At 50.8% G+C, this 57,671-nt stretch carries 53 protein-coding genes (1 of these 53 running past the window's edge); 23 read left to right on the forward strand and 30 right to left on the reverse strand.

Annotated elements, in window-relative coordinates; translation table 11 throughout:
* Both FDX14_RS20575 and FDX14_RS20580 read right to left on the reverse strand, forming a co-directional pair.
* On the reverse strand, positions 1 to 3,031 hold a 3,031-nt coding region (locus tag FDX14_RS20575; protein ID WP_137350147.1), incomplete at its 3' end, for a nitrate reductase subunit alpha.
* Positions 3,032 to 3,546: 515 nt separating this feature from the next.
* Entirely contained in the window at positions 3,547 to 4,938 is a 1,392-nt protein-coding gene (locus FDX14_RS20580; protein WP_042307965.1) for a NarK family nitrate/nitrite MFS transporter, read from the reverse strand.
* A gap of 339 nt (positions 4,939 to 5,277) precedes the next feature.
* Here FDX14_RS20580 and narX point away from each other — a divergent pair, with 339 nt between their 5' ends.
* Both narX and narL read left to right on the forward strand, forming a co-directional pair.
* Entirely contained in the window at positions 5,278 to 7,074 is a 1,797-nt protein-coding gene (gene narX / locus FDX14_RS20585) for a nitrate/nitrite two-component system sensor histidine kinase NarX (protein WP_042307964.1), read from the forward strand.
* Positions 7,067 to 7,717 carry a two-component system response regulator NarL gene (gene narL, locus FDX14_RS20590; protein WP_038641125.1) on the forward strand — a complete coding sequence of 217 codons (651 nt, stop codon included), beginning with the start codon at positions 7,067 to 7,069 and terminating at the stop codon, positions 7,715 to 7,717. Before narX ends, narL begins: the two co-directional genes overlap by 8 nt.
* Positions 7,718 to 7,738: 21 nt before the next feature.
* Here the strand turns inward: narL and FDX14_RS20595 are convergent, their stop codons facing one another.
* Positions 7,739 to 9,082: a YchO/YchP family invasin gene (locus tag FDX14_RS20595; protein WP_252182548.1), complete on the reverse strand. Its 1,344-nt coding sequence runs from the start codon at positions 9,080 to 9,082 to the stop codon at positions 7,739 to 7,741.
* Between the two features lie 250 nt (positions 9,083 to 9,332).
* Between FDX14_RS20595 and FDX14_RS20600 the strand changes: the two genes are divergently transcribed.
* Together FDX14_RS20600 and FDX14_RS20605 are read left to right on the forward strand one after the other, a co-directional pair.
* Positions 9,333 to 9,686 carry a DsrE/DsrF/TusD sulfur relay family protein gene (locus FDX14_RS20600; RefSeq protein WP_137350149.1) on the forward strand — a complete coding sequence of 118 codons (354 nt, stop codon included), beginning with the start codon at positions 9,333 to 9,335 and terminating at the stop codon, positions 9,684 to 9,686.
* Positions 9,687 to 9,946: 260 nt separating this feature from the next.
* Entirely contained in the window at positions 9,947 to 10,192 is a 246-nt protein-coding gene (locus FDX14_RS20605; protein ID WP_038641131.1) for a DUF1883 domain-containing protein, read from the forward strand.
* A gap of 54 nt (positions 10,193 to 10,246) precedes the next feature.
* Here the strand turns inward: FDX14_RS20605 and FDX14_RS20610 are convergent, their stop codons facing one another.
* Positions 10,247 to 10,942, reverse strand: coding sequence for a gamma-glutamylcyclotransferase (locus FDX14_RS20610; RefSeq protein ID WP_042308012.1), 696 nt, complete (start codon positions 10,940 to 10,942; stop codon positions 10,247 to 10,249).
* 196 nt (positions 10,943 to 11,138) lie between these two features.
* Entirely contained in the window at positions 11,139 to 11,369 is a 231-nt protein-coding gene (gene chaB / locus FDX14_RS20615) for a putative cation transport regulator ChaB (RefSeq protein WP_038641135.1), read from the reverse strand.
* Positions 11,370 to 11,643: 274 nt separating this feature from the next.
* Here chaB and chaA point away from each other — a divergent pair, with 274 nt between their 5' ends.
* Entirely contained in the window at positions 11,644 to 12,744 is a 1,101-nt protein-coding gene (chaA, locus tag FDX14_RS20620; RefSeq protein ID WP_042307955.1) for a sodium-potassium/proton antiporter ChaA, read from the forward strand.
* A gap of 56 nt (positions 12,745 to 12,800) precedes the next feature.
* Here chaA and FDX14_RS20625 read toward each other — a convergent pair whose 3' ends face one another.
* Both FDX14_RS20625 and FDX14_RS20630 read right to left on the reverse strand, forming a co-directional pair.
* Entirely contained in the window at positions 12,801 to 14,492 is a 1,692-nt protein-coding gene (locus FDX14_RS20625; protein WP_137350150.1) for an amidohydrolase, read from the reverse strand.
* Positions 14,493 to 14,520: 28 nt separating this feature from the next.
* Entirely contained in the window at positions 14,521 to 15,111 is a 591-nt protein-coding gene (locus tag FDX14_RS20630) for a TetR/AcrR family transcriptional regulator (protein WP_137350151.1), read from the reverse strand.
* Between the two features lie 72 nt (positions 15,112 to 15,183).
* On the opposite strand from FDX14_RS20630, the gene bdcA reads away from it, so the two are divergent.
* On the forward strand, positions 15,184 to 15,897 hold the full coding sequence (gene bdcA / locus FDX14_RS20635; protein WP_061381220.1) for an SDR family oxidoreductase: 714 nt from the start codon (positions 15,184 to 15,186) through the stop codon (positions 15,895 to 15,897).
* 46 nt (positions 15,898 to 15,943) lie between these two features.
* On the opposite strand, the gene kdsA is transcribed toward bdcA, so the two are convergent.
* The 6 genes from kdsA to hemA are packed head-to-tail and all read right to left on the reverse strand — an operon-like array spanning position 15,944 to position 21,249.
* Complete coding sequence (gene kdsA / locus FDX14_RS20640) at positions 15,944 to 16,798, reverse strand: 3-deoxy-8-phosphooctulonate synthase (RefSeq protein ID WP_038641145.1); 855 nt, start codon at positions 16,796 to 16,798, stop codon at positions 15,944 to 15,946.
* Positions 16,799 to 16,833: 35 nt separating this feature from the next.
* The gene (sirB1, locus tag FDX14_RS20645; RefSeq protein ID WP_137350152.1) at positions 16,834 to 17,643 is read right to left on the reverse strand and encodes an invasion regulator SirB1; all 810 of its coding nucleotides are present in this window, start codon (positions 17,641 to 17,643) and stop codon (positions 16,834 to 16,836) included.
* Positions 17,644 to 17,646: 3 nt separating this feature from the next.
* Positions 17,647 to 18,039 (reverse strand): invasion regulator SirB2, encoded by a 393-nt coding sequence (gene sirB2 / locus FDX14_RS20650; RefSeq protein ID WP_079223840.1) that lies wholly within the window; start codon positions 18,037 to 18,039, stop codon positions 17,647 to 17,649.
* A complete protein-coding gene (gene prmC, locus FDX14_RS20655; RefSeq protein WP_137350153.1) occupies positions 18,036 to 18,869 on the reverse strand; it encodes a peptide chain release factor N(5)-glutamine methyltransferase in 834 nt (277 codons plus the stop codon). The genes sirB2 and prmC overlap by 4 nt, the downstream gene beginning before the upstream one ends.
* Positions 18,869 to 19,951: a peptide chain release factor 1 gene (gene prfA / locus FDX14_RS20660; RefSeq protein ID WP_003020786.1), complete on the reverse strand. Its 1,083-nt coding sequence runs from the start codon at positions 19,949 to 19,951 to the stop codon at positions 18,869 to 18,871. The genes prmC and prfA overlap by 1 nt, the downstream gene beginning before the upstream one ends.
* 41 nt (positions 19,952 to 19,992) lie before the next feature.
* Entirely contained in the window at positions 19,993 to 21,249 is a 1,257-nt protein-coding gene (gene hemA / locus FDX14_RS20665) for a glutamyl-tRNA reductase (RefSeq protein ID WP_042307946.1), read from the reverse strand.
* Between the two features lie 211 nt (positions 21,250 to 21,460).
* Here hemA and lolB point away from each other — a divergent pair, with 211 nt between their 5' ends.
* The 4 genes from lolB to dauA all read left to right on the forward strand — a co-directional run bounded on the left by lolB (position 21,461) and on the right by dauA (position 25,952).
* On the forward strand, positions 21,461 to 22,084 hold the full coding sequence (gene lolB / locus FDX14_RS20670) for a lipoprotein insertase outer membrane protein LolB (protein ID WP_003020792.1): 624 nt from the start codon (positions 21,461 to 21,463) through the stop codon (positions 22,082 to 22,084).
* On the forward strand, positions 22,081 to 22,932 hold the full coding sequence (gene ispE / locus FDX14_RS20675) for a 4-(cytidine 5'-diphospho)-2-C-methyl-D-erythritol kinase (RefSeq protein WP_061381218.1): 852 nt from the start codon (positions 22,081 to 22,083) through the stop codon (positions 22,930 to 22,932). The genes lolB and ispE overlap by 4 nt, the downstream gene beginning before the upstream one ends.
* Before the next feature lie 265 nt (positions 22,933 to 23,197).
* A complete protein-coding gene (gene prs, locus FDX14_RS20680) occupies positions 23,198 to 24,145 on the forward strand; it encodes a ribose-phosphate diphosphokinase (protein WP_001518537.1) in 948 nt (315 codons plus the stop codon).
* Between the two features lie 124 nt (positions 24,146 to 24,269).
* Entirely contained in the window at positions 24,270 to 25,952 is a 1,683-nt protein-coding gene (dauA, locus tag FDX14_RS20685) for a C4-dicarboxylic acid transporter DauA (protein ID WP_072014732.1), read from the forward strand.
* Positions 25,953 to 26,052: 100 nt separating this feature from the next.
* On the opposite strand, the gene FDX14_RS20690 is transcribed toward dauA, so the two are convergent.
* Positions 26,053 to 27,516 (reverse strand): pyridoxal phosphate-dependent decarboxylase family protein, encoded by a 1,464-nt coding sequence (locus FDX14_RS20690; protein WP_137350154.1) that lies wholly within the window; start codon positions 27,514 to 27,516, stop codon positions 26,053 to 26,055.
* Positions 27,517 to 27,531: 15 nt separating this feature from the next.
* Complete coding sequence (locus FDX14_RS20695; protein ID WP_137350155.1) at positions 27,532 to 28,917, reverse strand: diaminobutyrate--2-oxoglutarate transaminase; 1,386 nt, start codon at positions 28,915 to 28,917, stop codon at positions 27,532 to 27,534.
* Positions 28,918 to 29,525: 608 nt separating this feature from the next.
* Here FDX14_RS20695 and lysC point away from each other — a divergent pair.
* On the forward strand, positions 29,526 to 30,887 hold the full coding sequence (lysC, locus tag FDX14_RS20700) for a lysine-sensitive aspartokinase 3 (protein WP_137350156.1): 1,362 nt from the start codon (positions 29,526 to 29,528) through the stop codon (positions 30,885 to 30,887).
* Positions 30,888 to 31,010: 123 nt separating this feature from the next.
* Here lysC and ychH read toward each other — a convergent pair whose 3' ends face one another.
* Positions 31,011 to 31,292: a stress-induced protein YchH gene (gene ychH / locus FDX14_RS20705; protein WP_003833480.1), complete on the reverse strand. Its 282-nt coding sequence runs from the start codon at positions 31,290 to 31,292 to the stop codon at positions 31,011 to 31,013.
* 274 nt (positions 31,293 to 31,566) lie between these two features.
* Here ychH and pth point away from each other — a divergent pair, with 274 nt between their 5' ends.
* A complete protein-coding gene (pth, locus tag FDX14_RS20710; RefSeq protein ID WP_016153302.1) occupies positions 31,567 to 32,151 on the forward strand; it encodes an aminoacyl-tRNA hydrolase in 585 nt (194 codons plus the stop codon).
* 115 nt (positions 32,152 to 32,266) lie between these two features.
* Positions 32,267 to 33,361, forward strand: a complete 1,095-nt coding sequence (ychF, locus tag FDX14_RS20715) for a redox-regulated ATPase YchF (RefSeq protein ID WP_048211448.1) — start codon at positions 32,267 to 32,269, stop codon at positions 33,359 to 33,361.
* A 206-nt stretch (positions 33,362 to 33,567) separates the two neighbouring features.
* Here ychF and FDX14_RS20720 read toward each other — a convergent pair whose 3' ends face one another.
* Positions 33,568 to 34,680, reverse strand: a complete 1,113-nt coding sequence (locus tag FDX14_RS20720) for a hypothetical protein (RefSeq protein ID WP_079223825.1) — start codon at positions 34,678 to 34,680, stop codon at positions 33,568 to 33,570.
* 23 nt (positions 34,681 to 34,703) lie between these two features.
* Positions 34,704 to 36,014, reverse strand: a complete 1,311-nt coding sequence (locus FDX14_RS20725; RefSeq protein ID WP_137350157.1) for an MFS transporter — start codon at positions 36,012 to 36,014, stop codon at positions 34,704 to 34,706.
* Between the two features lie 366 nt (positions 36,015 to 36,380).
* Between FDX14_RS20725 and FDX14_RS20730 the strand changes: the two genes are divergently transcribed.
* Positions 36,381 to 38,177: a glycoside hydrolase family 2 protein gene (locus FDX14_RS20730; RefSeq protein ID WP_137350158.1), complete on the forward strand. Its 1,797-nt coding sequence runs from the start codon at positions 36,381 to 36,383 to the stop codon at positions 38,175 to 38,177.
* 1 nt (position 38,178) lies between these two features.
* Here FDX14_RS20730 and FDX14_RS20735 read toward each other — a convergent pair whose 3' ends face one another.
* The 6 genes from FDX14_RS20735 to ycgZ form a co-directional block, all read right to left on the reverse strand.
* On the reverse strand, positions 38,179 to 39,762 hold the full coding sequence (locus FDX14_RS20735) for a hypothetical protein (protein WP_137350159.1): 1,584 nt from the start codon (positions 39,760 to 39,762) through the stop codon (positions 38,179 to 38,181).
* Between the two features lie 354 nt (positions 39,763 to 40,116).
* A complete protein-coding gene (locus tag FDX14_RS20740) occupies positions 40,117 to 40,665 on the reverse strand; it encodes a LuxR C-terminal-related transcriptional regulator (RefSeq protein ID WP_252182546.1) in 549 nt (182 codons plus the stop codon).
* On the reverse strand, positions 40,619 to 40,912 hold the full coding sequence (locus FDX14_RS20745) for a hypothetical protein (RefSeq protein ID WP_137350161.1): 294 nt from the start codon (positions 40,910 to 40,912) through the stop codon (positions 40,619 to 40,621). Before FDX14_RS20745 ends, FDX14_RS20740 begins: the two co-directional genes overlap by 47 nt.
* 122 nt (positions 40,913 to 41,034) lie before the next feature.
* Positions 41,035 to 41,301 (reverse strand): biofilm/acid-resistance regulator YmgB/AriR, encoded by a 267-nt coding sequence (locus FDX14_RS20750; protein ID WP_038641176.1) that lies wholly within the window; start codon positions 41,299 to 41,301, stop codon positions 41,035 to 41,037.
* 34 nt (positions 41,302 to 41,335) lie between these two features.
* Positions 41,336 to 41,608: a hypothetical protein gene (locus FDX14_RS20755; protein WP_137350162.1), complete on the reverse strand. Its 273-nt coding sequence runs from the start codon at positions 41,606 to 41,608 to the stop codon at positions 41,336 to 41,338.
* A gap of 45 nt (positions 41,609 to 41,653) precedes the next feature.
* Complete coding sequence (ycgZ, locus tag FDX14_RS20760) at positions 41,654 to 41,890, reverse strand: regulatory protein YcgZ (protein ID WP_042307924.1); 237 nt, start codon at positions 41,888 to 41,890, stop codon at positions 41,654 to 41,656.
* A 311-nt stretch (positions 41,891 to 42,201) separates the two neighbouring features.
* Between ycgZ and FDX14_RS20765 the strand changes: the two genes are divergently transcribed.
* The 3 genes from FDX14_RS20765 to FDX14_RS20775 all read left to right on the forward strand — a co-directional run bounded on the left by FDX14_RS20765 (position 42,202) and on the right by FDX14_RS20775 (position 45,970).
* Complete coding sequence (locus FDX14_RS20765; protein WP_042307923.1) at positions 42,202 to 43,413, forward strand: diguanylate phosphodiesterase; 1,212 nt, start codon at positions 42,202 to 42,204, stop codon at positions 43,411 to 43,413.
* A gap of 220 nt (positions 43,414 to 43,633) precedes the next feature.
* Positions 43,634 to 44,365: a MerR family transcriptional regulator gene (locus tag FDX14_RS20770; RefSeq protein ID WP_042307920.1), complete on the forward strand. Its 732-nt coding sequence runs from the start codon at positions 43,634 to 43,636 to the stop codon at positions 44,363 to 44,365.
* Between the two features lie 330 nt (positions 44,366 to 44,695).
* Entirely contained in the window at positions 44,696 to 45,970 is a 1,275-nt protein-coding gene (locus tag FDX14_RS20775; RefSeq protein WP_042307917.1) for a Glu/Leu/Phe/Val family dehydrogenase, read from the forward strand.
* Positions 45,971 to 46,018: 48 nt separating this feature from the next.
* Here the strand turns inward: FDX14_RS20775 and FDX14_RS20780 are convergent, their stop codons facing one another.
* From FDX14_RS20780 to FDX14_RS20805, 6 genes are read right to left on the reverse strand one after another with little or no spacing between them, the layout of a single operon-like run.
* Positions 46,019 to 46,714, reverse strand: a complete 696-nt coding sequence (locus FDX14_RS20780; protein WP_042307915.1) for a helix-turn-helix transcriptional regulator — start codon at positions 46,712 to 46,714, stop codon at positions 46,019 to 46,021.
* Between the two features lie 18 nt (positions 46,715 to 46,732).
* Positions 46,733 to 47,248: a fimbrial protein gene (locus FDX14_RS20785; RefSeq protein WP_042307914.1), complete on the reverse strand. Its 516-nt coding sequence runs from the start codon at positions 47,246 to 47,248 to the stop codon at positions 46,733 to 46,735.
* Between the two features lie 13 nt (positions 47,249 to 47,261).
* Positions 47,262 to 48,191 (reverse strand): fimbrial protein, encoded by a 930-nt coding sequence (locus FDX14_RS20790; RefSeq protein ID WP_064507020.1) that lies wholly within the window; start codon positions 48,189 to 48,191, stop codon positions 47,262 to 47,264.
* Between the two features lie 27 nt (positions 48,192 to 48,218).
* Positions 48,219 to 50,729, reverse strand: coding sequence for a fimbria/pilus outer membrane usher protein (locus FDX14_RS20795; protein WP_137350168.1), 2,511 nt, complete (start codon positions 50,727 to 50,729; stop codon positions 48,219 to 48,221).
* Positions 50,730 to 50,758: 29 nt separating this feature from the next.
* Positions 50,759 to 51,436, reverse strand: coding sequence for a fimbrial biogenesis chaperone (locus FDX14_RS20800; protein ID WP_137350169.1), 678 nt, complete (start codon positions 51,434 to 51,436; stop codon positions 50,759 to 50,761).
* 51 nt (positions 51,437 to 51,487) lie between these two features.
* A complete protein-coding gene (locus FDX14_RS20805) occupies positions 51,488 to 52,018 on the reverse strand; it encodes a fimbrial protein (protein WP_137350163.1) in 531 nt (176 codons plus the stop codon).
* A 357-nt stretch (positions 52,019 to 52,375) separates the two neighbouring features.
* On the opposite strand from FDX14_RS20805, the gene FDX14_RS20810 reads away from it, so the two are divergent.
* The 6 genes from FDX14_RS20810 to FDX14_RS20835 all read left to right on the forward strand — a co-directional run.
* Positions 52,376 to 53,038 (forward strand): winged helix-turn-helix transcriptional regulator, encoded by a 663-nt coding sequence (locus FDX14_RS20810; protein ID WP_170973609.1) that lies wholly within the window; start codon positions 52,376 to 52,378, stop codon positions 53,036 to 53,038.
* 39 nt (positions 53,039 to 53,077) lie between these two features.
* Positions 53,078 to 53,728, forward strand: a complete 651-nt coding sequence (locus FDX14_RS20815) for a winged helix-turn-helix transcriptional regulator (protein WP_252182547.1) — start codon at positions 53,078 to 53,080, stop codon at positions 53,726 to 53,728.
* A 323-nt stretch (positions 53,729 to 54,051) separates the two neighbouring features.
* Complete coding sequence (gene dhaK / locus FDX14_RS20820) at positions 54,052 to 55,122, forward strand: dihydroxyacetone kinase subunit DhaK (RefSeq protein WP_137350164.1); 1,071 nt, start codon at positions 54,052 to 54,054, stop codon at positions 55,120 to 55,122.
* A gap of 11 nt (positions 55,123 to 55,133) precedes the next feature.
* Positions 55,134 to 55,766 carry a dihydroxyacetone kinase subunit DhaL gene (dhaL, locus tag FDX14_RS20825; RefSeq protein WP_137350172.1) on the forward strand — a complete coding sequence of 211 codons (633 nt, stop codon included), beginning with the start codon at positions 55,134 to 55,136 and terminating at the stop codon, positions 55,764 to 55,766.
* Between the two features lie 10 nt (positions 55,767 to 55,776).
* The gene (gene dhaM / locus FDX14_RS20830) at positions 55,777 to 57,207 is read left to right on the forward strand and encodes a dihydroxyacetone kinase phosphoryl donor subunit DhaM (protein WP_137350165.1); all 1,431 of its coding nucleotides are present in this window, start codon (positions 55,777 to 55,779) and stop codon (positions 57,205 to 57,207) included.
* A gap of 167 nt (positions 57,208 to 57,374) precedes the next feature.
* Positions 57,375 to 57,671: the beginning of an alpha,alpha-trehalase gene (locus tag FDX14_RS20835; RefSeq protein WP_137350166.1), read on the forward strand. It continues 1,416 nt past the right edge of the window; the window shows 297 of its 1,713 coding nt (coding positions 1-297); its start codon is at positions 57,375 to 57,377; its stop codon lies off the right edge, out of view.

Below are 57,671 nucleotides of genomic sequence, written 5' to 3' on the forward strand. Positions count from 1 at the left end.
GGCTGGAGATAATTTTGCGCGGCTGCGCCTGTATATCGCGGAAACGAATTTTTTCGTCTTCTTTATTCAGCGCCAGATGCGTATGGTCACGACCGGTAAATTCACTCAGCGCTGCCCAGGCTTTAACGGCTACCTGACCGTTAGTTTCCGGCGCCAGGGTGAGGATCATCTCGGCGGCATCAATTGCGGTATTAAGCCAGGGCTGGCCTTTCGCCGGACCTTCAGCCTTGGTGTAGTTGAGCTTACGCAGCAGATCCATTTCGCTCTGGGTATTCCAGGCAATCCCTTTCCCGCCGTTACCGATTTTTTCCATCAGCGGGCCGATGGAGGTAAAGCGTTCATAGGTTGCCGGATAATCACGCTCTACGGTCATGATGTGCGGCGCGGTAACGCCAGGAATCAGGTCGCACTCACCTTTTTTCCAGTCCTTCACGTCCAGCGGCTGCGCCAGCTCGGCGGCGGAATCGTGCTGAATCGGCAGCGTAACAACGTCAGTTTCTTTACCGAGGTGGCCCACGCACACTTCAGAGAATTTCTTCGCGATGGCTTTATAGATTTCCCAGTCGCTCTTCGATTCCCAGGCCGGGTCAACGGCGGCAGACAACGGATGAATAAACGGATGCATATCCGAGGTATTCATGTCGTCTTTTTCATACCAGGTTGCGGTCGGCAGCACGATATCGGAATACAGACAGGTACTCGACAGACGGAAGTCCAGCGTCACCACCAGATCCAGCTTGCCGTCCAGTCCGTTGTCCTGCCATTCCACTTCTTCTGGCTTCACGCCGCTCTGCTGGCCGAGATCTTTGCCCTGAATACCATGTTCAGTACCCAGCAGGTACTTCAGCATGTACTCGTGGCCCTTACCGGAAGATCCGAGCAGGTTGGAACGCCAGATAAACAGGTTACGCGGATGGTTTTTGCCGTTTTCCGGCTGTTCCGCCGCAAAGCGAAGAGAACCGTCTTTCAGAGATTTCACGGTGTAGTCCACCGGCGTCATGCCGGCTTTCTGCGCTTCTTCAGCGATACGCAACGGGTTAGTCCCTAACTGCGGTGCAGACGGTAACCACCCCATACGTTCAGAGCGAACGTTAAAGTCAATCAAATGACCGCTGTAACGGGATTTGTCTGCCATCGGGGACAGCAATTCCTGTGCGGTAACCGTCTCATAGCGCCATTGGCTGGAGTGGTTATAGAAGTAAGAGGTGCTGTTCATATGACGAGGCGGACGCTGCCAGTCCAGCGCAAACGCCAGCGGCTGCCAGCCGGTTTGCGGGCGCAGTTTTTCCTGCCCGACATAGTGGGCCCAACCGCCACCGCTCTGGCCGATACAGCCGCAGAACACCAGCATATTGATCAGGCCGCGATAGTTCATATCGAGGTGGTACCAGTGGTTCAGACCCGCACCGACGATAATCATCGAACGGCCGTGCGTTTTATCGGCGTTATCCGCAAATTCGCGGGCGATGCGCACGATTTGAGCGCGCGATACACCGGTAATTTTTTCTGCCCATGCCGGCGTATACGCTTTCAGGTCATCGTAGCTGGTTGCACAGTTTTCATCGTTCAGACCACGTTCCAGACCGTAGTTGGCCATGGTCAGATCGTAAACGGTCGTCACCAGCGCGGTAGAACCGTCGGCAAGTTGCAGACGTTTAACCGGCAATTTGTGCAGCAGAATGTTTTCCAGTTCAACTTTATTGAAATGTTCGGTACCTTCGCCACCAAAATACGGGAAGCCGACTTCCGCGATGTCATCCTGGCTACCCAGCAGACTGAGCTGTAGTTCGGTTTCATCACCCGACAAGCCGTCGCGCTGCTCGAGGTTCCATTTGCCTTTTTCACCCCAACGGAAACCAATTGAACCGTTTGGCGCAACCATTTCACCATTGCTGTTGATAGCGACGGTTTTCCATTCCGGGTTATTTTCCTGGCCCAGAGAGTCAACCAGATCCGCTGCACGCAGCATACGACCAGCAGCATAATAGCCGTCGCGCTCTTCGAGCATCACCAGCATTGGCATATCGGTATAACGACGAACGTAGTCGGTGAAGTACTGGCTCGGATTATCGAGGTGGAACTCACGCAGCATGACGTGGCCCATCGCCATTGCCATCGCCGCATCGGTCCCTTGCTTTGGCGCCAGCCACAGGTCGCACAGTTTGGCGATTTCCGCGTAGTCCGGAGTAATCGCTACCGTTTTGGTTCCTTTATAGCGAACTTCAGTAAAGAAGTGCGCATCCGGAGTACGGGTCTGCGGTACGTTAGAGCCCCATGCAAGAATGTAGCTGGAGTTATACCAGTCGGCAGATTCCGGTACGTCGGTTTGCTCGCCCCAGGTTTGCGGGGAAGCCGGCGGCAGGTCACAGTACCAGTCGTAGAAGCTCAGGCAGGTACCACCAATCAGCGACATATAGCGTGCGCCGGAAGCATAAGAAACCATCGACATCGCCGGAATCGGAGAGAAGCCTGCAACGCGGTCAGGGCCATAGGTTTTGATAGTGTAAACGTTAGATGCAGCAATCAGTTCATTCACTTCCTGCCAGGAAGAACGAACAAATCCACCACGACCACGCGCTTGTTTGAAGCTTTTTGCTTTGTCGGCGTCTTCGATGATGGATGCCCATGCATCTACCGGATCGCTGTGCAGTCTTTTTGCTTCTCGCCACATCTTCATCAGACGTTTGCGCATCAGCGGGTATTTCAGACGGTTAGCGCTGTAGAGATACCAGGAATAGCTCGCACCACGCGGGCAGCCGCGAGGCTCGTGGTTTGGCATATCTGGACGGGTGCGTGGGTAGTCAGTTTGCTGGGTTTCCCAGGTCACCAGACCATTTTTCACATAGATTTTCCAGCTGCATGAACCGGTGCAGTTTACACCATGGGTTGAACGCACGACTTTGTCATGCTGCCAACGCTGGCGATATCCATCCTCCCAGTCCCTGTTGGTATTGAGAAGCTGGCCGTGCCCATCGGCAAAGGTTTCGCCCTTCTGCTTGAAGTAGCGAAACCGGTCCAGGAATTTACTCATCGGTTTTCTCCTGTAGGAGCCTGACGGCTCTCTGATAAATCGACATTGCTTGATTGAGAGCGAAGGTAACGCTCTGAAAGGGCGTGAGAATTGATAACGATCAAGGCAGGCAGGGATGAAAAATGAGGGTAAATTTTCACATACCCCCTAAGTGGGATATCAGAAAACAAATTAACATCATGAATTTAAATAACTTTTTCAAATTCACTTTTCATACAAATGTTAAATTCTTTATAAGTGGGTATTAAGGGGTATCCCCCCTGCCAGGCATATTATCAGCACCGTTTTCACAGACTTTCGTCGTGAGTTTATATATAAGTATGTTGTAACTAATTCAGAGCAAAAAAAAGCGCGGTCTAACGCCGCGCAATGGATAATCAACCTACACTTCATCCTTCAAACTGCTTCTGCGTTGGCTGCGCTCGTTCTCCCCAGTCACTTACTTCAGTAAGCTCCTGGGGATTTCTCACTTGCCGCCTTGATGCAATTCGAATGATTTTGTGTATACCACTTTTTTACTTTTTAGAATGACGTCCGTACACCGCCCAGGTGATAACCACGCAGGCGACATAGAAGATCACAAAGACTTTCATCGCATCAACAGGTGATCCCGTTAACGCCAGGGAAGTACCAAATGCTTTGGGGATAAAGAAGCCGCCAATCGCGCCAATGGCTGAGATAAAACCGAGCGCTGCCGCAGTGTCGGTTGCCGCTTCACGCATCGCCTTCTCTTCTGACCCGCCTTCCGCTTTCACTCTGTCCATCGTCAGCTTGCGGAAGATAACGGAGATCATCTGGAAGGTTGAACCACTGCCCAGACCGGCCGTCAGGAACAACGCCAGGAACACCGCGAAGAAAGCGGTAAAGTTGCCCCCTACGCCATTAGTTGGCAGCGTCAGGAACAGCAAGGCACTAAAGAGAGCCATCAGCACAAAGTTCACCAGCGTCACGCGAGTTCCGCCCAGACGGTCAGAAATTGCACCGCCAGCGGAACGCGCCAGCGCGCCAATCAGCGGGCCAAAAAAGGCGTAATGCAGGATCTGTACCTCAGGAAACTGCGTTTTTGACAGCATCGCGAAACCGGCTGAGAAGCCGATAAATGAACCGAAGGTTGCCAGATACAGCAGGCTCATGATCCACAGGTGCCCGCGTTTAAGCACCGGCAATTGCGCTTTCAGTGACGCTTTTGAGGTTGCCAGTTCGTTCATACCAAACCATGCAGCCAGCGTCAGCACAGCCAGGAACGGAACCCAAATCCATGCGGCGTTCGCCAGATACAATTGCGTACCATCCGGTTGTTCAACCCCGTGGCTACCAAATGCAGCAAAGATTGACAGTGAGACCACCAGCGGAGCAACCAACTGCATTACGCTGACACCCATATTGCCCAGACCACCGTTCAGACCCAGTGCACCGCCCTGTTTTTGTTTTGGAAAGAAGAAGCTGATATTCGCCATGCTTGATGCAAAGTTCGCACCGGCAAAACCGCACAGCAAGGAGATAATAATAAAGGTACTAAATGGCGTGGTGGTATCCTGCACCGCAAAACCTAACCATACGCATGGGATGATCAGGATGCCGGTGCTGAATGCTGTCCAGCGACGTCCACCAAACAGGGGAACCATAAAGGAGTACGGCACACGCAGCAGCGCGCCGGAAACCGACGGCAACGCCGTCAACATGAACAATTGCTCCGTGGTGAAATTAAAGCCAACTTTCGGTAAGTTCACCGCCACGGCGCTAAATAACATCCACACGCAAAACGCCAGCAGTAAGCAAGGGACGGAAATCCACAGGTTACGGCTGGCGATTCGTTGACCACGCTGTTGCCAGAAGACAGGATCTTCCGGCCGCCATTCTGTAATTACAGCTCCAGATGCCCTTTCCGGGGCAGATGAGTGACTCATAGACACCTCTGATACTTGTTTCGATGCCTGCAACCTTAGGGTTTACAGCTGGAGGTAAGTTGATATAAATCAAAGGAAAAGGTGTCATTATTCATGCCTAAAATTTGTCATCACCCTAAATGAGTACATTACTTCGGTAAAAAAGATGTGGTTTTTCACGCTTCTGTCGTCTTCTACTCCCCCTGACCCATGCCCCCCCCCTCAGCTGGCAATTAAGAGGTAGCCCGTTTGAGGTATGGGTATACTCCAGTGTATCGCCGAGAATAACGCCACTGCCTGCAGCAGAACCGTTATTCAAAAGGGTTTCTGTTCTACGAAGACCCGAAGGAACAAGTCACCATGTTTAAACGTTGTCTCTCCCCGCTTACGCTGGTCAACCAGGTGGCGCTGATTGTTTTATTGTCTACTGCCATCGGCGTGGCAGGTATGGCTGTCTCCGGTTGGCTGGTTCAGGGCGTTCAGGGTAGCGCCCATGCAATTAACAAAGCCGGCTCGCTGCGTATGCAGAGTTATCGTCTGCTGGCGGCGGTACCCCTGGAAGCCGACGATCAACCGCTACTGGATGAAATGGAGAAAACGGCGTTTAGTCCAGAGTTAACGCGGGCCGCACAGCGCGATGGACAACAGGCGCAGTTAAAAGCATTACAGGATTACTGGCACACTGAGCTGGCGCCAGGGCTTGCCCACGCGCAAACGCCTGATGCGGTGGCGCAAGATGTAACGCGCTTTGTCGTTGGGCTGGATAAGCTGGTTACCGCCTTCGACCATACCACCGAATTGCGGATTGAACGCGTCGTCCTGTTACATCGCCTGATGGCGGCATTTATGGCCTTACTGCTGGTCTTCACTATTATCTGGCTACGCGTACGCCTGCTGGAGCCGTGGAAACAGCTATTGGCGATGGCGCGAGCCGTCAGCCAACGTGATTTTACCCAACGTGCGCATATCAGCGGGCGTAATGAGATGGCGGCTCTGGGCTCGGCGCTGAATAATATGTCGGAAGAGCTGGCTGAAAGTTATGCGGTACTGGAACAGCGTGTGCAGGAGAAAACGGCCGGGCTGGAGCATAAAAATCAGATCCTCTCTTTTCTGTGGCAAGCCAACCGCCGTCTACATTCTCAGGTGCCATTGTGCGAACGCCTCTCTCCGGTGCTGAACGGCCTGCAAAATTTGACCCTGCTGCATGATATTGAGCTGCGGGTTTATGATCTGGAAGATGAAGATAATCATCAGGAATTTACCTGTCAGTCCAATGTCAGTTGCGATGAGAAAGGATGTCATCTATGCCCACGCGGTACGCTGCCCGCGATAGACGGTGGTATCACGCTGAAATGGCGGCTGACCGACGCACATACCCAGTATGGTATCCTGCTCGCTACGTTGCCGAACGGACGCCATCTCAGCCACGATCAGCAACAACTGGTCGATACCCTGGTTGAGCAACTGACCGCAACGCTGGCGCTCGACAGACATCAGGAACGCCAGCAGCAGTTGATCGTGATGGAAGAGCGTGCCACCATTGCGCGCGAACTCCATGATTCTATTGCACAATCGCTTTCATGCATGAAGATGCAGGTTAGCTGTTTGCAGATGCAGGGCGATGCGCTGCCCGAGAATAGCCGCGAACTGCTTAGCCAGATTCGTAATGAACTGAACGCCTCGTGGGCGCAACTGCGTGAGCTGTTAACGACCTTCCGTTTACAGCTCACCGAACCCGGATTGCGACCCGCGCTGGAAGCCAGCTGTCAGGAATACAGCGCCCGCTTCGGTTTTGCGGTTAAGCTGGATTATCAGTTGCCGCCGCGCCTGGTCCCTTCGCATCAGGCGATTCACTTATTGCAAATTGCTCGTGAAGCCCTGAGCAACGCCCTGAAGCACTCCCATGCCGATGAAGTCGTCGTGACGGTGGTGCAAAATGGTAAGCAGATCAAACTCACAGTACAAGATAACGGCTGCGGCGTACCGGAAAACGCCGAACGCAGTAACCACTACGGCATGATAATAATGCGCGACCGTGCGCAGAGCTTGCGCGGCGATTGCCGTGTACGCCGTCGTGAGACAGGCGGTACTGAAGTTACTGTCACTTTTATTCCCGAAACAAACTTCACAGAAGTCCAAGGAGATACCCATGAGTAATCTGGAACCGGCAACCATCCTGTTGATCGACGATCATCCGATGCTGCGAACCGGTGTAAAACAGCTTGTCAGCATGGCGCAGGATATCACCGTTGTCGGTGAAGCCAGCAATGGCGAACAGGGTATCGAGCTGGCTGAATCTCTTGATCCCGATCTGATCCTGCTGGATCTCAACATGCCTGGTATGAACGGTCTGGAAACCCTCGACAAGCTGCGTGAAAAGTCCCTGTCTGGCCGCATCGTGGTGTTTAGCGTATCCAATCATGAAGAAGATGTCGTTACCGCACTGAAACGCGGCGCGGATGGTTACCTGCTGAAAGATATGGAGCCGGAAGATTTACTGAAAGCATTACAGCAGGCCGCCGCTGGTGAAATGGTGCTGAGTGAAGCCTTAACGCCGGTTCTGGCCGCCAGCCTGCGCGCCAACCGCGCAACGTCTGACCGTGATGTCACCCAGTTGACGCCGCGCGAGCGCGATATTCTCAAGCTTATTGCCCAGGGCCTGCCTAACAAGATGATTGCCCGCCGCCTGGACATCACCGAAAGCACGGTAAAAGTTCATGTGAAGCACATGCTGAAGAAAATGAAGCTCAAATCACGCGTAGAAGCGGCGGTTTGGGTGCATCAGGAACGCATTTTCTGATAACGCAGTCGTGCATCATGGTTAACGAGGATCATTTGCCGAAACGCTGATAAACGGTTCGGTCAGTGATAGCGTGATCTCATTGGAAGAGACACGCTGGCCCAGTTCATCTTCTACCACTACCGACAGCCGCCAGCGGTTCATCGCACCTTCTCTGTTGTCCCACTTCGGCATAATAATCGTCCAGCCCTGCGCGCTTCGGGTACTGCTGCCAGCGGTTAAGCTCAGCGCCTGAGTATCGCCCTGCCATGCAAGATGGCGAATCCCATGCAGGCTGCGCACTTGTACCTTCAGCGCCACCGTTTCTCCCGGCTTGAGATCCCAGGGCGGCGTGGCCAAAAATACCGACAGGGTTTTACGCTGGCGATACTCCAGCGTCGGCAAACTATTCCGCTGCGGATCGTCATAACGACTGCCGCGCAGCGAGCGGCTGTTCGCCACTTCGCTAACCATCAGCTGTTTTTTTAACGGAACGCCGAAACGATAATTCAGCGTTAATCCGAGGTTATTCTGACTGACGCCATTTTCACCCTGCTTATGCTGCGCAGTCATCGTAATCAGCGGCACCGGCGTATAGCTCAGCCCGAGGTTCACCGCTACCGGATTGTGATACCCGGTGCCAGAATGAAACAGATCCACCCGGTCGCCAAAATACTGTTCAACGCTGACGCGGGTATTGAGATGTTGATAGAACGGCATCCGCATTTGCGCGGTCAGGTCGTAGCCGCGGGCCATCCGCTGTTCCTGTGTGGTGGAACGATTCTGCCAGGAGGAAAACGGCTGGTAGTAGTTAGCGGATAAACGTAAATACTCGCCCCACGCTTCTGCACCTAAGCCGCCCCGGGGCAGATTTTCATCCAACAGATTGTCATAAAACGTGTTGTAACCCAGTAGCCAGCCGTCGTGTACCCAGCGCTGCCCAATTCCCGCATTACTGACTAAGCCCTCATCCTGTTGCGTTAAGCCTAACTGACTCCAGGTAAGATAGCGTTGATTGTCCTGCCACGGAATAAACCAACTTCCCCGACTGCCGGTAAAGCTGCCCTCTTTATCAACCTGCAACCCGACGCTGGCGTTTCCCCAGGGAGAGAGCCAGGATTCCAGTTGTTGATTCACCTGTTCGCTAACCGTGTCACGTACCTGACCAAATGCGAACTGCTTCGCCTGTTCGCCGGTATCAAGGCCGTTATCGGTCATACTGGCTTCACCAAATGCTTTCACCATTTCGGCAAAATGCTTTTCGCCTGCCCGCGATTCCGGCGCCATACCGAGATCGGGCAAGCCATCGCTATTGTTATCGAATGGGTTTTCAGCCTGGTGAACAAAAGAGGATTGTGCGTTGGCATTACCCCCTGCCAGTGGCAAGAGTGCAAATACGGCGAGAGGAAAATAAATAATACGGCTCAAATCGTTAGTTATTTCTTAAATCAATTAATCAGGCACACTTAACCTAAACCATAACGTCTTCAGCAATTAATTGCAGCCTTTATCCCTGTTTTCGGGATTTTCTGACCCGAATAATAAGGGGCCCTCACATGCTTTCTTTTCGATATCTGGTACAGGGAGTACCATACACGCCAGGAATTATCCCTCCCATCCGACAACAGGAGTCAAAATGCAAAAGATAGTGATCGTCGCGAACGGTGCGGCCTATGGAAGCGAATCGTTATTTAACAGCCTGCGTCTGGCCATCGCTTTGCGTGAACAAGAAGCCGGTCTCGATCTGCGTCTGTTTTTAATGTCGGATGCGGTTACGGCGGGATTACGCGGTCAGAAACCAGCGGAAGGATACAATATCCAGCAAATGCTGGAGATCCTGACAGCGCAAAACGTTCCGGTAAAACTGTGCAAAACCTGCACTGACGGTCGGGGGATCACCGACCTGCCTTTAATCGATGGCGTAGCCGTGGGCACGCTAGTAGAACTGGCCCAATGGACGCTGGCTGCAGATAAAGTATTGACCTTCTGACAGCGCTTGCAGGCATGCGCACTGAAAGTGCCGGAAATTTCCGGATTTAATCTTAGATGGGCGCGGTTTCGTTGAACGTTAACACGCCCTTTCAACCGTTCTGAGGAACTTTGTCACTTTTGTTTAATCGTTATGCCATTTTTTGATCAAAATCAGCATCCTGTTGCTCCCCCTTTGGTGTTATGCAATGAGTGAAATGTGAACAACATCACGCAGCACTTTCGACAGAAAGTACGTTGTTTTCAAGAACGGGGTGAAAAATGGCATTAGTGAAAGCGAGTTTAAAGTTATTTGGTGGCGATACGGTGGTAGTGCGCTGTTCCGAGCGCTGCCACATCCACCTGATGAGCGAGAAAAATCACGTCAAAGACACGCAGTCCGACATCTTAAGCGTGCAGGATCGTGATAACGCATGGTTGACCGTACCTTATACCGGAGTCTGGAACGTGCTGATCGACAGCCACAGTCAGTCGCTTGAGCATTCGATTAGTTTTATTGCAGCGTAATCGTGAAATGCCCGATAAGCACCTGGCTGTCGGGCACACTACACTCCGCCGACGCTATGCAAAATCTGGTCGTATAATCCCTTCCGGCAGGTTCTCTCCCAACAACCGTTTGACCGTAATCACCAGATCGTTAAGACAATCATCCTGCATTCCCAGCTTCACCAGTTCTTGTTCCAGCGAGAACAGATATTGGGCATTGGTGCCTAAAGGTCCACTGGCCGCAGCGATAAGCGGCGCAATCACCTGCGCGCGTGTATCCGACTCAAACAGCGGATGGCGCGGATCCATAATAAAGACCAGCGCGTTCACCGTCCGTCCGTCATCCAGCGCCAACTGACACCAGGTCGGCAGGTAGCAACCGGTGATCATTTCACGCTTCCACAACAGAGAAAGTTCTTGTTCCAGCGACGCGTCCGGTAAGCGATAAGCCACACCGGTCGTGCGTCCGCCCTCTTTCAGGGCCAGCATCCGTCCCGGCTGACAGGCCGTTCCACGCCCCGCCGTCAGACGCAGGCAAAATGCACGGTGCCAACCGACCAATGTCCCGGTACAGGACTCTTCAAATTCTAAGGCCGGGTTCCACATCAACGATCCATAACCGAAGATCCACACCGGTCCATCATCTGGTCGACAAGCAAGCGTGGCGGCCAGTGAGGCTGCCCGTTGTTCCGCTGACCAGAGTAGTGATTCTTCAATAGCGCCAAATGCCGTCTTACAGTCGGCATTCAATAAAAAATCACGCGTTAACACCTTACACCTCCGCCACTGCTGCTTCCCTGCGACAACTTTTTTGACGCCTTCCAGGCCTTTTTACTGCTCATTTTGAAACCAATAGCTGGACAATAGGCAATTCACCGCTCGCTTGCAAGCCAGCAGCGACGCGGCGTAGCACGATTCGCTAACGGCTGATTCGGGCTAATTGATAAAGGCATTATAATTGATACTGTTACGTCTTTTTATGCCATTTATCATCATCACCTTTTTGATAATCATTTTTCACCGCGGCCCACGCCACCTTGTGCGCCGTCTCTTCGCGCGTGGCATCATCGCGACGGTCAGATTTATCTTTGTACTGTTCCCAGGCGCTGTTGAAGGCTTCTTTATAGATATCCTGAGCATGGGATGGCAGAACATGCTGTACGCTGTCAGGCAGATCGCTTTTCGATTTATAGGGCATTGTGAACTCCTCTTTTTGGGCTAAACCTTAAGTGTGGTTAACAATGCTGCGATGCGCCAATAATGAACATTTTTAAAATATTTTCTCATCTAACCTTCTGTTAATTAAATACTCTATAAACAAGAAGTTTGTTTTTGACCACTTAGAGGAGAAAAATAAGCGATGCGGTAAAATTTCGTAAAATGTCACCTACAAAACCACTTTTTCTGTTATTTTTTACATTCTTTAATACTTTTATAATTATAAATACCTGCAGAGATGGAGAATTAGCTTAATGACACAAGTACATGAGGCGGTAAAAACCCGCCACAAGGAGACCTCTCTCGTCTTCCCGATTTTGGCGCTGGTAGTACTGTTCTTATGGGGGAGCAGTCAGTCACTACCAGTGGTCATCGGCATTAATGCGCTTGCCCTTATTGGTATATTAAGTAGCGCATTCAGCGTTGTCCGTCATGCGGACGTATTAGCACATCGACTTGGCGAACCCTACGGCTCGCTGATCCTCAGTCTGTCCGTTGTTATTCTTGAAGTCAGTTTAATTTCCGCATTAATGGCGACCGGCGATGCCGCGCCTACGCTAATGCGCGACACGCTGTATTCGATCATTATGATCGTCACCGGCGGTTTAGTCGGTTTTTCATTACTGCTGGGCGGCCGTAAATTTGCCACTCAGTATATGAACCTGTTTGGTATTAAGCAGTATTTAATCGCCCTGTTTCCGCTGGCCATTATTGTGCTGGTGTTTCCAATGGCGTTACCGGGAGCCAATTTTACTACCGCCCAGGCGCTACTGGTGGCTCTCATTTCTGCGGCAATGTACGGCGTTTTTTTGCTGATTCAAACAAAAACGCACCAAAGCCTGTTCATTTACGAGCATGAAGATGAGGGTGACGACGACGACCCGCATCACGGTAAGCCGTCGGCGCACAGCAATATATGGCACGCTGCCTGGCTCATCATTCACCTGATCGCCGTTATCGCCGTCACCAAGATGAACGCCAGTCCGCTGGAAACCTTGCTGACTGAACTCAATGCCCCCGTGGCATTTACCGGTTTCCTGGTGGCGCTGTTGATCCTCTCGCCTGAAGGGCTGGGGGCGCTGAAAGCGGTTCTGAACAATCAGGTACAGCGGGCAATGAATTTGTTCTTCGGTTCAGTATTAGCCACTATTTCACTCACCGTACCGGTAGTGACGCTGATCGCCTGGGCAACAGGCAATGATTTGGTGTTTGCTTTGGGCGCGCCAGAGATGATTGTCATGGTCTCGTCGCTGGTACTGTGCCATATCTCTTTCTCCACCGGACGTACCAATGTACTTAACGGTGCGGCGCATCTGGCACTATTTATCGCCTATCTGATGACGATATTTGCCTGATTATCATTTTAGCGGAACCTACGGCCCTGCTTCAGGGCCGTTTTCTTTTACCGCGTTTATTGCTCCGGATAAACCTGTTGGCCATCGACAAACGTTAATAACGATTCCGTTTGATGCAATTTGTCTGGCGGAATAGCCATAATATCTTGATTCAGCACCGCAAAATCGGCGAGCTTACCGGCCCGCAAACTTCCCCGTTGCTGTTCGGCAAAAGCGAGCCAGGCGGCATTTCGGGTATACATTTTTAACGCATCTTCCCGGCTTAACTGGCGCGAGTCATGGCGTATCGAGCCGTCGAGTGCTTTACCTGTGACATGATACTCAATGGCATGCCACACTCCCGCAACGCCAATCCGCGTCGCATCTGTACCGCCGGCAACGATTACCCCCTGCTCTAACGCGGGTTGAACTGGCGATGAGAATGCCGCCACCGTTTTATCATTTGCGCGTTCGATGGCGGGAGATTCAAAATATGGCCCCATCTGGACAGAATAGGCCAAGCCGAGTTTCTTCATGCGGGCAATTGTTTCTGGCGTACCGGTATTGAGATGCGCAATAGACCAGAGTAACGGAGCAATGTCATACGATTTAGCCACCTCGCTAATGAGATCTAAAATCGCATCTGCACTGTCATCGGTATAGGCATGTATTTCTACGGCAACCCCTTCCTGGGCGGCAAGCTGGAGCACCTTAAATTGTTCTTGTTGGGATTGTGCAGAAGACTTAAATCCAGATGACATCCGTACGCCGTCATTCATTGCCATCACCAGGCTTTCACCGAAGCCCAGAAAGGCTATTCTGCCGTCATCGTGTATTGCCGGGCGAAATGCCAGACGTTGTTTAAACCATTCCGTTTCATTACCAGGCGGTGCGGATAAACGATATCCAACGCGTATCCTGAGAGGTTGCTGCTGCTGAAGTTTAAAGAAATCACGATAAGCTTGCTCATGCCCGGCAGAAGGATCGATAAACCCGACCACACCGCGTTTATTTAAATAACGAACAAAGGCGTTAAGGTTCTTTTCAACATCGGAAGTCTGGCTAATCTGGGCGAAAAGCTGGTTAAAACTGCCAATGGTCCCGCGCAATTTCCCCGTTGCCAGCCCTTTGTCATCGCGTTCTATCACGATCCCTGCCGGAACATCCGGCTGTGAACTATTAAGTTTTAGGGTCTCGATAGCCTTTTGATTTAACAGGGCATAGTCATAAAGGCTTTGTATATACGCAGGATGATGAGGCACCGCCTGATTCAGTTCCTGAACCGTCGGATCCCGTTTTTCAGCAAATTGTTCAGGTATCCATGAGCCAGCCACCGCCACCCATTGCGCAGTATTTTTCTGTGCCGCAGATTGCGACAATTTATTTAACGCATCGGGTAAATTTTTAGTATCAAACCAGTAGGTTTCAAATAAAAACGTCCTCCCCCCCCGAATGCCATGCAGATGCGCATCAATTAATCCCGGAATAACGGTTTGCCCCGTCAGATTGATTTCCTTCGTGTTCGGTCCGGACCATTTTTTCACCGTTTCATTATTACCCACCGCAATAATATGGCGCCCTTTTACCGCCAGCGCCTGCGCGTTGGGTTGTTGTTCATCCATGGTAATCAGCTTGCCGTTATACAAAATAACATCGGCCTTGTCCTGAGAATGCACCAGAAATGAAGTTCCAATCAGAATTGCGGCCAACGTTGCGTTGCGAATAGCCGGAGGGGGAGTATTAAAGCGGAGTCCCAGTTTACCCATCATATTTATCTACCTTTTCACGTGATGAAAATCAGGAAAGCTGATGCAGCACCGCCAGGCTGGCGATGTGTGCGCTGGATAGCAAACGTTCGAGCGTATGCCCGCAACGGGCTTTTCCCGACAGACCGAGCATCGTGGTACTGACATAATCGGTCAGGCTGTCAGCCACTTCGGGATGGCGCGCGGCGATAAAGTCATGAATTTTACATTCCGCAACCGAGTAGAAAGTCCTTGCCACCTGCCGCGCCTGCGGATCGTTGCTATGCGTGCCCTCCAGAACCAAACAACCTGGCGCATGCGGATCCTCGGCATAGCGTCGCGCCGCCTCTTCAAGCAACGCAGCAAGGCTTTCGGCAACCGGTCTGTCAGAACGCAAAATGTCATCAAACGGGATCGCATCAGTTTGTACATAGCGACCAAGCACGCGTTCATAAAGACCGATTTTGTTCCCAAAAGCGGCATAAAAACTGGGGGGCTTGATGTTCAGGGCCTGCGTAACATCCGCTACGCTCACAGCGTCGTATCCATGCGCGTGAAATAAGGGCTGTACTTTGGCAACAGCCAGTTCCGGATCAAAATTACGTGGTCGCCCTGGGGCGCGCGAACATTTTGTAGTGCTCATTACAAATCCATTGACAGAAAACCATGCGCCCATTATATATCGATCACTACATAATTGTTCAAGGAGTATCTCATGTCCCAATTTAACGGCAAGTCAGTTCTGGTTCTTGGCGGCAGTCGTGGGATTGGCGCGGCTATTGTGCGCCGTTTCGCCGCAGATGGCGCAGCGGTGACCTTTACCTATTCAGGCTCCGCAGACGCAGCAAAAGCACTTGCGGATGAAACAGGGGCGCACACGGCGCAAACCGATAGCGCCGATCGCGATGCCGTCATCGAGCGGGTACGGGAAAGCGGCCCGCTGGATGTGTTAGTGGTGAATGCTGGAATTGTGCTGTTCGGCGACGCACTGGAGCAGGATCCCGATGACGTTGAGCGCCTGTTCCGCATTAATATCCATGCCCCCTGGTACGCGGCAGTCGAGGCGGCACGACAAATGCCTGATGGCGGACGGATTATCATTATTGGTTCAGTAAACGGCGATCGTATGCCAATTGCCGGTATGGCTTCCTACGCGTTAAGTAAGTCTGCTCTGCAAGGCCTGGCACGAGGGCTGGCGCGTGATTTAGGCGCACGCGGTATTACGGTCAACGTGGTGCAACCGGGTCCCATTGATACTGACGCTAATCCAGCAGAAGGTCCATTGAAAGAGCTGATGCACAGCTTTATGGCGCTAAAACGACACGGTCGACCAGAAGAGGTGGCCGGAATGGTTGCCTGGTTGGCAGGTCCGGAGGCCGGGTTTGTGACGGGAGCTATGCATACCATTGATGGGGCGTTTGGCGCCTGACAGTGATAACAGGCCGGCGACAAGTGCCCCGGCCTGTTCAGCGAACTTAGTTCTCAGTATCGAGTTCGTCGAAGCTTTTCACCAGATCATCAATCGCTTTGATCTGCGTGAGGAACTGTTCCAGTTTCGCCAGCGGCAGTGCGGATGGGCCATCGCATTTCGCATTGGCTGGATCCGGATGCGCTTCAATAAACAAGCCTGCCAGACCTACCGCCATGCCCGCGCGCGCCAGTTCAGTCACCTGACCACGACGGCCGCCGCTTGCGGCGCCAAACGGGTCGCGGCACTGCAGCGCATGGGTGACGTCGAAAATCACCGGCGAATTGCCAGAGACCTTTTTCATCACGCTAAAGCCCAGCATATCCACAACCAGGTTGTCATAACCGAAGTTTGCGCCACGGTCACACAGGATAACCTTATCGTTACCGCCTTCATGGAATTTATCCACGATATTACCCATCTGACCCGGGCTTACGAACTGCGGTTTTTTCACGTTGATAACAGCGCCGGTTTTCGCCATCGCTTCCACCAGATCGGTCTGGCGAGCGAGGAATGCCGGCAGTTGAATCACATCCACCACATCAGCAACAGGCTGTGCCTGGCTGGCTTCGTGAACGTCGGTGATCACTTTTACGCCAAAAGTTTGCTTCAGTTCCTGGAAGATTTTCATCCCTTCTTCAAGGCCCGGTCCACGGTAAGAGTGGATGGAAGAACGGTTGGCTTTATCAAAGGAGGCTTTGAACACGTAAGGGATACCCAGTTTTTGAGTAACGGTTACGTAGTGCTCACAAATGCGCATCGCCAGGTCGCGGGATTCCAGCACGTTCATTCCGCCAAACAGCACGAACGGCAGGTCATTTGCCACGTTGATGTCGCCAATGCTAACCACTTTTTGTTTCATAGGATCGCCTTAAACGGTAGGTAAAGTGTCATTAATCAATGCAATACAATTTTTTTGTGCGAAATGGTATTAATCTGCGCACGAATCATTTCGCTGATCGGGTCTTCCGGACACTGCTCAACGAAATAACTTAAATCTGTCAGCGCAACATGTTCACACTCCAGTTGCGCATATATCAATCCCCGATCGCGAATTTCATACGGATCTTCAGGATTAAACTGCAATAATGCTTCACTGGCACGCAGCGCCAGTTCCATTTGCCGCTCTTCCATCAGCGATGATTTCAGCGTGTCGAGCAGTTTGCGGATCACTTCTGCGTTATCCGCTTCATCCAGATCTTCATTAAACAGTTCCGCGACCGGGCTGATGTTCCCCTTCAGCCACACTTCCAGCGTGTGTTCATTTAACGTTTCGCCATTGAACGGATTGATTAGCCACATTTCGCCATCGAGCGATTCAATGCGCAGGATGAGTTGTGTCGGGAAAATCACCGGTACCAGCGGCAAATCCAGTCGGTTGGCAATCCACAATAAGATCGCGCCCAACGAAACAGCACTGCCCTGACGATTTTTCAGAACCTGGTCGAGCCATAGTGCATCAGAAAGACGATAGACGCCGTGGGTGTCCGTAAACCCCCATTCGCCGTAAAAAAGTGCCAGCAGTTTTTCCAGTTGCTCATCCTGAGACAGGAGCTGGCTAATTTCTTCTTGCGCCAGACTGACCAGACGTTCCAGTTCGTCATAGACAGTTTGTGTTGGAAAATCCAGACGGATAGACTCCGACGCCAGGATCATCCCATCACACAATGGCGCTTTATTAAATTCGAAATCAGCTAACGACCTCATGACTTACCCCAGTAACGGTATTTTTGTGGTGGCGAGTTTAATGATGATGTACAGCACCACCAACGCCAGCGGAAATGCGACTAATCGCGCCTGCTGGCTGCGCGCCCGACGGTAATCGAGCGCAATAAAACCCAAAACGATGTAAATGATAACCCCAAACAGCTTTTCAGTCAGCCATGTCCCTTGTTCGGTGAATGGCAGGATGTGCGTTTTCACCATTAACGCTACGCCGCTGAGTAATAAAACGGTATCCACCACCGGCGGCACAATGCGCGTCCAGCGGGCACGGGCTAGACGCGCGTCGGTGTAACGCCACCAAAAACGCAGCGTCAGCAGACTAACAGAAAGCGCAATGCTAATGAGATGAACGTTGAGTAACAGACTGATGGTACTCATGATGGGAGGCGTCCAAGCGTAATTCGCTCGTTGCCGCCGTAATCACGGCAGGTTTCAACCGCCAGATAACCCGCGCGAGTAAAGGCATCGCGCACGGCCTCGCCCTGCTGCCAGCCATGTTCCAGCAAAAGATAGCCGCCGGGCGTTAACACGTGCTGAGACTGGTCAATAATATGGACGATATCCGCCAGCCCCTGATCGCCCGCCACCAGCGCCGACAGCGGCTCAAAGCGCACATCGCCCTGTGCCAAATGCGGATCCTGTTCGTCGATGTACGGCGGATTGCTGACAATCATGTCAAACTGCTGCCCCTGCAAAGCGCTAAACCAGTCGCTTTGCAGCACGTTAACATTGTCGATAGCCAGGTGCTGTGTATTGCGCATAGCCAGCGCCACAGCATCCGGCATCCGATCAACCGCCGTCACGGTGCAATCCGGACGCTCGGTTGCCAGCGCCAGCGCAATCGCGCCCGTACCGGTTCCCAGATCGAGAATGCGACATGCCGAGGCCGGCAGGCGAGCCAGCGCCTGCTCTACCAGACACTCGGTATCCGGACGCGGAATCAGCGTGGCTGGAGATACAAACAGCGGCAGCGACCAGAACTCGCGCACGCCGGTCAAATGCGCCACCGGCTCGCCCCGCTGACGCCGCTCCAGTAATGTGTCGAGCTGCTGATGCTGCGTCTCGGTTAACAGCGTTTCACCGAAAGCCAGAATAAAGGTGCGCCCCTTGCCGGTAACGAACTCGAGTAAAATCTCGGCGTCACGGCGCGGGCTTTCGCTTGCCTGTAATTGGCTTATCGCTTCACGCAGCCAGTGCTGATAGTCCATTAATCCTGCTCGGACAACGCCGCCAGTTGATCGGCCTGGTATTCCTGGACAATTGGCTCAATGAGCATATCCAGTTTACCTTCCATCGCTTCATCCAGACGGTAGAGCGTCAGGTTAATGCGGTGATCGGTCACGCGCCCCTGCGGGAAGTTGTATGTGCGGTTGCGATCGCTGCGATCGCCGCTGCCCAGCAGGTTGCGACGCTCAGAGGCTTCCGCCTGTTGACGCCTTGCCACTTCGGCCGCACGAATGCGCGCCCCCAGCACCGACATCGCTTTCGCTTTGTTTTTATGCTGTGAACGTTCGTCCTGACATTCCACCACGATGCCGGTTGGCAAGTGGGTAATACGGATTGCGGAGTCGGTGGTGTTAACGTGCTGACCCCCTGCGCCAGATGAGCGGAAGGTATCAATACGCAGATCGGCCGGGTTGATGTCCGGCAGTTCAGCATCCGGCAGCTCCGGCATAACCGCGACCGTACAGGCGGAGGTATGAATACGGCCCTGTGATTCCGTCGCCGGTACGCGCTGCACGCGATGACCACCGGACTCAAATTTCAGTCGGCCGTAAACGCCTTCGCCGCTGATCTTGGCAATAACTTCTTTAAAACCGCCATGCTCGCCTTCGCTGGCGCTCATGATCTCAACCCGCCAGCGGCGCGATTCAGCGTAACGACTGTACATACGGAACAGATCGCCAGCAAATAACGCGGCTTCATCACCGCCGGTTCCCGCCCGCACTTCAAGGAAGGCGTTACGTTCGTCATCAGGATCTTTCGGTAACAGCAGAACCTGCAGATGTTGTTCCAACTGTTCACATTTCTCTTTTGCTTCGCGCAGTTCATCCTGCGCCATTTCACGCATTTCAGGATCGTCGAGCATCATCTGAGCTGTCTCGATATCTTCCTGAACCTGTTGCCAGTCCGTAAAACAGCGCGATACATCGCTTAATTGCGCATATTCGCGCGACAGTGCACGAAAGCGGTCCTGGTCTGCGATAGTACCCGCATCGCCGAGCAGCGCCTGAACTTCTTCATGACGTTCATGCAGGGCTTCCAGTTTGGCAACGATAGAAGGCTTCATAGGCGTAAATGCACCCTGTAAAAAATAAGATTGGTGTGTTGCTACTCCAGCCCGAGGCTGTCGCGCAGAATATTCAGGCGTTCACTATCCCCGTCACGGGCGGCCTGTTGAAGTGATTTGGTTGGTGCGTGGATCAGACGGTTAGTCAGTTTCCAGGCCAGATCCTGCATAATGGCTTGCGCATCACCGCCCTGTTGAAGAGCGGCCAACGCTTTGGCGGTCAGTTCATCACGGATCTGTTCTGACTGACTGCGATACTCGCGGATAGTGTCGCTTGCGCCCTGGGCACGCAGCCAGGCCATAAACTCGCTGGTTTCCTGCGCCACGATCGTTTCGGCTTCCACGGCCGCCGCTTTGCGCTGGGCCAGGTTATGCGAAATGATGCTTTGCAGATCGTCAACGCTGTACAAGTAGGCGTTGGACAATTTGCCCACTTCCGGCTCGACATCGCGCGGTACGGCGATATCCACCAGCAGCATAGGCTGGTTACGACGGTTTTTAAGCGCACGCTCTACCATTCCTTTACCGATAATCGGCAGCGGACTGGCGGTTGAACTGATAATGATATCGGCATCCTGCAAGCGGGCATCGATATCGCTCAATGAAATCACTTCAGCGCCGACTTCATCCGCCAGCACCTGCGCGCGTTCACGCGTACGGTTAGCGATGATCATCTTCTTCACTTTGTGTTCGCGCAAATGACGCGCGACCAATTCGATGGTCTCGCCTGCGCCGACTAACAGCACGGTTACCGTGGAGAGCGATTCAAAGATCTGCCGCGCCAGCGTACAAGCGGCAAAAGCCACGGAAACAGCGCTGGCGCCGATATCAGTTTCGGTACGGACACGTTTAGCGACAGAGAACGATTTCTGGAACATGCGCTCCAGCGCACTGGCGTTCTGGTGGCCTTTCTGCGAATCCGCAAAGGCTTTTTTAACCTGTCCCAAAATCTGCGGCTCGCCGAGCACCAGCGAATCCAGACCACTGGCAACGCGCATCAGATGGCTGACGGCGTCATTGTCCTGATGCCAGTACAGGCTATTGCGCAGGTCTTCTTCATTAAGGTTATGGTATTCACACAACCAGCGAATCAGTGCTTCTTGCAGGTTGTCCTGCTCTTCCACGCTGAGGTAAATCTCTGTGCGGTTACACGTCGACAGCACTACCCCGCCCTGCACCATCGGCAGCGCTTGCAGGCTGTCCAGCGCCTGATCGAGCGTATCCGGCGAAAACGTTACGCGTTCTCGCAGCGATACAGGTGCCGTTTTATGGTTAATACCAAGCGCTAAAAGGGTCATGTGAGCGGGAATAGTACCAGCGTTGATAAGGTTAGACTGGGTGCATCATACAGGATGCGTGCGGTCAATAAAAGAGACTGCCTCCTTTTGGAGTAATAGCTTAGCGCACAAATTTAAGCGATTTAAGATAACTTGAACGTAGACGATGTCAGATGGTGGCGCTAGCATTGAGAGTTATAACTGCAACGTATCTCAAGGATTTGTCATCATTATGACCCTGCCTGATTTTCGCCTGATTCGCCTGCTGCCCCTTGCAGCCCTGGTTCTTAGTGCCTGTACCCTCAACGCACCGAAAGGTCCCGGCAAAAGCCCCGATTCCCCGCAGTGGCGCCAGCACCAGCAGGAAGTACGCGCCTTGAACCAATATCAGACGCGCGGTGCGTTCGCTTATATCTCCGATCAACAGAAAGTGTATGCCCGCTTTTTCTGGCAGCAAACCGGACAGGATCGCTATCGTCTGCTGCTGACCAACCCGCTGGGCAGCACGGAACTGGAACTCAATGCGCAGCCGGGCAATGTTGAACTTGTTGATAACAAAGGTAAGCACTACACCGCCGACGACGCCGAAGAGATGATTGGTAAACTGACCGGCATGCCTATTCCGTTGAATAGCCTGCGCCAGTGGATCCTTGGCCTGCCGGGTGACGCCACCGATTACAAGCTCGACGACCAATATCGTCTGAGCGAAGTGAACTACAGTAAAGACGGTAAAAGCTGGAAAGTGGTCTATAGCGCCTACGACAGCAAAACGCAGCCTGCGATGCCGGCCAACATGGAGCTGTCCGACGGCTCCCAGCGTATTAAGCTGAAAATGGATAACTGGATTGTGAAATGATGAGCCATTGGCCCTCTCCGGCAAAACTGAATCTGTTTTTATATATCACCGGGCAGCGTGCGGACGGTTACCACACGCTACAGACGTTATTCCAGTTTCTCGACTATGGCGACGAGATTGGCATCAATCTGCGCCACGATGGCGAAATACACCTCCTAACCCCGGTGGAAGGCGTTGCGCATGAAGATAACCTGATCGTGCGCGCGGCGCGTTTGCTGATGAAGACAGCGTCGACAAGCGATCGCCTGCCCGCAGGAAGCGGCGCGGACATCAGTATCGAAAAGCGTCTGCCGATGGGTGGCGGCCTGGGCGGCGGTTCGTCAAATGCGGCCACCGTTCTGGTGGCGTTGAATCATCTCTGGCGGTGTGGGCTTTCGGTTGATGAACTGGCGGCAATCGGCTTGACGCTGGGGGCGGATGTTCCCGTGTTCGTGCGCGGCCACGCGGCTTTTGCCGAAGGCGTGGGAGAAATTCTGACGCCGGTCGATCCACCTGAAAAATGGTATCTGGTCGCTCATCCGGGAGTCAGTATTCCAACGCCGGTCATTTTTAACGATCCTGACCTCCCGCGTAACACGCCAAAAAGGTCAATAAAAACGTTACTAAAATGTGAATTCGGCAATGATTGCGAGGTTATCGCAAGAAAACGTTTTCGCGAGGTTGATGCGGCGCTTTCCTGGCTGTTAGAATACGCGCCGTCGCGCCTGACTGGTACAGGGGCTTGTGTCTTTGCTGAATTTGACACAGAGTCTCGTGCTCGCCAGGTGCTTGAGCAAGCCCCGGAATGGCTCAAAGGCTTTGTGGCGAAAGGCGTCAACCTCTCCCCTTTGCATAGAGCGTTACTCTAAATCATTCGGGTTTCAGGAAGATGGCGAGATGACGGAACACCTGGCGCATACAACAGTATGTGCTGGTGTGAGGAATTAACGCCAACGCACATGAAACCCGAAGGATGAAGAGTAAACCGGGCAAGCTGAGTTGCGGTGACAACGTCACCCTGTTCCAGACGTTGCATCGCGCTCTTTAATACACCGCATGGAGAGGATACTGCCTGGCCCGCACAGTTTTCGGCAGATTCTTTCCACCAATGGACGCATGCCTGAGGTTCTTCTCGTGCCTGATATGAAGCTTTTTGCTGGTAACGCCACCCCGGAACTAGCACAACGTATTGCCAACCGCCTGTACACTTCACTCGGCGACGCCGCTGTAGGTCGCTTTAGCGACGGCGAAGTCAGCGTACAAATTAATGAAAATGTACGCGGTGGTGATATTTTCATCATCCAGTCCACTTGTGCCCCTACTAACGACAACCTGATGGAATTGGTCGTTATGGTTGATGCGCTGCGCCGTGCTTCCGCAGGCCGTATCACCGCCGTTATTCCTTACTTCGGCTATGCACGTCAGGATCGTCGCGTACGTTCCGCTCGTGTACCGATTACCGCTAAAGTCGTCGCTGATTTCCTGTCCAGCGTTGGCGTTGACCGCGTCCTCACCGTTGACCTGCATGCTGAACAGATCCAGGGCTTCTTTGACGTACCGGTTGATAACGTATTCGGTAGCCCGATCCTGTTAGAAGACATGCTGCAACTGAACCTGGACAACCCGATCGTGGTTTCTCCGGACATCGGTGGCGTCGTGCGTGCCCGTGCTATCGCTAAACTGCTGAACGATACCGATATGGCTATCATCGACAAACGTCGTCCGCGTGCGAACGTTTCTCAGGTGATGCACATCATTGGTGACGTTGCAGGACGTGACTGCGTGCTGGTTGATGACATGATCGATACCGGCGGTACGCTGTGTAAAGCAGCAGAAGCACTGAAAGAACGTGGTGCAAAACGCGTATTTGCTTACGCAACCCACCCGATCTTCTCAGGTAATGCGGCAAACAACCTGCGCAACTCAGTGATTGATGAAGTCGTTGTCTGTGACACTATTCCACTGACTGACGAAATCAAAGCGCTGCCAAACGTGCGTACATTGACCCTGTCGGGTATGCTGGCCGAAGCGATTCGTCGTATCAGCAACGAAGAATCCATCTCTGCTATGTTCGAGCATTAATCGAGCCCGGCTCAAAAACCCGCTGCGGCGGGTTTTTTTATCTGTAATACTTATTTGTATGACTTTTGCCTACTTCACCTGCCATTTAGTTGACAGATGATGCGCTCATGGATGAAACATTATTGTGAACAGATTATTTTCCTCACATGTGATGCCTTTCCGCGCCCTCATCGACGCTTGTTGGAAAGAAAAATATACCGCTTCTCGCTTTACCCGTGACCTGATCGCCGGGATAACCGTGGGGATCATTGCCATTCCGCTGGCAATGGCCCTGGCAATAGGGAGTGGCGTTGCGCCGCAGTACGGTCTGTATACCTCCGCCGTCGCTGGGATTGTTATCGCCCTCACCGGGGGGTCGCGCTTTAGCGTCTCTGGCCCAACCGCCGCTTTCGTGGTGATCCTGTATCCGGTCTCGCAACAGTTTGGGCTGGCAGGCCTGCTGGTTGCCACGCTCATGTCCGGGATATTTCTGATCCTTTTCGGCCTCGCCCGCTTTGGTCGCCTGATCGAATATATTCCCGTGTCGGTTACGTTAGGCTTTACGTCGGGTATTGGTATCACCATCGGTACCATGCAGATTAAAGATTTCCTTGGCCTGCAAATGGCCCATGTACCGGAGCACTACCTGCAAAAAGTTGGTGCGCTGTTTATGGCCTTGCCGACCATCAACTTCGGCGATGCCGCCATTGGCGTTGTAACGCTGGGGATCCTGATTTTCTGGCCTCGTTTGGGGATCCGACTACCGGGCCACCTTCCTGCACTGCTGGCAGGCTGTGCGGTAATGGGGATTGTGAACCTGACCGGTGGTCACGTTGCGACCATCGGTTCCCAGTTCCACTACATTCTGGCTGACGGCTCACAGGGTAACGGTATCCCGCAGTTGCTGCCGCAGCTGGTATTACCGTGGAATATGCCCGAGTCAAACTTTACCCTGAGCTGGAGTTCGTTACAGGCGCTGTTACCGGCAGCCTTCTCAATGGCGATGCTGGGGGCAATTGAATCTCTGCTGTGCGCCGTCGTCCTCGACGGCATGACCGGCACCAAGCATAAAGCCAACAGCGAGCTGATTGGTCAGGGGCTGGGTAACATTGTTGCGCCGTTCTTTGGTGGTATCACCGCCACGGCGGCAATTGCCCGTTCTGCGGCCAACGTCCGCGCCGGGGCAACCTCACCCATTTCTGCGGTCATCCACGCGATTCTGGTGATCCTGGCGCTATTGGTTTTAGCGCCGCTGCTTTCCTGGCTACCGCTTTCCGCCATGGCCGCACTGCTGCTGATGGTGGCATGGAACATGAGTGAAGCCCACAAAGTGGTGGATCTGCTGCGTCATGCGCCAAAAGACGACATCATCGTCATGCTGATGTGTATGTCGCTGACGGTGCTGTTCGACATGGTTATCGCCATCAGCGTCGGGATCGTTCTCGCCTCTCTGCTGTTTATGCGTCGAATTGCGCGCATGACGCGGCTGGCGCCAGTCAACGTTGATGTAGCAGACGATGTTCTGGTGCTACGCGTCATCGGCCCGCTGTTCTTTGCCGCGGCGGAGGGATTATTTACCGATCTCGAGTCGCGCATTGCGGGTAAACGCATTGTGGTATTGAAGTGGGACGCAGTCCCGGTGCTGGATGCCGGTGGTCTGGATGCCTTCCAGCGCTTTGTTAAACGTCTGCCGGAAGGTTGCGAATTACGTATCAGTAACCTGGAGTTCCAGCCGCTACGTACTATGGCCCGCGCGGGTATTCAGCCTATTCCAGGACGCCTGACGTTCTTCCCGAATAAAGACGCCGCACTGGCGGACATCAGCTGACGCCCAGCCCGACCCGGCGAAGCGCCCCGGGCTACACATGACAGGCAAAAAAATGGCTCCCGTGAGTGGGAGCCATTTTTATATCAAGCTTATTTATTGCTTACGCTTTCAGCAGTTGCTCAGCCGTCGCCTTCACGCTCGCCAGCAAGACTTTCACATCCTCCAGGCACACGGTCGGGTTCAGCAGCGTCAGCTTCAGGCAGGTAATGCCATCGGCTTCGGTGACGCCGACGTTGGCGCTACCGGAAGCCAGCAGCACGTCGCCGATACGCTGGTTGAGCAGCGCAACAAACGCCATATCGTCGCTTGCCGGACGGAAGCGGAACAGCACGCTTGCCAGCTGCGGCTCCATCACCAGCTCCAGATACGGCTGGGTTTTCACAAACTCAGCCACATCGCGGGCCAGCGTGACGCCGTTATCAATGATTTCGGCATACTGCTTTTTGCCCAGCGCTTCGAGGCCCATCCACAGCTTCAGCGCGTCGAAACGGCGCGTGGTCTGCAGCGACTTCGATACCAGGTTAGGTACGCCGTGCTCTTCATCGAAATCAGAGTTCAGGTACGCCGCCTGATAGCGCATCAGCTCATAGTGGCGCGCGTCTTTCAGCAGGAACGCGCCGCAGCTGATGGTCTGGAAGAACTGTTTGTGGAAGTCCAGGGTTACGGAATCCGCCAGTTCGAGGCCGTTCAGGAAGTGACGATACTGTTCAGAGAGCAACAGCGCGCCACCCCATGCCGCGTCAACGTGCATCCAGATCTGGTGTTCTGCCGCCAGCGCCGCGATGTCCGCTAACGGATCGATTGCGCCTGCATCGGTGGTGCCAGCCGTAGCAACAATCGCCATCACCTGCTCGCCGTTGGATTGCGCCTGGGCCAGCTTGGCTTTCAGGTCCGCCAGATCCATACGTGAGAACGCATCGGTCTTCACCTGAGTGACGGAACGGTAACCCAGTCCCATCAGCGCCATGTTTTTCTGCACGGAGAAGTGTGCGCTTTCAGAGCAGAACACTTTAATTTTGCTCAGGTCACCGGTCAGACCATTCTGCTGAATGGAGTGCCCCTGGCGAGCGAAGAAAGCGTCGCGCGCCAGCATCAGGCCCATCAGATTGCTCTGGGTGCCGCCGCTGGTGAACACGCCCGCGTCGCCCGCCGCATAACCTACCTGCTCACGCAGCCATTCGATCAGTTTGATCTCAATGATGGTCGCGGATGGGCTCTGGTCCCAGGAGTCCATGCTCTGGTTAGTGGCGTTGATCAGCACTTCCGCCGCCTGGCTAATCACCAGGCTCGGGCAGTGCAGGTGCGCCACGCACTGCGCATGGTGAACCAACAGGCTGTCTTTGAGAAAGTATTCAACCGCACGCTCAATAGCGGCCTGGTTGCCCAGGCCCTGAGACGTAAAATTCAGGTTGATACGTTCGCGCAGCTGTTCAACGGTTTTGCCCTGATACATCTCAGGCTGTTGCAACCATTCAACGACCGCTTTCGTACTCTGCTCGATAGCGTCCTGATAGGCAGCAATACTCTGCGCCGAGCCGGACAGAATCGGGTTTACGTCTGACATTCGCTCCAACTCCGTTTAAACCGGCTTTACGCCAGCGCCCAGCAGGGCGTTTTCGAATTTATCGAGGAACACTTCCAGCTCAGCGTTAGTGATCAGCAGAGACGGCAGCAGGCGCAGTACGCAACCGTTACGGCCGCCACGCTCCAGAATCAGCCCGTTTTCGAAGCATTTTTTCTGCAGCAGCGCGGACAGTTCGCCATCGGCCGGGTAGCAGCCCATGTGATCCTGCGCTTCGTTCGGCTTAACAATTTCAATACCGATCATCAGACCCAGACCGCGTACCTGGCCAATCACCGGATAGCGTTTCTGCAGGTCGGTCAGTTTGCCTTTCAGCCACTCGCCCTGAGCGGCAACTTTATCGGCAATCTTGTCGTCTTTGAGGATTTTCAGTGTTGTCAGACCGGTGGCCATCGCCAGCTGGTTGCCGCGGAAGGTACCGGTATGGTGGCCCGGAGCCCACGCATCGAACTGCTTTTTAATGCCCAGTACCGCCAGCGGCAGACCGCCGCCAACCGCTTTGGACATCACGATGATGTCTGGCTCAATACCGGCGTGTTCGAAGGCGAACAGCTTACCGGTACGCGCGAAGCCAGCCTGAACTTCATCGATGATCAGCAGAATGCCGTGTTCCTGAGTCACTTTACGAATACGCTGTAACCATTCGACCGGCGCCGGGTTTACGCCGCCCTCGCCCTGTACCGCTTCGAGGATCACCGCAGCCGGTTTACGCACGCCGCTTTCAACGTCGTTGATCAGGTTTTCGAAGTAGTAAGTTAATGCTTTCACGCTAGCTTCACCGCCAATACCCAGCGGGCAGCGGTACTGATGCGGATACGGCATAAACTGCACTTCCGCCATCATGTTGCTGACGGCTTCTTTCGGCGACAGGTTGCCAGTCACGGACAGCGCGCCGTGGGTCATCCCATGGTAGCCGCCGGAGAAGCTGATAATGCTGGAACGGCCGGTCACTTTCTTCGCCAGCTTCAGCGCCGCTTCAACGGCATCTGCGCCAGACGGCCCGGTGAACTGCAGGCAATACTCTTTGCCCTGGCCCGGTAATAAAGACAGTAAATAAGATGAAAATTCATCTTTTAACGGCGTGGTAAGGTCAAGCGTATGTAACGGTAAGCCGCTTGTGATGACACTTTGAATGCTCTGCAGCACTTCAGGATGATTGTGACCGAGCGCCAGGGTACCGGCACCTGCAAGGCAATCAAGATATTGATTATTTTCTACGTCGGTAATCCAGACGCCCTGCGCTTTGGCAATAGCCAATGGCAGTTTACGCGGATAGCTGCGGACATTAGATTCAAACTCAGCCTGTCTTGCTAAAAAGGTATCATTGCTCTGCGGTAATGAATTAGCACTTAAAGTATCAATACGGACTTTATCCGTCATCATATCACTCCTACAACCAGGTGTAGATTAACGCCTGATTGAATAAATGGTTATAAGGATTACCTGTAAAAAAGCGCGGCTAATATATGTTGTTTTAGCGTGGGACTCAATCATTTATTTTCCGCCAACTTAAATGAGCATTTTTACCTTAAATTTCAAAGAATAAAGCTCATCCAGCATTACGAAATCATAAACAAATATAGCTATTTATTTTACAAAATTGTTGCCAGCCGCAACGTAGACGATGTTATAAAAACCATGAGGTTTTCATGTTTTTATTATTTTTTTACATGTTTTTACCATTAATAATGTACGCATTTATTCACTACGACATGATTTTTCACTTATTTTTCGTTAAATCGAATAAAAAAGTCGATCCGTAAATATAAATCACTTAGTATGGCGCGCTTATTTACAGGCTATGTAGATAAAATTAATGCGCAGCACCCGGTAACGCGTACAGGCGACACGCGTTATCGACAACAGGTATTCCCTGGGTTGTCAGCAGAAATGTTCGCGGGCGGACATTTCGTAAGGCGAACGTCGTTCCCTTATGCCGAGAATGAAAATTTTCTAGCCATACTTTTATGGCGCCCTGATATGAGATTGTTATGACTCGCATTTATCCACCATCCGTCGTTGCCAAATTTGGCGGCACCAGCGTCGCTGATTTTGATGCGATGAACCGCAGCGCCAGCATTGTTCTTGCTGATCAAGATGTCCGTTTAGTCGTTTTGTCTGCTTCCGCAGGCGTGACAAACTTACTGGTCGAGCTTTCTGAAGGTCTGGAAACACATCAACAATTAGATAAGCTTGAGACGTTACGCGCCATCCAATACAACATTATTTCCCGCCTGAAGCAGCCGTCCGTTATCAGCACGGAAATCGATAATCTTCTCAACAATATACGCCGCCTTGCAGAAACGGCGACGGTTTCACCGTCCGATGCGCTAAGCGATGAGTTAGTCAGCCACGGCGAACTGATGTCCTCTTTGCTGTTTACTGAAGTATTACGTGAACGGCACGCCGAAGCCGTGTGGTTCGACGCCCGCAGCGTGATGCGTACCAACTCGAACTACGGCTGTGCTGAACCGGATCTCAGCACCCTGCACCACCTGGTGGAGACTCATCTGCGCCCGCGCCTTGAGCAGGCTATTATGGTTACCCAGGGATTTATTGGTCGTGACGCAGGCGGACATACCACGACACTGGGACGCGGTGGGAGTGATTACACCGCCACGCTACTTGGTGAAGCACTGCACGCCGCACGCGTAGACATCTGGACCGACGTTGCCGGGATCTACACCACCGATCCGCGCATTGCGCCACGGGCCAAACGGATCGACCATATCTCATTTTCCGAGGCCAGCGATATGGCCGCCTACGGTGCGAAGGTTCTTCACCCGGCTACACTGCTCCCGGCAATGCGGAAAAGCATTCCGGTCTTTGTTGGCTCAAGTAAAGATACTGCCGCCGGTGGTACACTGGTGCACAACACCACCGATAATCCACCGCGTTATCGGGCGCTCGCCGTGCGCCGTAAACAGACGCTATTGAGATTACACAGTCTGCAGACACAACCACCCTGTACTTTTCTGGCGCAGGTATTTGCCATTTTATCCCACCACGCGGTGGCAGTGGATTTGGTCACGACATCAGAAAATTGTATTGCGCTGGCGCTGGACGCCACTCATGCGACATCGGGTGAGGACCATATACTAACCACGGCATTGTTTACCGCATTGTCCTCCCACTGTCGGGTGGAAGTGGAAACCGGACTGGCATTAGTCACTTTGGTGGGCAATAAACTGACCCAGGCTGCGGGGGTGTGCAAAGACGTTTTTGCCTGGCTCGAAGAGCATACGGTTCGCATGATTTGCCACGGCGCATCAAACGATAACCTGTGCATTCTGTTACCGGCTGACGCGGCGGATAGCGTGGTTAAGACGTTACATTATCGATTATTCGAATAACGCCTCTTCAATTGCGCAGCAATGATGAGTGCATTTTATCCGGGATATGCGTGAACAAGCAGAGGACTGGTTTTCAACCAGGACTCTGCCTGCAAACAGTGGCACTCGCAGCGGAGAGACTATTTAGTTGTGACGATGATTGGTATCACCGCGACGGCAGCGTTTGTCATAATGACGTACCCACCAGTAACGGTCACTAATTTGTTCGTGCCCGCCGACTCTGGCCCCCGCTAACCAGAGAACACCGCCGACAAAAATACTGAGCACAGCACCATGCGCGAAAAACTGTGGCAAATTAAATTGCGGCAGTTGGTTTAAAATAGAGTAACCAACGCCACCCACCATCACCACCAACCCTAAAGCCATGAGCACGTTACCGAGTAACGAAGCGTTTTTGCGTTTCATGTGTCACCTCCGGAACTTTGGGTTGTTACAGGGAATACCCCTAATCCTTATGTGTAAAGTATAGACAACACTGCCGTTCGCAAGTGCGGGAGCGATCACAATTACAAACACCCGCGCAACAAAACTTTACAAATAAGCTACTGAACACACTCAATTTCTAATAGTCCAGTTTCGCAATTATTCGATTTTCGAGGATAAGCATGCTGTTTTTTGTCAAGCGCAGCGCCAGACAGTAAACTACCCGTCGTTTATAGATACACTCAGGACAAAACACGTGACGATTAAATTGATTGTCGGTCTGGCGAACCCCGGCGCAGAGTATGCGGCAACGCGGCACAACGCCGGCGCATGGTATGTTGATCTACTGGCAGAGAGATTACGCGCTCCCCTGCGCGATGAGCCGAAATTCTTCGGCTACACCTCCAGGGTTACGCTAGAAGGCGAAGATGTCCGCCTGCTGGTGCCGACCACATTTATGAATCTGAGCGGCAAGGCCGTTGGCGCGATGGCTAGTTTTTATCGCATCAATCCCGATGAAATTTTAGTTGCACATGACGAACTAGACCTACCGCCAGGTGTTGCCAAATTTAAGCTTGGCGGTGGTCATGGCGGACATAATGGCCTGAAGGACATCATCAGCAAGTTAGGCAATAACCCTAACTTTCATCGTTTACGCGTTGGAATTGGTCATCCGGGCGATAAAAACAAAGTTGTCGGGTTTGTTTTAGGCAAACCACCTGTTTCTGAACAGAAGTTAATTGATGAAGCGATTGACGAAGCGGCCCGTTGTACCGAGATTTTGTTCAAAGATGGCCTGACAAAAGCAACGAGCCGGTTACATACCTTTAAAGCGCAATAAGCAGCGATGTGCGGCATTTTGCTCGCGTGCTGTGTATAATAGGCAGAGTTATTTACTTTTCTACAATCTGTTTTCTATAACAGATTGAATATCAAAAGATTAAGGTGATTTAAACATGGGATTCAAATGCGGTATCGTCGGTTTGCCAAACGTAGGCAAATCCACCCTGTTCAACGCGCTCACAAAAGCGGGTATTGAAGCGGCAAACTTCCCGTTCTGTACTATCGAGCCGAACACGGGTGTTGTCCCGATGCCCGATCCGCGTCTGGATCAACTGGCCGAAATCGTCAAACCGCAGCGTATCCTGCCGACCACGATGGAATTCGTTGATATCGCGGGCCTGGTAAAAGGCGCCTCCAAAGGTGAAGGTCTGGGTAACCAGTTCCTGACTAACATCCGCGAAACCGAAGCGATCGGCCACGTGGTGCGCTGCTTCGAAAACGACAACATCATCCACGTTAATAACAAAGTGGATCCGGCTGACGATATCGATGTTATCAATACCGAACTGGCGCTGTCCGATCTGGATACCTGTGAACGCGCTATTCACCGCGTACAGAAGAAAGCCAAAGGCGGCGACAAAGACGCCAAAGCAGAACTGGCTGCCCTGGAAAAATGTCTGCCACAGTTGGAAAACGCTGGCATGCTGCGTGCGTTGAAAAATCTGACTGACGAAGATAAAGCGGCCATCAAATACCTGAGCTTCCTGACGCTGAAGCCGACCATGTATATCGCCAACGTCAACGAAGACGGTTTTGAAAACAACCCGTACCTCGACAAGGTGCGTGAAATCGCCGCTGCCGAAGGTTCCGTGGTGGTAGCTGTTTGCGCCGCCGTTGAAGCCGACATCGCTGAGCTGGATGACGCCGACCGTGAAGAGTTCATGGCCGAGCTGGGTCTGGAAGAGCCGGGGCTGAACCGCGTGATCCGCGCAGGCTATGAGCTGCTGAATCTGCAGACCTACTTCACCGCGGGCGTGAAAGAAGTACGTGCATGGACCATCCCTGTCGGCGCTACCGCTCCGCAGGCGGCAGGTAAAATCCACACCGACTTCGAGAAAGGATTCATCCGTGCACAGACTATCGCATTTGAAGACTTCATCACCTACAAAGGTGAGCAAGGCGCGAAAGAAGCCGGTAAGATGCGTGCGGAAGGGAAAGATTACATCGTGAAAGATGGCGATGTGATGAACTTCCTGTTCAACGTCTGAATAAAATTTCTCGTCTCATGAGGTTTCATTGAATCTCATGACAACGGTAAAACACTATAAAATCCACGCAATTGCGTGGATTTTTCATTTCATAGAGTTTCAACTTTCACACTAAAATCTATCAGTAACAGTATGACGTGCCCATAGACGCCCCTTGCGGGATGATTTATCTATGGGCCAGAGACACTTAGCTATAGGAAAGAAAATTACAGGGACGGAGCTTTGAAATACCCTATACCAATCGTTTTACGGAAACGCCAGTTCTGCCATTGCGGCCATAATACCTGGGCGATCATCGCAATCGCTATCCAGCGGAACCAGGTCGCGAAGGTATTACTGTAGCCCTGCGGCTCTTTGTAACCCTTCACCCATCCATCGTAACCGCGCTCACCAAGCAGGGTGTCCGGGAACCCTCCATCTGCATTCTGGAAATCCAGTAATGCCACCAGCATACGGCGCAACCAGTGTTCAATTTCATCACGACGATGCGGACAGCGCGCATGGCCGTGCGCCAGAATATCGATAATATCGACATCAATACAGCTGCTCCGGATGGCTAAGGGCTGCTCCAGACAACGGCTCATTGACTGGTTAAAATAAGGAATATCTTCGTCAAGGGCATAGAACACGTGCAAATTATGTGTGGCGCCGCAGAGTGCAAACAGCAGAGCCTCCTGGCTGTACTGCTGCCCGGGTCCCCAAAAACCGGAAAAGGGCTCACTCTGCTGGTTATGCCAGAAAATCATATCCTGTAATCGCTGCGCCGCGGGTCCCTTCGGATCGCGTTGCTTTTCAAGCAGCAGGAAGCTGCCTACATTGACGATATTGTTACCTTCAAGCCACGGATCGCGCATATCACGTTGTGCCAGCCATGCCCAAAAATACTGAGGATCGAGATACGGTTTTATAAAAGGCAGTTCCAGCCTGTTGAGCTGATCAAGCACTTCCAGCGCCCCCATACAGTAATTCGTCGCGTGAAAACGCATGTACTGGCGCGTTTTATCGGCATCCGGGCCTTTCCACGTTTCGCTCCAGTTTAAACCCGGCAGCTCGAAATATCCGTCCTCTCGTTGATGGCGCAATATCCAGTCCGCTAGCGCTTTTTTCTCCGGGATGTCATCTCCTAATAACGCGCGCGCCATCGTACCATCATAGGTTCCAGGCAGAAGCATTTGCGGCCATTGTTCAGCCTGGTGTCGTTCGCTCACACGCAATATGCCCGGAGTTGCGTTCTGAAGTTGCATACTTTTTAACCAAAGCAGACTTTTATCTTTAGCCGCAAGAATACGTTCCTGTAATAAATTATCGGTTAATGACATTTTTTGTACCTGTGAGATCAATATTATTTAAATTTAGCAACCGACATGGTTGGAATTAATACGTGCATAATCAGGAAACCCAGCAGATAAGCAAATCCGCCCATCAGGAAAATAGACCAGTAGCTGCCCGTTGCCTGCAAAATATGTCCCGTCGCTTGGGTAAAGAGAATGGAGCCAAGCGAGCCTATCAGGCAGCCGATACCGACCACAGCACCCACCGCTTGTTTAGGAAACATATCCGATACGCTGGTATAAAGATTGACGGACCAACCCTGATGCGCCGCGACAGCAATACCAATTAACGTTACCGCCACCCACAGATTAGAAACGTTAGAGACCAATAAAATCGGGAGCACACAGATTGCGCATAATAATAAGGTAAACTTACGCGCCTTATTTACTGCTATTCCACGGTTAACCATCCATGCTGGGAGATAGCCTCCGGCAAGACCGCCAAGCGTTGCCAGCACATTGATGAGCACCAGCGGCATCGCCATATGGGCCATATCAATATCGCGAGCGTCGTGTAGCCACTTCGGGATCCAGAAGAGGAAGAACCAAAAAATAGGGTCGGTAAGGAATTTACAGACGGCGAATGCCCAGGTTTGCTTATATTTTAGCAGCCCTAACCAGCTTATTTTTTGCGTGGTTTGCGCTGCCGTCTCTGCATCATCATCCTGATGGATCCAGGCCAATTCTTCTTTGTTTACTTTCTTAACTTTCTCCGGTTTTCCATACAGCAGTAGCCAGAAGGCAATCCAGATAAGCCCTACCGCGCCCGTCACGATAAAGGCTTCACGCCAGCCCCACTGTAAGGCTATCCAGGGAATAATGACCGGCGCAAACACATTCCCGACATTCGAACCAGCGTTAAATATGCCCGTTGCGAATGCGCGCTCTCGTTTGGGGAACCATTCTGCGGTTACCTTCACGGCTGAAGGGAAGTTGGCGCTTTCACCCAGTCCAAGAAAGATGCGTGCGTAAATAAATCCAACAACCGTACCGACCATGCCGTGCGCCATCGCCGCGAAACTCCAGAGTGCGAGTGCAATGGGCAAGACCAGGCGGGCGCCATAGACATCAACAATACGTCCACACAGTAATAAACCTACCGCATAGGCCGCCTGAAATGCGGTAACAATATTTCCGTACTCAATCTCATTCCAGCCAATATCCTTCTGGAGCATTGGCGCGAGCAAACCTAAAATAGATCTGTCGAGATTATTAATGGTGACGGAAAAAAAGAGTAATGCGCAAATTGTCCATCGATATCGACTGGTTGCCGATCCTGCCTTTACTGCCTCATTACTGACACCGCTTTGCAACTGCCCCATCGTATTTCCTCCATCACGATAAGATAATGTATCCAAACAGACCCAATACAAATAACTGTTAACTTTCGCCATTGTAAGTGACCGGGTCAGAGTCCGTGACGGGTTAGAAATGGAATTGAGATCCCCGAAGTTCCTCCCTGAATTTATGTGAGTAATATCGCTACCCGTAAGTGTTGATGTGACAGAGATCACTTTGACAAAATTTATAATGAGATGTCGATCACATGAAAATACGGCCCATTTTCGACATCCATCACATTTACGGTTTTTTCCCACTTTCGATTCCGTCAGAGATTGAGGAAGCAGTCCTGAGTCTGAATTTGAACCGTTATCCTTCAGAAACACCTCATTTAGGAAGGATATCTCATGCTGGAAAAATCGAACCTGGCTGAAAATGCCGTAGAGTGCTTACACAACGAGCAATATGACACCCCGTACAATACGCAGAATTTTAATCACACCAATCTGCTGTTCACCGGGGGGCGTGACGGTGAAAGCCTGAGCGGCGAGTGGCGTTTTACGCTGGATCTCCATGACACCGGGCTAAGGCAAAAATGGCATCTCCTGGAAAAGCGCGATCAAGAAACGCGCCGCGATCCTTACGACTACGATCCCTTTGCTGGCGATTCCGTACCGGTTCCGGGATGCTGGCAGATGATGAACGAAAAGTGGTTCTACTTTGAGGGAAGCGCCTGGTATACCCGGGAAATCGATTATATCGAACGGGACGCGGACGAACGTATTTTCTTGCGCATTGGCGCGGCTAACTACGATTGCAAAGTGTTCCTCAACCATCACTTTATTGGCAACCATTATGGTGGCTCCACGCCATTTTGCGCTGAGTTAACCTCCGAAATTCAGCCGGGAAATAATGTGCTGATGATCTGCGTAAATAATACGCGTACTACCGACCGTTTACCCTTACGAAATAACGACTGGTTTAACTATGGTGGGATATACCGTGAAATTGAACTGTATCGCACCCCGCAATCCTATATCCGGGATTTGTTTGTCTATTTAGTGCCTGATGGTAAATATAACCGGATCGCGGTAAAAATTGCCGTGGAAGGAGAGGCGAAGGAGGTCAACTTAACGATCTCAGAGCTGGGTATTGCCGTCACGCTTCCAGTGATTAACGGCGTGGCGAACGCAGAGCTGTCTGCCGAGCCGCAGATCTGGTCCCCTGACCGTCCCAAATTATATCGCGTGATGGCATCGCTGGGACGTGACTGCGTGTGCGATCGTGTCGGCTTCAGGCAAATAGAAGTTGTAGGGACGGATATCCGTCTGAACGGTCAGTCACTCTATCTTCGCGGCGTTAACTGTCACGAAGACGATCTTCTGTCCGGAAAAATGACCAGTGAAGCAGATATCCGCCGCCGGTTTCACCATGCAAAAGAGCTTAACTGTAACTACCTGAGGCTGGCGCATTATCCACATCATGAGATGGCGGCTCGCATAGCGGATGAAGTCGGCTTATTGCTCTGGGAAGAGATCCCAAACTACTGGGCGATAGATTTTAAAAATCCGGCTACCCAGCGCGATGCACATAATCAGTTGATGGAGTTGATTTATCGCGACCGTAACCGTGCCAGCGTGATTATCTGGTCGGTCGGTAATGAAAACGCGGATACCGACGAACGGCTGGACTTTATGACCATGCTGGTTGACACCGCTCGTCAGGCCGATCCAAGCCGTTTAATTTCTGCCGCCTGCCTTGTTAACCATGCCAAAATGAAGATTGAAGATCGCCTGGCGGAGCATCTCGATATTATCGGCCTTAACGAGTATTACGGCTGGTATGAAGAGAATTTCGACGATCTGATTGTACTAGGAGAAAATTCATCACCTTCTAAGCCCGTCGTTATTACCGAAACCGGGGCTGAAGGGGTTATCGGTGATAATGCACCGACGTCAGGGCCGTTCTCGGAAAACTATATGGCGGAGGTATATCGCAAGCAGACCGAATATTTGCCAAAACTCAATTACATTCGAGGTTTTACCCCGTGGTTATTGTATGACTACCGGACAGAACGACGTCAGAATCCCTATCAGAAGGGATTCAATTGCAAGGGCCTTATTACCGCTGACAAGGTAACGCGTAAAAAAGCCTTTTATATCCTGCGTGATTTTTACCAACAGCTTAAAAACGCTGACGCGTAATCTATTCATTTTCAGTCAGACTGTCTGCCAGGCTAATCAGCCTGGCAGGATCAAATAGCATCGCCAGATAATGGGGCTGCTGCTGTTCTTCCCTATCCATCCATTCTGAAAGTCGTGTTGCCAGAATACGCAATTCATTAATTTCTTTCGTTAATTCAAATAAAGAAATACCGCTCTGATGACCATAATTGTCTACCATCATTTTCATGGCAACGCTGCGTGAGACGCGGTTAAACATTTCGGTATACCAAGGGACGCGTTCCCAGACTCGCTTAAACAGCTCCCTCTTCTCATTGGACATCGCAACAGAATGGATGATGTGATAGAGCCGGTTACGTGAATCCTGAGCAAGGAAAAGAGCCCGCTCTTTTTCCAATACCAACTGCTGGAATTGCTCACGTCCACTATCGGGATCGTTTACCGGAAACAGGGTCGACAGGGCATAATCATCGGATTTGCGCACATGCAGCTGAAGCTGCTTTACGGCCAGGGCGTAGCTGTCTGGCACCTGGCTGTAATGATGCAAAACATGCCCCAGAATGTAGGGTGTCTTTCTCATCCATTCATAGCTACAGATGTACAGCTGGTGGAAGAGGTTCACCTCAATCGTCCCCACTTTATGCTCAAGCATATCCGTCAGCCAGCAGTGAAAGGCCTGTTTTTCCGTCATAAAGATTTCGCGGCCAAACATCGCCAGGCCGTGCAAGTTAACAGAATTAACTGAATTTATCAGCGAACTGTTGGAGATCCATTCCCAGTTAAGCCGCCCCGTTATGGCCTCCAGATCCTCGCCCACCATGCTCTCTACCCAGCTTAACCGGCCCTGGATTTCCTCTAACAGGTAGCATGGAAGAAGCGTCCAGCCATATTCCAGCCCCCACATGTCGAACTCAATCCACTTGATTCGGCCATCAAGTTGAGTCAGGAGCGGATTATTAACAAATCCAGGGCGATATCCCTGTGCAACCGCCTTTATGGAGACCCGCACATCCTGAGGTAATACTTGCAAGGCATTAACTAGTTGCCACGAGGCGGCTTCATCCTCCATATAGTCACGTAACACCATTTTTTTTCCGAGGGTACGCAGTGTCTTATAGAGATAAGGGAGTGTTGAAACCCAGTTGGCTTTATAAGGCTGATGTCTAGGAAGATTAACAATTACCCCATCAATACCCGGCAATGTATCCAGGGCCTCATAGAGATCGTACTGATAAAAATTTTTCCAGAAAATTTCGTCCGCATTGCTGTTATCAATTAGCGCATATTCAGGGTATTTTTCCTGGATTTTACCGTCACGGGGAAGCGCCTCTCCTTGCAGCCACACCCGAATGCCGGAAGTACGGCAATACCGGCATAAACGCTGCAAATAAAGTAAATGCTCCTGATGTTCACGAAGCAGATTCTCACGACCATGCTGACAATATTTTGAAGGAGAGACTAACAAAGAAAATAAGTTCTGTTGGTTAATGACAAGCCCGTTAAATTGATCCCGTATCATCACTGTAATAACACTTTGCAAATACGGCCAGTGCCAAATCAGTGACGAGTTTACTTCCAGTAAACGCAACGGAACGGAAGCTTGCATTTTAAACATTCTCATTATTTATGCCAAGGTTAATGGACATTTTATAGAGAATCCCCAGGTTGTGCTACTCCAGAATCTTTAAGATGCGCCGTATGGTGCCGGTTTACTGATGTGGATTTTCTGGGGATCCCTCAGCCCATAGGGACGTACCGAGTCCAGGCTCTAAGAACCTTCCCGTCATACTTCTTTTAGTAACACAAAGAGCACTTGCTTGTAACCCTTCCTTAGCGACTCAACTGAGGGCGCGATGAATATGACAAACAGCAGCAGATATTTTGGCTACCGGAACGGAATCGCATACACCGCGTCATATTGAGAATGCCAAATGCCAAAAATCCATGCACTGTATTTTACTCAGGCATGTTTCAGCCAGTTCCTGAATATTGGGGTTTGCAGTATTCCCTGAAAATCAATCAACCCCGAACAGCCAAGTTTCTTGATCAGATTTTGCCTGCTCAGGTAAATCGTTTTTAAGTGCAGGTTAAGCAAGCCAGAAATTTCAGAAATAGTCCGCCCTTCCCCTAATTGCGTTAAGATAAATTTATCCCGTTCAGTCAGGACGATATTTATTTCAGATTGCTGGCCGTGTTCAGTATCAATGCTGATAATTTCAGCGATAAATTTTTTGATTGAGGCTACGCCACTGTCTACAGGAAGCCTGTAGAACGAAAGTTCATTGAGATACTGATACAGATGACCATCAATCAGAAGCACCAGCCGATGCGTCCTGAGATCATAGTTTTGCTTTTTGACAGTGTTGAAGTAGTTAATCGTAAAGAAAACAAGGTGCACGTTCTTATCTTTATATTCTATATCAGCGAGAATATTCTCCAGGCCTTGTCTGATATAGACATCATCAATCCACAATTCTGCATGTCTGGCGTGTTCCTGAACTGTATTCATTATTTATGACCTCTAAAAAATCACAATTAATCTGACGGGGTTCAGAACGAATACCTGGTTGAAGGTGACGCATAATCTGCATATAGAGATCGATTAATATAGCATTCTTCTCATTCTTCAGCTGTACACTAAGTGCCTGAACAAGAATGTCATCACTGACATAACCCATTTTCAACATCACATTGCGCTCTAAATTCTTGTATAAAGCGCACTGGAAAATATAATTTTCCGGAATTGAATTAATCATATCAAGCCCATAATAATGCAGTCTAAGAATGAGAAGATGCTATGTGTAGTCTTAATTCAAAGTATACAAATACTCAGCACATACTATGGATGCTGGAGCTTCATGATTATAAAATAACTTTATTAGACGTCGTCAGCGGTATAGCGCAACACTATTTCCAGTGTTTTTCTGATGATATCAGCCTGAACAACATCGGTTGTCGATTCCAGTGAAGCGATCAGGCTTAAAATGATATTTTTATTATTAACATTATCACCAGCTAAAATCACATTTGTTACTGCTTGTCCCAATACAACGGATTCATCTGCTAATAGCTCACCGGCATTACGGAAGTAACTCGACAAAGCCTTATCTGCTATTGCTCTGTGAACATTCATTTCCTGAAGCATAGTCACCTCGCTTGTATAGTATGGAAAATGGTCTCTAATGTAATTTAGGCTTTTTACTGCCACTGAATACACTCTCATCACCAGTTCTTTCCGGTTTGGGGTTCATCCTTGCCGCATTAGAATCTGTGAAATCATGAATTATGCTGTCAATAAGATGTCTACGCCCGGCATCCGCTTCACTCACCTTCATAAGACGTAATTGCTTAATCAATGCGGGTAGTGATATTGCCGTGTTCATGCGCAAAATCTGTATAACAGCTAAACCTGTAATTTCGTGTTTCAAGCGTTCATGGTCAGTTTTCTTCATAACTACTTCACTACTTTCCCCATTTAGATGTTTTAGGGCATCCCTTTATTCGAAGAGCAGGCCGATTAAGGCATTGTAATGCTTCTGTTCATCCTCTCCGGATGCTTTTTCAAGACGGTTCAAAAGCTTGGCACAGAGTGACTTTCGGCTCAGGTTACGTCCATCTTTCAATATCTCAGTGACGATCTCTCCCAATGTTTCCTGCTGTGTAGGAAGATGCGCTTTTGCAAAGTAACGAGAGATTGCGTGTGCGGAATCAGTGAGAACTCTGTGCTGCTGCATATGTTGCTCCTGTAACAAAATGCTGGTGAGTATTAAGTTTTATAACAGTAGCAAAGTTGTACCAAAAATGTGTACATCGAGATAAGGCAAATTTTAACATAAAGTGCTATATTTTATTTATCAATATGTTACGAAGAAAAAGAAAAACACGATATCTCCACCCATTGTACAACCTCTATGAACCAGGGCAATTACGATTTTTGTTGAACCTTATTATGTAAAATTACAGTTAAAATAATGTATTGAAAATCAGGACATAACCGCGTTTGTCTGATACTGTCCTCACCTCATCCCTTAATCCCGGACTTTCCATGCTCACGACCATTATTTACCGTAGCCATCTACGTGATGACGCCCCCCTCTATGCGATTGAGGATATGGTGGTGGCCGCAAATCTGAAAAACAGGCGATCTGATGTTACGGGGATCTTGCTCTTTAACGGTCGGCATTTTTTCCAACTACTTGAAGGCCCAGAGGAGCAGGTGAAGGAGATTTATCGTTGTATTTGTAACGACCCACGGCACTACAATATTGTCGAACTGATGTGCGATTATGCCCCAGCGCGCCGGTTCGGGAAGGTCGGGATGGAGTTATTTGATTTACAAAAACATGAACGGGCTGAGGTCTTACAAGCTGTACTGAATCAGGGAACGTCAAAATTCCAGCTCACGTATGATGACCGGGCATTGCAGTTTTTCCGGACATTCGTACTGGCGACAGAAAAATCGACTTATTTCGAAATCCCTGCTGCCAATTTCTGGGATTTTATTACCGATAATAGTGGTACCACCCTTAATAAAGCAGAGCTTGCGTCAAATACCGACTACACCTTTGCCTTTCAACCAATTATCGATCCTCTCTCACAACGCGTTATCGCTCTGGAAGCGCTGATTCGTGGTAAAGATGGGGAAACTCCGGCAGCGTACTTTGACAAATTAAGCACGGAAGAGATGTACACAGCGGATCTGGAAAGTAAAAAGACGGCATTTGCCATGGCCAGCGCGCTGAACCTTGGTGAAAAAATGTTGTCAGTCAACCTGTTACCTATGACGCTGGTGAACAGACCCGACGCTGTTAACTTTCTGATTCATGAAATAGCCGCAAATGGGCTGGTCCCTGAACAAATCATTGTGGAATTTACCGAGAGCGAAGTCATCTCACGCTTTGATGCTTTTGCACAGGCGGTAAAATCACTTAAAGCATCGGGGATTTGTGTGGCAGTTGATCATTTCGGCGCGGGTTATGCCGGGCTATTGCTCCTGTCTCGTTTCCAGCCGGACAGAATAAAGATAAGCCGTGAACTCATTGCTGATGTCCATAAAAGTGGCCCGAGGCAAGCTATCATTCAGGCGATCATTAAATGCTGTACTTCACTTGAGATTCAACTTTCCGCCGTTGGCATTGAAAAACCCGAAGAATGGATGTGGCTTGAATCCGCCGGGATCGAGCTTTTCCAGGGTAACTTATTTGCAGCAGCCTTGCTGAATGGTACCCCTTCAGTAGCATGGCCTGAGAAAAAATAAACTCGCTTAGGGTAAGCTGTAACTTAATGACATTATGAAAAATTTTTGTTACCCCGCTCCGCTATTTGATGTTGAATGCAGTAAGATTCTCACGCGTGATAGTAAAGTAAATCTTAATTTTGCTAGAATGCTCTGTATGTTTTGTACAATTTGATGCATGTTGTACAAAGTGACAGGAACCGCATATCGGTGACGGAGAATCAGGCGTGTTGGGGGAACTATGGCTTATTACAGCATTGGCGACGTCGCAGAGCGTTGCGGGATAAATCCTGTGACCCTTCGGGCATGGCAACGACGCTACGGTTTACTCAAACCTCAACGAAGTGAAGGCGGCCATCGACTCTTTGATGAAGAGGATATTCAACGTATTGAAGAAATCAAACGTTGGATTAGCAATGGTACGCCTGTTGGGAAAGTTAAAGCATTACTGGAAACCAGTACCCGTGAAACTGACGATGACTGGAATCAGCTGCAGGAAGAGATGATGAGCATTCTGCGGATGGCGCATCCGCCGAAACTGCGGGCCAAAATGCTCTCTCTTGGCCGCGCGTATCCGGTAGATGCGTTGATTGACCGAGTCTATCTCCCTGTACGTCAGCGGCTCATACTTGATCATAATACCTCTCGCATAATGAACAGTATGCTTGACGGCGCGCTGATTGAATATGTTGCGGTACTCCTGTCGGAAACGCGTCGCAAGTCAGGGAAAGATGCCATTCTGATGGCCTGGGATGTTGAAGACAGAACCCGCTTATGGCTGGAGGCCTGGCGCTTATCGCAATCCGGGTGGCATATCGCCATTCTTGCAGAACCTATTGAAACACCACGTCCTGAGCTATTCCCCGGACAAACACTTTTTGTCTGGACCGGTACGACGCCAACCAGAAGACAAAATGAACTGCTGCAACACTGGAATGAGCAAGGATACAAAGTCATTTTCCACGGGCCTTGACCCGACAGACGCCCAGCTCGACGCAATAAAGCAAATACATTTTATTATCATATTGTTTACTTTTAGAGGTGCGTCATAAATCTGACAAAATGTGTTTTTTGCAAAACACGCATACCAAATCACCCATACCGCAATAAAAACCGCAAAATAGTTAAAGAAAAGCATAATTATTCATTTTCCAGATAAAGCCCATACTATCCATACCGATAAGCCGTGTTGGCTGGACAGGCCACCTGTCGAAAAAAATGTTAAATTTAGGTTTATATGGTGAGATTCACTGTATACCACGGCCAAATTAAGAACATATTACTTTTATAACTAAGGTTTATCATGGATAAGTTATCTTACGCTTCAGATAGCAGCACATCTGCCTGGAATACCTACCTGCAACAAATCGAGCGTGTGGCCCCTTACCTGGGCGAACTTTCCCATTGGGTGGATACCCTGCGTCACCCAAAACGCGCATTGATTGTCGATATCCCGGTACAAATGGATGACGGGACTATCCGTCATTTTGAAGGGTATCGTGTGCAACATAACCTTTCGCGCGGTCCGGGCAAAGGTGGTGTGCGTTTTCATCCTGATGTTGATCTTAATGAAGTGATGGCCCTGTCCGCATGGATGACCATCAAATGCGCGGCATTGAATCTGCCGTACGGCGGTGCCAAAGGGGGTGTGCGCGTCGATCCGTTCTCACTGTCTGAGGGCGAACTGGAGCGTTTGACCCGTCGCTATACCAGCGAAATCGGCATTATTATAGGACCGCAGAAAGACATACCTGCGCCGGATGTGGGTACAAACGGTAAAGTGATGGCCTGGATGATGGATACCTATTCCATGAACCACGGCACCACCGTGACCAGTGTTGTCACCGGTAAACCTATTCACCTTGGCGGCTCGTTAGGCCGTGATAAAGCCACCGGTCGCGGCGTTTTTGTCAGCGGTCTGGAAGTGGCTCGTCGTGCTAATATCGAAGTTGAAGGCGCTCGTGTTGCAGTGCAAGGTTTTGGTAACGTCGGCAGTGAAGCCGCCCGTCTTTTCGCGGCAGCAGGCGCACGTGTCGTTGCTATTCAGGATCACACCGCGACGCTGTTTAACGCTACCGGTATCGACATGTCCGCGCTGTCAGCCTGGCAACTGGAACACAAGCAGATTGCAGGTTTCCCGGGAGCTGAAACCATCGCCAGCGAGGCGTTCTGGAGCCTGGAGATGGACATACTGATCCCTGCAGCGCTCGAAGGTCAGATCACGCGTCACCGCGCTGAAACGCTAACCTGTAAACTAGTACTCGAAGGCGCCAACGGTCCAACCTATCCTGATGCAGATGATGTTCTGGCTAGCCGTGGTATTGTGGTTGTACCTGACGTGGTTTGTAACGCTGGGGGCGTTACCGTCAGCTACTTCGAATGGGTTCAGGACATGGCAAGCTTCTTCTGGAGCGAAGAAGAGATCAACCAACGCATGGATAAAATCATGACCGATGCGATGGTACACGTATGGGAAAAAGCGGCCGAGAAATCCTGCTCTCTGCGTACCGCCGCCTATATTGTTGCCTGCGAGCGTATTTTACTGGCACGTAAAGATCGCGGAATTTATCCGGGCTAAGACCCTGAGTAATCTTGAGCATAAGCCACCTGCTAAGCAGGTGGCTTCCTATCTGCTGCTCACCGGGAGCATGTACAATTCTGCATCAGGTGCAATTGGCCGTGTTATTGTTTCTTCACTCGCTGCTGGTATCTCCGCGCTGAACACCCTCTTTTCCTGCGCAGCGATGAGGAATTGTAATAATTCGCAATCCGACCTCAACCTAAATTTATTCATTAAGGCTCGACGGTGCGCCAGCACAGTTTTCTGACAAATATGCATATGCAAACCAATTTGCTTTGATGTGAGCCCTGACAATAATAAACGAATTAACTGATGCTGCTGCGCTGTGAATGTTTTATGTGGGCAACCCAAGCAAGAGCGCCCCTTATTGGTAAAATTTGCATTTTTCACTAAGGACCAGTGATGTTTAATCACCGCCCCCATCTGACTGGCCGAAGTATCGTGTGGAATAAAAATAATATGGTTGATACATGAAGGCACTTCGCCACGCGCAGGAATATGCTCCCTGTCAATTAAACCCACAATAAGCCCTGGCGATCGTGTAAAGAACTCTGAATGGCAAAGATAATGTTCACCGGGGCTGAGCATTAAAATCATCACATCATCAGTTGCCCTATTTTTAGAGTCAAAATTGTGAATACTCAGCGTTTGCCTGCCCAATTCCAGTGAAAATATTTCTCTAAGTAATGCGATTAATCCCAATTTATACATATTGTCATCACAGCGGATGCTGATGTTCATTAAGGCGCCTGCTTTAGTTTATTGGTAGGTCATAGAAATAGTAATCGCAGAGTTGATGGTTCCAGGTGTTACCTGCCCTTGCTCACTATAAATTCTGGCGCGCAAACGCCATGTATAACGCTGATTGGAAATATTTGCAGTTAATGATTTTCCGTCGCCAAGGGGCACGCCATCGCTCGCCTGTAACTGGATTGCGACGGGTGAGGCGGTACCGGTATTCCGGTACATATCATTGGGATGGTCACTATCGGCGTTGCCGTTAAACAATACCGTAACGCGACTTGTCCCGGCAGGACACTGTTCAACACTTAACTCAAAAGCGACCCACGGCGTGGTCGAACTCGCGGTGTATAACGATGAAGCGGTAACAGATTGCCCAGGCGTTAAATCAACAGTTTTGGTCACACTGTCACTGCTCACCTGACAGGGCGCAGTTTTGACATTGCCGTTGATATTGAGCGTCACCGGATCGCCTATGCCCCATGCCGGTGATGCGAGTACCATCGCTATGGCCGTCCTTTTTCCAGGTAACATTCTTTATTCCCTGTTATTGGTAAGTAATATTCAGCGTCGCGGTTGCATTGGCGCTTCCCGGTCTGACGACCGACCTGGTCTGGTAGTAACGCGCCACCAGCGGAAATGTTTCCTGCCCGCCCGCTGAACGCTTCAACGCAATGCGATTATTCAGTTGCAACGGAACGTTGTTATAAAGCATTTGTATCCCTACCCCGTCTGCAGTTCCCGGCGTTCCCTGACCGTTCAGCGCCAACACGCTCGTATCGCCTGTCACATCGGGGTTTTGCGTGCCCATGAGTTCCACGTTAATGTTGGCGGACGCATCACAGTTAAGTCCAAGGTTCTGGCTATCGCTACGCGGCGGGTTAAACCCCGATTGGTTAGAGAATTCACTGGCATTAATGTCGCCAAGGTTAAAATTCAGCGTCTGGCTGGTAACAGAGCATGCTAATACCGTTACCTGAGTATTTGCATCGAGGGAAATTTGCGTAAAATAATTATCCGGTGTGACGAACCATCCCTGCATTATTACTCCCGGCGTTAAATATCCAGGGGTTATTTTCCCGGTTTTAATTAACATCACATCGTAAAAACCGAGATTATAAACGTAAGCCGTACCGTTGGATGGCAGCACAAAGCTACCAGGTGAAACTGATACGCGTATCCCCACACCATCGAGGTTAGTGTTAAATACATTATTTATTGGCGAGTTTGTTGCCGATAAATAATTAAACGTATAACCGCCACTGCATGACGTTGGCTTGTCGGGAGCATCCACTTCAAGCTTTGCATACCCGGAAAGTCTGGCCCGCGCAATTTCGCTACCTACCGGCGCATCGCGTTGCACGAGAATATTGCCCATGGTAACTGTGCCAAATAGCGTCGCATTGACGGAACAATTATCAGCATAGCTCAAACCGGGGAGTAACAATAAAATACAGAGAACGTAAATTCGGTTCATCTTAATAGACTCAATAAATAAAGTGAGTTACCGACACAGACTGTCAGTCACGGTAATACCACGATAATTTTCTTCGCTGTTCAGCGTATATTTAGCCGTACAGTGCTGTTGGTTGTCATTGCCCCAGACAACGTCCAGTATGCTTTGTGGCTGCATGCCGCTTAAATAAACCTGGCCGTCATCCCCTACAATGAAGCTTTGCCCCTGAACACCTCTGACCGTCACCATCGCACCAAATGGGACAGGTTTTCCGTTATCACGGCGTAACGTGAGCAATACACGCAATCCTACGTTGGCCACAAAATCTGTGCGAACTATCGCGCCACGTGTCGGCACCACGGTTTTATTAGTCAGTTCCAGCTCAACGTCATCTGCTACAGTTGCCGTCTCCAGTCCGATATCATTTTTGCGATAGGGAGAGACGTTACTGGCAACGGTGTATCCACGAAAATCAGTGCGTACGCCACTTTGGTTTTTTATACCGACATTCGCAGCGCCCGGCGCTTTAATCAAGACGTTGGTTTCACCCAATGGCTGTGAAAATGTGACACCATCCGCGTGGGCGAGTACGCCCCCCGCTAGCGAATAATTCACCCGTTGCAGGTTGCGATCGTAACTGTAACCCCCGCTGACTTCAGCGTACCCGCCTTTATAATCAGCGTTCAGGCTGCCGGTATAACCAGCATCCTCAGAACCATAACCCTGCCGAATACTCCAGTTCAGAGCATTTCCCTCCAGCGCCATCCCGCTCAAGCCGACGCTGTGCGTTGTCCCGCTGTTACGACTGGTATTCATGCTATAGCTGGCCCAGGAATTGTTCGAAAAGCATTCCAGTGGAAGGCTAATATTCAGTGCCACCAAACGCTCGCTGTCGTAGCGAGCATTGCTGCCCGAATAACCGTTTTTACTCTGCGTCCAGCCAATCCCATAGCTTATTCCGTGCCAGGTGTTGTTATAACTCAGGCTCCATGACTGCAATGGTTTTGCGTAATGCCAGTAATCTTCCCGCACCGCGCTGAGCGAAAGGGAGCCACCTGACGCCCCCAGAGACTGGTTGATGGTCGCCTCCATGCGATTACGGCGTTTCTCTATCGATGAGCTGCTGGTCCCATAAGAATCAAACGTGTCTTGCATCCCGGAATAGCCAGCCGTTGAATAACGATACCCGGCAATCGAAAAGTTTGTCCCGGTTACCACGCTGTTTTTGCTGTAACGAATGCGCCAGGATTGTCCCTGCTGTTGTCCCGTATTCTGTGGCTGGGACCAGGACTGGCTAACATCAGCCGAAACCGCCCCCACCACGCCAAGATTTTTCCCGATACCTACTGCAACAGAACGATAATTATCTGCCCCCTGGACGCCGCCATAAGCCGTGAATCCTGCCGGCAAACCATAAATTAGCGTTCCCTGAACAAAGGACGTCTGCTCAACCCGACTGTCATATGAGCGATAACGCCCAGCGGTCAATGCATATTTAAGACGCCCTTCCCGCTGCAGTACGGGCAATGAAGCAAACGGAACGATAAAATGTTGTTCACTACCGTCTGCTTCTTTGATACTCACGTCGAGATCGCCCGCGCCTCCTGTCGGGTACATATCGGTTATTTCAAACGCACCTGGAGAGACGTAGTTTTGGTAAATTTGATAACCATTTTGTCGAATGATCACCTGCGCGTTTGTACGGGCGATTCCTCGCACCACCGGCGCATAGCCTTTCAGCGAATCTGGGATCATCTCATCATCAGAGGCAAGTTGGCCGCCGCGAAAAGGAATGCTGTCAAAAACGTCGGCTGGCGAAGTACTGTCGCCCAGTACCAGTTGCGCTTTCAGCGGAATAATATTGCGCTGCACGTAGCTATAGACGGTGTCCCAGTGCGCATTTCCCTGGCTGTCTTTATTCCAGGTGCTGTAGTTACGTAACCGCCACGGGCCAATGTTAATTCCCGGACGCAGGTTAACGTACTGACTGTTGCTGTTGTTTCCTGTGTCTTTTGTCCGGCTGTTATCCCCACTGAGACTGTAATTGAGCATCATGGCTGTAATACCTTCATCCCACTGTTCTGGCGCAACATAACCGCGCGCTGGTGAAGAAAGCGCGGCCTGCGGAATACTCAATAACAACTTCTGGGAAGAAAATAACAGTTCGCTGGAAGCCTGAGGAATAGCGGATAGATCAGCGCAATTCTCGTTCCTGACAAGCCCTGGATATAACGCTGTCTTCACACCGTAGCCCTCCAACAACTCTGTAGAAAGACACGGTTCCAGCATTCCCCCTTCCCGTCTGGTAAACACTACATCGCGGGTATCAACATTCTCTCCATTAAGAAGAATATCAACATGATATGTTCCTTCCGCCTGTTGTCCTGTCTCAAATCCGGAAAGATCAACATCGCCATTTGTGGATCCTGTACGCTCCAGTAACGCAGGGTTAAAATAATCACGACCTTTTACTTCATTAAGTACATTGGCGACGGTTAATAAAATACACAGCAACAATCGGACCGGAGGTGGATTAGATATCATTTTGGCTATCATCATTGACATAATCTTCCCGTCCGGACTGAGTTTTAGAGTGAAGCGTGATACGCCTCACTTATTCCGCCGTAATCATTAATAATTCTGTAGGTTATTACTCCACCGGTAATACCTGTCGGTAGTGCGAAACTCGCGCTGCGTCCGGGCGCGACAAACGTGACGTCTTCGATTCTTTTACCTGCCACGGTAATTTCATTAAAATTAATAAAGTATGCGGATGGGTTCGTCACCTGAATATATTTACCGTTCGATTTCCAGTGTAGTTTTTCTACCTGCGCATCTGGTGTTGACTGGGTTAATCCTGGCGGCCTGTAGATCAGTTTTATTCGCGTTTTGATAGCTATTTGTAATGTATTATCTTTACGTTCTGCAGACGGTATCGATTTAATATTGAGCCAGAACAGAGATTCTTTATCTTCTGGCAAATTACCTGCGCGAATAATGCGCATTACGTTTCGCTGTCCTTTATCCAACCGATAAAGCGGTGGAGTAATGATAAACGGTGCTTTTACCACGTCGTTGCTTTGCGTTTCAATCCACGATTGAATTAAGTAAGGAACCGCATCAGGGTTATTAACGCTCAGCGAAGCCTCTTTCTTTCCGCCATCGTAAATGACTCGGGTACCACCGATTGAAACACCCGCATGCGCAGTAGTAATACCGATCGCCACAATAACCAGGAGCAACATACAAAAACGTAATACTCTCATCATAAACCTCTGAAAGGGCCGTTTGCCGGCCCTTAAAACTGCACAGGTAAATCAGTTGTAGTTAACAGTGAAATTAGCCACCGCGTTAGCCGCGCCAGGAAGAACAGGCACAACGGTTGCCACATAGGCGGCATAGAAATCCAGATTATTATCCGCGGTACTGGATAACATGTAGGTATAACCGTTGTCCTGATTAAGTCCCAAGTTCATACTGTCTGCCGTCTTAAGACGTATTGCCACGCCGCTTGCCGACCCGGAACCTTGTGTGATGGCCAACAAGCTACTGTCATTACCGTCATGCGCACCGTCAAATTTCACCTTTGCTGCGGCCACGCTGGCCGGGCAATCTTTCAGCCGTAGCGTAAACTTTGTGGTGGATGCTTCATCGCCAGTACTGGCGAATGCTGTTTTAGAGACACGTCCCAGGTCGACCATCAACGTATTGCTACTACCAATATCAACGGTACAGGCCGAATCGAGGATTTCACCATTAAAAATAACCGTACCATCATAGGCCATTGCGTTTGAGGCTATGAGAATGGCCGCAGCAGACAACGTCTTCGCTATCACATTCTTATTCATAATTGCTTTCCTTAACTTTTATTTATAGTGCTGCATTGTTATTTACCCTGATGCAAATAACGCCCCATGCTTTATTATTGCCATCACTTCGAAAGCACTGAGAGAAATAATAATTACCGCAAATTAACAAGGATTGGATTAGGCCTCCAGGTGAGGAAGGCCGATCCTTATTAGATGCTATTGCTCTTCTGCTTATGGGCAATTTTGATATAGATACACACATTTGCTCAAGTTATTTTTCGGTGTAATTTTACACCTTGCGATGGATTCCATTATTCCCCTCTCATTACCATAATTATTAAAACCAACAACATCTTATATTGTTTTTAACAGCATATTCATTGAGGAGGGCGACTCATGCCTGAAACAAAAATAATCATTGAATCAAGCATGTATCATGCCTTACCGATAAAGCCGGTGGAGCACATAATAAATATCATTGAGAAGCTAAAGCCGAACGCTAACATTTGTGAAACAAAATACAGACAAATAATTAACTACAAAAGTAATAATTCTCATCAATGTTATTTGCTATTGAATGGCACGATTGCGATCTTCAGGCAACGCGACGGCTTTATGCTGAATTCTGAAGTCGCGCCATTTATCTTCGGGCTAAGCAATCAGCTTGCAGAATCGGAATATCTCTTTATGCGGAGTGAAGAGTGCTCAACCGTAGCGGCCATTCCTCTGGAAAAAGCTAATGAGATTATTGCCGATGAGGACCTGTGGGAGAGTCTGTCCAGGTTACTCATTTATACGGCCGGGCGTGTTTATGACCATTGTACTCGCATTTCCGCCCCAACCTCTTACGATATTATTCGCTCACAACTTTATGAGTTGATTCGCGAATCTGACGAGTTTCGGCAACACATTACCGCCGCAAACTATATTCAGAGCCGCACGTTTCTGTCGCGCAGCAGTATCATGAAAATTCTGGCCGAATTAAAAAAAGGCGGCTATATCGTTACCGAGCGCGGCGTATTGAAACAAATACAGCAAAATATTCCCCTGAAGTATTAACCGTACGCTATGCTGCACAACGTAAACGAATGAAAATCTATGCGGGATAACCCCATTATGCCTCATGAATCGCCGATAAACCTGCTGAAACAACCCTCGCCTTATGCTCCAGAGTTGCTGCGACAATTGACAGAAGAATGCGAGTTCAGGCGCTACCCCAAAGGTAGCCGCTTCGTATTTATCCATTCTGGAGAACATCTGTGTCAGTTTATCCGCCAGGGTACGGTAAGTATTGAAAACCTGGAGAATAATCTGGCTTTAGGCATCGCCTCTGCGCCGGTGTCTCTCGGCTTCACCAGTGCATTATCAGAGAAACTATTGCTCCGCGCCCTTGAGGAATGCGAAGTTGCGACTGTCCCACTGGAAACCGTTATGGCACGCATTGAAGCAAAACAGCTTTGGGAGCTCATGGCCCGGCATATGATCATCGTGACAAATAAACTGTTTATTCAAAATGAGATGGTAGCGGCCCCCACCACTTATGATGTGCTGTGCTATCAACTACAGGCTCTGGCCAAAGAATCAGACAACATTCGCCAGCAGATTGCCGCCTACCAGTACATTCTGGACAGGACGCACCTTTCACGTAGTAGTGTGATGAAAATGCTCGCAGCCTTAAAAAAAGGGGGATATATCGAACTTGATCAAGGAAAACTGGTGGCGATCAACCACCTGCCTGCGCGGTTTTAACTTTCATCCTCCGCTTCCTGTTCGTTCACGCCCTTTATTCTGATGAAGCTGCCTGTCACCCCTTTCTGCGGCCCCTAAAACAAAAGGATGCCCAACGTCGCATTTTTGGCGAATTTCACGCCACATCGTTTCAATATGGAACATATTGAGGTGGCAATGTTTCGTATTGAAACGCTAACTCACACAATTTTTTTTTGCATACCTGTGTGCAAAATTACCTTATCGGCAGCGAGCGGTCGCCGTAGCGTTGTACAAACCGATACCCTACATCAGATGGCTGCAGAATTTTGGCAGCATCCAGGACTGTCTGCGGAGCATAAATAATGAAAAAATTGATCAACCGTGTTGAAGACGTACTGAATGAACAACTCGCCGGACTGGCGAAGGCTTACCCCTCACTGGCGCTGCATCAGGACCCGGTGTACGTCACTCGCGCAGATGCGCCGGTGATGGGCAAAGTGGCGCTCCTCTCCGGCGGCGGCAGCGGACATGAACCAATGCACTGCGGTTATATTGGGCAGGGCATGCTCGCCGGGGCCTGCCCGGGTGAAATTTTTACCTCACCTACGCCGGATAAAATGTTCGAATGCGCCATGCAAATTGACGGCGGTGAAGGCGTCCTGCTGATCATCAAGAATTACACCGGCGACATTCTTAACTTCGAAACCGCCACCGAGTTGCTGCACGACAGCGGTATAAAAGTCACGACCATGGTGGTGGATGACGACGTCGCGGTGAAAGACAGTCTGTATACCGCCGGTCGTCGTGGCGTGGCGAATACCGTATTGATAGAAAAACTGGTCGGCGCGGCCGCCGAACGCGGTGACTCGCTGGAAGCCTGCGCGGCACTCGGGCGTCAACTGAATAACCAGGGGCACTCCATTGGGATCGCCATTGGTGCCTGTACCGTTCCGGCCGCCGGGCAACCGTCGTTCACGCTGCAGGATAACGAAATGGAATTTGGCGTGGGTATCCACGGGGAACCGGGCATTGACCGCCGGGCCTTCACGTCTCTCGACCAAACCGTAGATGAAATGTTCGACACGCTGCTGGAAAACGGCAACTACAGCCGCACGCTGCGTCATTGGGACAACGTCCAGGGCGCATGGCAGGAAGGCAAAGAAAGCAAGCGGGCGTTGCAAAGCGGCGATCGCGTCATTGCGCTGGTCAATAATCTCGGTGCAACGCCGTTGTCAGAACTCTTCGGCGTGTATAACCGCCTTGAAAGCCGTTGCCAGGATGCAGGGATCGTCATTGAGCGCAACCTGATCGGTTCTTACTGCACCTCTCTGGATATGACCGGCTTCTCAATCACCCTGTTACAGGTGGATGACGAAACGCTGAATTTATGGGATGCACCGGTTCACACCCCTGCTCTCAACTGGGGTAAATAAGGAGATTCATGATGTCCCTCACCAGAACGCAAATTGTTAACTGGCTCTATCACTGCGGCGAAATATTCACTACCGAAAGTGATTTTCTCACCGGACTGGACCGGGAAATCGGCGATGCCGACCACGGTCTGAATATGCACCGTGGCTTTAGTAAAGTGGTCGAAAAACTGCCGTCCATCTCCGATAAAGACATCGGCTTTATTTTAAAAAATACCGGCATGGTATTGCTCTCCAGCGTTGGCGGAGCCAGCGGCCCGCTGTTCGGTACCTTTTTCATCCGCGCCGCCCAGGTCACGCAAGCCCACCAGAGCCTGACGCTGGACGAGTTGTATCAAATGATTCGCGATGGCGCAGAAGGCGTCATTAGCCGTGGTAAAGCTGAGCCTGGCGACAAAACCATGTGCGACGTCTGGCTACCGGTGGTCGAATCTTTACGTCAGTCCTGCGAGCAAAAGTTAAGCGTACAGGCAGCGCTGGAAGCTGCAAGCCAACAAGCGGAAGCTGCGGCGCAAAGCACCATCACCATGCAGGCACGCAAAGGCCGCGCCAGCTACCTTGGTGAACGCAGCATTGGCCATCAGGATCCTGGCGCAACGTCCGTCATGTTTATGATGCAAATGCTGGCTCAGGCGTCCAGAGAGTAAGGATAAAGCGATGGTAAACCTGGTTATTGTGTCTCACAGCGCCCAACTGGGCGAAGGCGTCGGCGCGTTAGCCCGACAAATGTTAATGAGCGATGGCTGTAAACTCGCTATTGCCGCAGGCATTGACGATCCCGAGAATCCGATTGGCACCGATCCGATTAAGGTGATGGAAGCCATCGAGTCCGTGGCTGATACGGATCACGTATTAGTGATGATGGATATCGGCAGCGCGTTACTGAGTGCGGAAACCGCCCTTGAACTGCTCGACCCTGACATCGCCGCGAAAGTCCGTCTGTGCGCCGCCCCGCTGGTTGAAGGCACGCTGGCCGCGACGGTTAGCGCCGCTGCGGGTGCTGATATCGAGCGGGTCATCCGTGATGCCATGAACGCCCTCGACGCCAAATGTGAGCAACTGGGTTTACCTTCGCCCTCGGCAGCAAAGTCCGCTTCTGCCGAACTATCCCCCGACACAGATGCCCGTTCGATTGCCATTGTGGTGAAAAACCCCAACGGCATCCACGTTCGTCCGGCCTCACGGCTGGTATCTACGCTGTCTGGATTTAATGCCGACATGTGGCTGGAGAAAAACGGCAAGTGCGTCGTTCCTGATAGCCTCAATCAGATAGCCTTACTGCAGGTGCGTTGTAACGACACGCTGCGCCTGATTGCCAAAGGAGAACAGGCAGAAGATGCGCTGGCCGCGTTCAAACAGCTGGCGGCAGAGAATTTTGGCGAATCGCTTGAGCCAACGCAGGCGAAAAACGCGGCGACTCAGGTCCCGTCACGAGCGACGGGGACGGTATTTTGTTACGCGCCATTCTCACCCGAAATAAGCCAGCAGCCTGCTGCATCATTGCAGGCTGAGCAGCAGCGATTACAGGCCGCCATCCAGAGCACGCTGAACGATTTAAGCGAGCTAACCGCGCTTGCTGAAGAGAAGTATTCCGCCGATATCGCCGCGATCTTCTCCGGTCACCACACGCTGTTGGACGATCCCGAGCTGTTCGATATGGCCTGCGACGTAATGCGTGAAAAGCAGTGTAGCGCCGCCTGCGCCTGGCAGCAGGTGCTGAGCGAACTTAGCCAACAGTATTTACAGCTCGATGATCCCTACTTACAGGCGCGATATATCGACATTGAAGATTTACTGTCTCGTTCGCTGCAGCATTTGACTGGAGTGACGGCGCAAATCCCGACGTTCACCCGTCCGACAATCCTGATCGCGGACGTCATTTATCCGTCTACGGTATTGCAACTCGATCCGCTGACCATCAAAGGGATCTGCCTGCGTGCCGGGAGCGAGGCTTCTCACCCGGCGATTATCGCCCGTGAAATGGGACTTTGTTGGATGTGTCAGCTTGGGGAGACCCTCGATAGCATAAAGATGGGAGATACCGTCACTATTGACTGCGTGGCGCATCGGATAACCCATACAGATTAATGGCATCAGCACACCCTTCTCGACAGGGTGTGCATCTTCAGCGTTCGTCGGGAAATGTCTGTTTATTCGCAAAATGGGGAGCCGATCACGCGCAACGGTCGATCCTGAACTAAGGTTTTCTCATGGTAAATGCCGCTGCTTCGGCACGCCGCTAAGGAGATTAACCGATGATAACACCAGCAATTCGCCATCCCGGCCTGCTTTCTGTCGCGATAAAACTGACGCTTGCCAGTACCCTTTTTGCCTTTACCTCTTTTACCGTCAATGCGGAGGACGCGCCAGCAACGACACCGCAACCGCCTGATATTCTGCTTGGCCCTTTGTTTAACGATGTACAAACGGCCAAACTTTTCCCTGACCAAAAAACCTTTGCTGACGCGGTTCCCAATAGCGATCCGTTAATGATCCTCGCCGATTACCGAATGCAAAAGAATCAATCTGGATTCGATTTACGTCATTTTGTC

It is taken from the genome of Citrobacter sp. wls710 (genome assembly GCF_005281115.1).
Taxonomy (GTDB): domain Bacteria; phylum Pseudomonadota; class Gammaproteobacteria; order Enterobacterales; family Enterobacteriaceae; genus Citrobacter; species Citrobacter werkmanii.

Bases quoted from the DNA above. Each gene is read 5' to 3' on its own strand.
- ychF (WP_048211448.1), top strand. From the start codon at position 32,267: ATGGGATTCAAATGCGGTATCGTCGGTTTGCCAAACGTAGGCAAATCC.
- FDX14_RS20795 (WP_137350168.1), bottom strand. From the start codon at position 50,729: ATGATGATAGCCAAAATGATATCTAATCCACCTCCGGTCCGATTGTTG.
- FDX14_RS20695 (WP_137350155.1), bottom strand. From the start codon at position 28,917: ATGATGACGGATAAAGTCCGTATTGATACTTTAAGTGCTAATTCATTA.
- FDX14_RS20815 (WP_252182547.1), top strand. From the start codon at position 53,078: ATGCGGGATAACCCCATTATGCCTCATGAATCGCCGATAAACCTGCTG.
- FDX14_RS20720 (WP_079223825.1), bottom strand. From the start codon at position 34,680: ATGTCATTAACCGATAATTTATTACAGGAACGTATTCTTGCGGCTAAA.
- ispE (WP_061381218.1), top strand. From the start codon at position 22,081: ATGATGAGCCATTGGCCCTCTCCGGCAAAACTGAATCTGTTTTTATAT.
- prmC (WP_137350153.1), bottom strand. From the start codon at position 18,869: ATGGACTATCAGCACTGGCTGCGTGAAGCGATAAGCCAATTACAGGCA.
- FDX14_RS20605 (WP_038641131.1), top strand. From the start codon at position 9,947: ATGGCATTAGTGAAAGCGAGTTTAAAGTTATTTGGTGGCGATACGGTG.
- narL (WP_038641125.1), top strand. From the start codon at position 7,067: ATGAGTAATCTGGAACCGGCAACCATCCTGTTGATCGACGATCATCCG.
- FDX14_RS20765 (WP_042307923.1), top strand. From the start codon at position 42,202: ATGCTCACGACCATTATTTACCGTAGCCATCTACGTGATGACGCCCCC.
- bdcA (WP_061381220.1), top strand. From the start codon at position 15,184: ATGTCCCAATTTAACGGCAAGTCAGTTCTGGTTCTTGGCGGCAGTCGT.
- ychH (WP_003833480.1), bottom strand. From the start codon at position 31,292: ATGAAACGCAAAAACGCTTCGTTACTCGGTAACGTGCTCATGGCTTTA.
- prfA (WP_003020786.1), bottom strand. From the start codon at position 19,951: ATGAAGCCTTCTATCGTTGCCAAACTGGAAGCCCTGCATGAACGTCAT.
- ycgZ (WP_042307924.1), bottom strand. From the start codon at position 41,890: ATGCAGCAGCACAGAGTTCTCACTGATTCCGCACACGCAATCTCTCGT.
- kdsA (WP_038641145.1), bottom strand. From the start codon at position 16,798: ATGAAACAAAAAGTGGTTAGCATTGGCGACATCAACGTGGCAAATGAC.
- chaB (WP_038641135.1), bottom strand. From the start codon at position 11,369: ATGCCCTATAAATCGAAAAGCGATCTGCCTGACAGCGTACAGCATGTT.
- narX (WP_042307964.1), top strand. From the start codon at position 5,278: ATGTTTAAACGTTGTCTCTCCCCGCTTACGCTGGTCAACCAGGTGGCG.
- FDX14_RS20750 (WP_038641176.1), bottom strand. From the start codon at position 41,301: ATGCTTCAGGAAATGAATGTTCACAGAGCAATAGCAGATAAGGCTTTG.
- lysC (WP_137350156.1), top strand. From the start codon at position 29,526: ATGACTCGCATTTATCCACCATCCGTCGTTGCCAAATTTGGCGGCACC.
- FDX14_RS20600 (WP_137350149.1), top strand. From the start codon at position 9,333: ATGCAAAAGATAGTGATCGTCGCGAACGGTGCGGCCTATGGAAGCGAA.
- FDX14_RS20625 (WP_137350150.1), bottom strand. From the start codon at position 14,492: ATGATGGGTAAACTGGGACTCCGCTTTAATACTCCCCCTCCGGCTATT.
- FDX14_RS20755 (WP_137350162.1), bottom strand. From the start codon at position 41,608: ATGAAGAAAACTGACCATGAACGCTTGAAACACGAAATTACAGGTTTA.
- FDX14_RS20730 (WP_137350158.1), top strand. From the start codon at position 36,381: ATGCTGGAAAAATCGAACCTGGCTGAAAATGCCGTAGAGTGCTTACAC.
- sirB1 (WP_137350152.1), bottom strand. From the start codon at position 17,643: ATGAGGTCGTTAGCTGATTTCGAATTTAATAAAGCGCCATTGTGTGAT.
- FDX14_RS20690 (WP_137350154.1), bottom strand. From the start codon at position 27,516: ATGTCAGACGTAAACCCGATTCTGTCCGGCTCGGCGCAGAGTATTGCT.
- FDX14_RS20790 (WP_064507020.1), bottom strand. From the start codon at position 48,191: ATGAACCGAATTTACGTTCTCTGTATTTTATTGTTACTCCCCGGTTTG.
- FDX14_RS20630 (WP_137350151.1), bottom strand. From the start codon at position 15,111: ATGAGCACTACAAAATGTTCGCGCGCCCCAGGGCGACCACGTAATTTT.
- FDX14_RS20745 (WP_137350161.1), bottom strand. From the start codon at position 40,912: ATGATTAATTCAATTCCGGAAAATTATATTTTCCAGTGCGCTTTATAC.
- FDX14_RS20725 (WP_137350157.1), bottom strand. From the start codon at position 36,014: ATGGGGCAGTTGCAAAGCGGTGTCAGTAATGAGGCAGTAAAGGCAGGA.
- FDX14_RS20780 (WP_042307915.1), bottom strand. From the start codon at position 46,714: ATGAACATCAGCATCCGCTGTGATGACAATATGTATAAATTGGGATTA.
- FDX14_RS20735 (WP_137350159.1), bottom strand. From the start codon at position 39,762: ATGCAAGCTTCCGTTCCGTTGCGTTTACTGGAAGTAAACTCGTCACTG.
- FDX14_RS20800 (WP_137350169.1), bottom strand. From the start codon at position 51,436: ATGAGAGTATTACGTTTTTGTATGTTGCTCCTGGTTATTGTGGCGATC.
- dhaL (WP_137350172.1), top strand. From the start codon at position 55,134: ATGTCCCTCACCAGAACGCAAATTGTTAACTGGCTCTATCACTGCGGC.
- sirB2 (WP_079223840.1), bottom strand. From the start codon at position 18,039: ATGAGTACCATCAGTCTGTTACTCAACGTTCATCTCATTAGCATTGCG.
- chaA (WP_042307955.1), top strand. From the start codon at position 11,644: ATGACACAAGTACATGAGGCGGTAAAAACCCGCCACAAGGAGACCTCT.
- FDX14_RS20810 (WP_170973609.1), top strand. From the start codon at position 52,376: ATGCCTGAAACAAAAATAATCATTGAATCAAGCATGTATCATGCCTTA.
- FDX14_RS20740 (WP_252182546.1), bottom strand. From the start codon at position 40,665: ATGAATACAGTTCAGGAACACGCCAGACATGCAGAATTGTGGATTGAT.
- dhaM (WP_137350165.1), top strand. From the start codon at position 55,777: ATGGTAAACCTGGTTATTGTGTCTCACAGCGCCCAACTGGGCGAAGGC.
- lolB (WP_003020792.1), top strand. From the start codon at position 21,461: ATGACCCTGCCTGATTTTCGCCTGATTCGCCTGCTGCCCCTTGCAGCC.
- FDX14_RS20775 (WP_042307917.1), top strand. From the start codon at position 44,696: ATGGATAAGTTATCTTACGCTTCAGATAGCAGCACATCTGCCTGGAAT.
- FDX14_RS20805 (WP_137350163.1), bottom strand. From the start codon at position 52,018: ATGAATAAGAATGTGATAGCGAAGACGTTGTCTGCTGCGGCCATTCTC.
- hemA (WP_042307946.1), bottom strand. From the start codon at position 21,249: ATGACCCTTTTAGCGCTTGGTATTAACCATAAAACGGCACCTGTATCG.
- FDX14_RS20580 (WP_042307965.1), bottom strand. From the start codon at position 4,938: ATGAGTCACTCATCTGCCCCGGAAAGGGCATCTGGAGCTGTAATTACA.
- FDX14_RS20770 (WP_042307920.1), top strand. From the start codon at position 43,634: ATGGCTTATTACAGCATTGGCGACGTCGCAGAGCGTTGCGGGATAAAT.
- FDX14_RS20785 (WP_042307914.1), bottom strand. From the start codon at position 47,248: ATGTTACCTGGAAAAAGGACGGCCATAGCGATGGTACTCGCATCACCG.
- dhaK (WP_137350164.1), top strand. From the start codon at position 54,052: ATGAAAAAATTGATCAACCGTGTTGAAGACGTACTGAATGAACAACTC.